The following is a 56,221-nucleotide window of genomic DNA, read 5'->3' as shown; positions in this document are numbered from 1 at the left end:
CGGTGCCGGAGGGCGCATCCACCTTGTGGCGATGATGGGATTCGATGATCTCGATATCGTAGCCCTCGTCGCCCAACGCCCGGGCGGCGGTCTCGAGCAGCTTGAACGTCAGATTGACGCCAACGCTCATGTTGGGCGCGAAGACCAAGGGCAGCCGGTCGCGATAAGCGTCCAACTCTGCCAGCTCCTCGTCAGAAAGCCCGGTGGTGCCAATCACCATGCGCTTGCCATGCTCGGCACAGGCCGACAGGTTGTCCAGCGTCACCCGGGGCGCGGTGAAGTCGATCAACACATCGAAGTCATCGGCGATCGCCGCCAGCGAATCGGCGGCCATCACGCCCAGCTTGCCGCTGCCGGCCAGCTCGCCGATATCAGCGCCGACCAGCGAACTGCCCGGCGAGACGGTGCCACCGGCGAGCGTGGCCTCGGCGTCCTGCTGCACGGCGTTGACCAGGGTGCGGCCCATGCGGCCGGCGACACCGGCGATGGCAATACGGGTCATGCGAACTCCTCGCGAGGCTCGATCCAATAGAATGGCCGCAGTATAACAACACCGTGCCGGGGCGTCTGCGACACGCGCCTGTCACACGGCCGGCACAGGCCTGTGGCAGACTGGCCCCTCGCTACGCCATCACCGCCGAGACTGCCATGCCCCGAATGCCGACATCACGCCGCGCCCTCGGCGCCCTGCCGCTCGCCATCCTGTTCATGACACTGCTCGCGCCCCTGCCGGGCTGCGCCAACCACGCCCGTGTCGTCCCCCTGGCCGGTGTCGGTGCCGATATCACGCCACCGCCGCGGGTAGAGCTCTGCGGCACGCTCTCCCTGCCCAGCCACTGGCCGGACGGCACGCCGGTCAACGGCCTCTCCGACCTGGCCTGGGAGCGCGACACAGGCTTGCTGTACATGCTGTCGGACCGTGGCTGGCTGCACCGGGCTCGCCCACGCTTCGAGGACGGGCAACTGGTCGGCCTCTCGCCCATCGACAGTCATCGACTGCGCGACGGCGATGGCATCCCGCTTGAGGGCTCGGCAGCTGACGCCGAGTCCCTCTCGCTGCTGCACGGCACCAATGGCAAGCTCGGCGACAGCGAGTTCTGGGTCAGCTTCGAGCGCGACCACCGCCTGCAGCGCTTCGAGCGTGACGGCAGCCCCCTGACGGCGCCCATCCGCCCCGCCCAAGCGGCCGACGCGGCGCCCAACAAGGGCATGGAGGCCATGACCGAACTCCCGAAGCATGGCCTCATTCTCGGCCTGGAGTCGCCCCCGCCCGGCGCCGCCCCGGGTGAAACGCGCCTTTTCACCCTCGATGGCAAGCAGTGGCGCTATCCCCTGGCCGCCCCGACCGGCAGCGCCCTGACCGAGCTCACCGCCGACGGCGACGACCTGGTGGCCCTCGAACGCGCCTTCGCGCCACCGGCACCGCTGGTGATCAGCCTGCGCCGCGTGCGGCTCGGCGAGCCGCCCGAGCTCGATGTCGAGACCCTGGCCAGTTTCTCCAGCGCCGACGGCTGGTGGCTGGACAACATGGAAGGCCTCACGCGACTCGATGACGGCCGCCTGCTGCTGCTCAGCGATGACAATGCCAGCCCGCTGCAGCGCAGCCTGCTAGTCTGCCTGCGTCCGCGCTGAGTCACCGGCCTTCCGCTCCGTACCGGCGTCATGGCGTAGCAACAGCGCAATGGCGGCCAACACCATGAGGCTGCCAGGCAACCAGACCCAATCGAGACTTTGCGGTGCGCGCAAAAAGAGCACGAGCATGGAAACAAAAGGCACCAGATAACCGTAGGCGGTGATCGCTCCGGGCGTCAGCACCAGGGTCGCGCGCTGCATCAACCAGAAGGTCAGGGCACTGGAGAACAGCCCCAGGTAGACGAGCAGCAGCGCATCGGACCAGGTCATCGCCGCAAACTGCGACACCGGCTCCACCAGCACCCCCAGAACACCGATCAGCACACCGCCCAGCCCTAGGCTCCAGAAGGTGCGCACCGCCGCCGAGGCCGGCAATCGCCCGACATTCAACCCCCACTTGGAGAGCACCGGATAGAGTGCCGAGCAGACGCAGCCGACGAAGAACACCGCCTCGCCAACACCGAACCGCATCTGGCCGCCACGCACCAGCGCCTCGGCATAAGCCAAGGCCAGGGCACCGACAGCACCCAGTGCGAGAATCGCCGGCAACCGCCAGGCCAACCGTTCCACGCGCAACCCAAGCCCCAGCCCATAGGCAAGCAGCGGGACGGTGACATAAAGCGTCGCCATGGAGAGCGCCGTGGCGTGATGGGCAGCCCAGAACATGGCGCCGAAAAAGCCCGCCAGACAAAGGCCCATCAGGACATACACCGGCGCGGCACGGCGTGCCAGGGCAAAACCCTCGACCCGATGCGCCAGCGGCCACAGGCCCAGGCAGGCAATGGCAAAACGCAGGGCGGTGAGCAGCATCGGCGGCAACTCACCCATCAGCCCCACGGCAGGAAATGACAGGCCCACCAATGCCGCCCAGAGCAGCATGCCCAGATGGGCGGTGCGGGCCGTCACGACTCAGTTCTCCCAGATGATATCCAGGGATTCCTTGCCGGACATGCGTTCGAGGTGGCTCGCCACCACGCCTTCCAGGCGATCGAGCCCCTCCTCGTCCAGGGACTCGACCGCCACCTTGAGCTTGCCTTCCTCAGCGCGCAGCAGGCAGCTCCCGTTGTCGAAGGTGATCCGACCCTCCTCACCTTCCTGCTCCACCTCAAGCTTGTGCGCCCAGTGCTTGCACAACCGGTTGATCAGTTTCTCGCCCGAATCGGTAACGATCTCCGCACGTGAAATCGGCATGACGCCCTTCCTCTATCCTTGACCATGAGTCTTCAGCCTATGACGGCGTTCCCCCCGAACACCAGCCCCACCATCGCAAACTTTCCGTTCGCCCGCACGAAACGACGCTCGACACCCACAAGCCTCTCTACTCGACAACCCCAGGTCTCTCGACAACCCCCGGCGATTGCGCCACACTGCCCGACCACTGCGAATAGGAACGATCTGCAACGGAGAAAGCGATATCTCCGAGCTTGCCGACGTCCCGCACCCTCGATACCGACGACTCCCTCAGCGAGTGACGAAGCCTCATGCACACCTCCCTGCTCAAGACCCTCGGCGGCATCGCCCTCACCCTGGGCGGTGCCGTCGCCCAGGCCGACGAGATCACCGTCACCGACGTTGCCGGCCGTGAGGTCACCGTCGACGCTCCCATGGACCGTGTAATCCTCGGCGAGGGCCGGCAGATCTATCTGCTCGGCGCCCTGCAGCCGGAAGACCCGTTCGCACACGTCGTCGGCTGGCGCGAGGACTTTTCCCAGGCCGACCCGGACAACTATGCCCGCTATGCCGCCAAGTTCCCCGAACTGAAAGACATTCCGACCTTCGGTGGCTTCAAGGACGGCACCTTCGATGTCGAGCAGGCCGCCGCCCTCGAACCGGACGTCGTGCTGATGAACCTCGAGGCCAAGTCCGCCACCGAGGACGCTGCCTATGACGATAAGCTCGCCGAGCTGGGCATTCCCATCCTTTACGTCGACTTCCGCGAGGCACCGCTCGAGCACACCATCCCGTCCATGCGACTGATGGGCAAACTGCTGGGCAAGCAAGAGGCCGCCGAAGACTTCATCGACTTCGCCGAGGCACAGATGGCACGCGTCACCGAGACCATCGAGAGTGCCGCCCCCGAGCGTCCGCGCGTCTTCGTCGACCGCGCCGGCGGCTATTCGGAAGACTGCTGCATGAGCTTCGGCCCCGGCAACTTCGGCGAATACGTCGAGCTCGCCGGCGGCACCAATATCGCCAAGGACATCATTCCGAACACCTTCGGCTCGCTGAACCCCGAACAGATCATCGCCGCCGATCCGCAGCAGGTCGTGGTGACCGGTGGCAACTGGAATGCCTACGTGCCCGGCGGCGACTGGGTCGGCGTGGGCCCCGGCGCCGACATGACGGCCGCTCGTGCCAAGCTCGAGGCGCTGACCGAACGCACCGCCATGACCGGCATCGAAGCCGTCGAGAACGACAACTTCCACGCCATCTGGCACCAGTTCTACAACAGCCCCTACTATTTCGTCGCCGTGCAGCAACTGGCCAAGTGGTTCCACCCCGAGCTCTTCGCCGACCTCGACCCCGAAGCGACAATGGAAGAGCTTCACAGTCGCTTCCTGCCGGTGGACTACGAGCCGGGTTACTGGGTCTCGCTGAAGGAACACTGAGATGCACGCCTCGCCTCCCGATCAGGCCACTGCCGCGACGCCTTCCACGCTCCAGGGCCGCGGCTTCTACCGCCGGCTGGTGATACGGCGCCAGTTGACCCTCGCCGCCCTGACGCTGGCGCTGTGTCTGAGCCTGTGCATCGACCTCGCCCTGGGGCCGGCCCGCTTCGGCCTGGGCGAGGTGATCACCGCCCTGCTCGACCCGGCATCCGCCAGCCAGCAGGTTCGGGTGATCCTCTGGGATATCCGCATGCCGGTGGCGCTGATGGCACTGGTGGTCGGTGCCAGCCTGTCGGTAGCCGGCGCCCAGATGCAAACTATCCTCAGCAACCCCCTGGCCAGCCCCTTCACGCTGGGCATCTCCGCCGGGGCCAGCTTCGGCGCCGCCCTGGCGCTGGCCTTCGGCGTGGCGATCGTGCCCGCCGCGATCGAGTACGTGATCCCCATCAACGCCTTTGTCATGGCCATGCTGACGGCCTTCGCGATTCATGCGCTGAGCCTCAAGCGCGGCGTGACTATCGAGACCATCGTGCTGCTGGGCATCGCCATGGTGTTCATTTTCAATTCGTTGATGGCGCTGATCCAGTTCTTCGCCAGCCAGCAAGCGGTGGCCGCGGTGGTCTTCTGGACCATGGGCAGCCTGACCAAGGCCACCTGGCCCAAGGTGGCCATCGCCGCCGGCATACTAGCGGTGGTGCTGCCATTGCTCGCTCGCCACGGCTGGGCGCTCACCGCCATGCGGCTGGGCGATGCCAAGGCCGAGAGCCTGGGCGTAAAGCCCCGGGCGCTGCGCCTGGAAGTGCTGGTGCTGGTCTCGCTGCTCGCCGCCATCGCCGTGGCCTTCGTCGGCACCATCGGCTTCATCGGCCTGGTCGGGCCGCATATCGCCCGCCTGCTGATGGGCGAGGATCAGCGCTTCTTCCTGCCCGGCGCGGCACTGTGCGGTGCCCTGATCCTCTCCGTCGGCTCGGTGCTGTCGAAGATCATCCTGCCCGGCACCATCATCCCCATCGGGATCATCACCTCGCTGGTGGGCATTCCGTTCTTCCTGTTCCTCGTCCTCAATCACAAGAAATCCGCATGGTAACGCTCACGCTCGACCGCCTGACGGCCCACTACGGCCGCCACCAGATTCTTTCCGAGATCACCACGCCGCCGCTCGAGGGCGGCCGGGTCGTCGCCCTGCTCGGCCCCAATGCCGCCGGCAAGTCCACGCTCTTTCGGCGCATCCTCGGATTGATCGGTGGCGGGGGCAGCGTACGAATCGACGGCGCCACCCGCGAACGGCCGCTGGCTTACATGCCGCAGGATACCGGCGCCAATGCCGTGCTGAGTGTCTACGAATCGGTGCTGCTGGCCCGCATGCAGGGGCGCGGCCTGAAGGTGCAGAGCGAGGATCTGGCCGAAGTCGACCGCGCCCTGCGCGAGCTGGGCATCAGCGAGCTGGGGGAGCGCGACATCGGTGACTTGAGCGGCGGCCAGCGCCAGTTGGTCGGGGCGGCCCAGGCACTGGTGCAGGACCCCGAGATCCTGCTACTCGACGAGCCCACCTCGGCGCTGGACCTGCATCGTCAGATCCAACTGCTGTCGATCCTCAGGCGGCTCGCCCGGGAACGCCACATGCTGGTCCTGGCCGCCCTGCACGATCTCGGCCAGGCGCTGCGCTTCACAGATGAGGCGATCATGCTGGAGAACGGCCGACTGATTGCCTGCGGCCCAACCGGCGAGGTCGTCACCCCCGAGCTGCTGCGCCAAGTCTACCGCGTGGAGAGCCGCATCGAAGCCTGCTCGCGAGGGGAGCCCCAGCTCATCGTCGAAGCCGCCACCTAAACCGCCGCCCCTCCAGGGCCGCCAGTCCGGCGCCGCCCAGCACCAGGGGCAACGCCACCAGGAATCCCGGCGACAGAGGCAAACCAAAGATCAACAGGTCGGCCAGCACCGGCCAGATCAGCGCGATGTACTCGAAGGGCGCCAGGCGCGACACCTCGGCAAAGCGCAGCGCCAGCGTCATGCAAATATGCGCCGCCCCGCCAAACAGGCCAGCCAGGATCAACAGCGACAACGTCGTTCCCGACACCCCGACCCAGCCCAGCGGCCAGGTCGCCAGCCCCGCCAGGGCAGTGACCAGCACGAAATAGAAGGCGATGGAGGCCGGCGTCTCGGTGAGCGAGATGCGCCGCACCGTGACCAACGCTCCCGCTGTCAGCAAGGCGGCCAGAATGCCCAGGGCATACCCCGGCAGGCGCTCGGCCTGTTCTCCGCTGCCCAGCTCGGGCACCACCAGCGCCGCCACACCGCCCAGCACCAGCGCCAGAGCCGCCGCCCGATGCCGGGTGAAACGCTCCCCCAGCAGGAACACGCCACCCACCGCCATGGCCACCGGCGCCAGTTGCGCCAGCAGCGTGGCCTCGGCCACCGGCAGCCTGGCTACCGCAGCGAAGGAGGCGAACATCGCCGCCGCCCCCAGCCCCGAGCGCAGCAGGTGCCCGGCGGGACGCCGCGTCGCCAGGGCACGGGGGAACTCGTGCCGCCAGATCATGAAGACGACGATGGGCAACAGCGCAAAGGCCGAGCGAAAGAACACGGTCTGCCCCAGCGGCACCTCCGTGCTCACCACCTTGACGCACACCATCATCCCCGTGAACAGCACACCGGAGCAAAGCCTGAGGAGAATGCCGGCCAGCGGCCGATCCGTGGCACTGGTCATGAAATTCCTTGCCGATAGACCTGTGTCAGGCCATGCGCCCCCAGGCTGGCCAGCAGGCCACCGCCCAGGCGCTGGGCAAGGCGCGTCGAGCCCCGCGGCCCTTGCAACCAGCGACGCAAGGGCGCGGCCAGCATTACCACGACCACATCAGCCGAGGAGAACAGGACGTTCGCGACAATGCCTAGCCACAACAGTTGCCAGCCCATGGCCATGCCGGCTTCCGGCTGCGCGAACTGCGGCAGGAAAGCCACGAAGAACAGCGCCGTCTTCGGGTTGAGTATCTCGACCAGCATGCTGTCGGCCAACACGCGGCGGACGCCCTTGCCCGTGCCGTCCGGCGCCTCGGGCGAGCCGATACCGCGCTGCCACAGGCGCATGCCGACCCACAGCAGATAACAGCCGCCGATGATCTTCATTGCCACGTAGGCAGGCGGTACCGCGGCAAACAGTGCCGCCAGCCCCAGCGCCGCCGCCACCACATGCACATAGCAGCCAAGGTGCACGCCCAGCACCGCGCAAAACCCCGCACGTCGCCCTCGCCCCAGCGTCTGGGCAGCGGTATACAGCATGGCGGGACCGGGCAGATAGGCGAAACCCAGGGCGGCAATCACAAAGGCGAGCCATTCCATGACGCGAATTCCTCATCGACAGGGCGACCCATTACGGTAGAGTGCCGGACACACAAAGAAAAGCCCCCGCCGAAGGAACGGCGGGGGCGGTGGTGACGCCCTTCAGCACCGGCGTTTCAACACCAGTGCTTCAACACCCCATGCTCAGGGCTTCATGTCTTCGAAGAACTTCTTCACGCCATCGAAGAAGTTGCTCTTCTTCGGCGAGTGATGGCTCTTGCTGCCGTCCAGGCTTTCCTGGAAGCGACGCAACAGATCCTTCTGCTCCTCGCTGAGCTTCACCGGCGTCTCGACCACTACCCGGCACAGCAGGTCACCGGCGGGACCGCCACGTACCGGCTTCACGCCCTTGCCCTTGAGGCGGAACATCTTGCCGGTCTGGGTCTCGGGTGGAATCTTGAGCTTCACCCGACCATCCAGGGTCGGCACTTCCAACTCGCCGCCGAGGGTGGCGTCGACGAAGTTGATCGGCACTTCGCACTGCAGGTGACGGCCTTCACGCTCAAAGATATGGTGCGGCTTGATCGCCACCTGGACGTACAGGTCACCGGGCGGCCCGCCGTTGATGCCGGCCTCGCCCTCGGCGTTGAGGCGAATGCGGTCGCCGGTATCGACGCCGGCCGGAATCTTCACCGACAGGGTGCGCGTTTCGCGCTCCCGGCCTTCACCGTTGCACTTGTGGCACGGCACCTTGATGTGCTGACCGCTGCCGTGGCAGGTCGGGCAGGTCTGCTGCACGGCGAAGAAGCCCTGCTGCATGCGTACCTGACCCATACCGTTACAGGTCGGGCAGGTCTCCTTGCTGGATCCCGGCTCGGCGCCATCGCCATCACAGCGCTCGCACTCGACGTGACGCGGCACGCGAATATCCACGCTGGTGCCCGCCACGGCGCTCTCGAGATCGAGCTCGAGGTTGTAGCGCAAGTCGCTGCCACGCTGCGGGGCATTCGGGTTGCGACGCCCCCCGCCACCACCGAAGATATCGCCGAAGACATCACCGAAGATATCGCTGAAGCCGCCGGCACCCGCACCGCCGAAGCCACCGCCGCCGGCCTGGCCGTCGACGCCGGCATGGCCGAACTGGTCATAGGCCGCGCGCTTCTCACTATCGGTCAGGACCTCATAGGCCTCGGAAACCTCGCGGAACTTCTCCGCCGAGGTGTCATCGTCCGGATTACGGTCCGGATGGTATTTCTGTGCCAGGCGTCGGTAGGCCTTCTTGATCTCTTTCTGATCGGCCCCGCGCTCTATGCCCAGCACCTCGTAATAGTCACGCTTGGACATGTGTCTGTCCGCCTCCGTAGCGACGCTGCGCAAACGCCAACGCGGGAGTCGAGCCCCCGCGCTGGTGTCCGCCGTGATTCAGACGTCGTGGTTTACTGCTTCTTCTGGTCGTCGTTGACTTCCTCGTACTCGGCGTCGACCACGTCGTCTTCCGTCTTCTTCTGGCCGTCGGCCTGCTCGCCGGCATCGGCACCCGGCTGCTGGCCGGCTTCCTCGGCCTGGTCGGCATACATCTTCTGGGCCAGGTTGCCGGACGCCTCGGTCAGGGTGTCGAGCTTGGCTTGGATGTCGTCCTTGTCGTCACCCTTGGCCGCTTCCTCGAGCTCGCTGGCGGCATTCTCGATGGCCTGCTTCTCTTCGTCGGTCGCCTTGTCGCCAGCTTCCTCGAGGGTCTTGCGAGCGGCGTGAACCATGCCGTCAGCCTGGTTGCGCAGCGCCACCAGCTCCTCGAACTTCTTGTCTTCGTCGGCGTGGGCCTCGGCGTCCTGGACCATCTGCTCGACTTCTTCGTCAGACAAGCCGCTGGACGCCTTGATGACGATCGACTGTTCCTTGCCGGTGGCCTTGTCCTTGGCGGACACGTTGAGGATGCCGTTAGCGTCCAGGTCGAAGGCGACCTCGATCTGCGGCACACCGCGCGGCGCCGGCGGAATGTCGGCCAGGTCAAAACGACCCAGGGACTTGTTGCCGGTGGACTGCTTGCGCTCGCCCTGCAGCACGTGAATGGTCACGGCTGTCTGGTTGTCGTCCGCGGTCGAGAAGGTCTGGGTCTTCTTGGTCGGGATCGTGGTGTTCTTCTCGATCAGCGGCGTCATCACGCCACCCAGGGTCTCGATGCCCAGGGTCAGCGGGGTGACGTCGAGCAGCAGCACGTCCTTGACGTCGCCGCCCAGCACGCCGCCCTGGATCGCGGCACCCACGGCCACGGCTTCATCCGGGTTGACGTCCTTGCGGGCGTCCTTGCCGAAGAACTCGGCGACCTTGGCCTGAACCATCGGCATGCGGGTCTGGCCGCCCACCAGGATGACATCGTCGATATCGGAAGCGGACAGGTCGGCATCGGCCAGTGCGGTCTTGCACGGCTTCAGCGAGCGCGCCACCAGGTCTTCTACCAGCGACTCGAGCTTGGCCCGGGTCACCTTGACGTTGAGGTGCTTGGGACCGGTGTTGTCGGCGGTGATGTAGGGCAGGTTGACCTCGGTCTGCTGCGCGCTGGACAGCTCGATCTTGGCCTTCTCGGCGGCTTCCTTGAGGCGCTGCATGGCCAGGTTGTCGCCGGACAGGTCGATGCCGCTGTCAGACTTGAACTGGTCGACCAGGTAGTTGATCAGCGCCAGGTCGAAGTCTTCGCCGCCCAGGAAGGTGTCACCGTTGGTGGCCAGCACCTCGAACTGGGTCTCGCCGTCCACATCGGCCACCTCGATGATCGAGATGTCGAAGGTACCGCCGCCCAGATCATAGACCGCGATGGTCTTGTCGCCACGGGCCTTGTCCATGCCATAGGCCAGCGCAGCCGCCGTCGGCTCGTTGATGATGCGCTTGACCTCGAGACCGGCGATGCGGCCGGCATCCTTGGTAGCCTGACGCTGGCTGTCGTTGAAGTAGGCCGGCACGGTGATGACTGCCTCGGTGACGGTCTCACCCAGGTAGTCCTCGGCGGTCTTCTTCATCTTCTTCAGCACTTCGGCGCTGACCTGGGGCGGCGCCAGCTTGTTGCCCTTGACCTCGACCCAGGCGTCGCCGTTGTCGGCCTCGGCGATGGTGTAGGGCACCATCTTGATGTCCTTCTGGACGACGTCGTCCTGGAAGCGACGGCCGATCAGGCGCTTGATGGCATAAAGCGTGTTCTGGGGATTGGTGACCGCCTGGCGCTTGGCCGCCTGTCCCACCAGCGTCTCGCCGTCGTCGGTGTAGGCGATGATGGACGGGGTCGTGCGCGCGCCTTCGGCGTTCTCGATCACCTTGGCGCCGTCGCCGTCAAGTACGGCCACGCAGGAGTTGGTGGTCCCCAGGTCAATACCGATGATGCGTCCCATAGGAAATCCTCGAAATATCGATGTTGCAGATTCGTTCATGTGCGCGGCGTTCGCCGCGGGGTTGCCGACTATCTGGGGGCCCTCGGCGCCTTTTCAAGGGCTCCGGGCCGCTTTTCGGCACGAAATGTCACTCGCTGGCCTGACTGACCACCACCATCGCCGGGCGGACCAGACGACCATTGAGCAGATAGCCTTTCTGGATCACGTCCATCACGGAGTTGGGATCCAGTTCGGCGTTGGGCACCATGGTCACGGCCTCGTGGTACTGCGGATCGAACGGCTCTCCGGCAGGATCGACCACTTCGACGCCGAACTTGCCCAGCACATCGAGCTGCAGCTTCAGCGTCATCGACACCCCTTCGCGATGGGTCTCGCTCGCGCCGTCCTGCATGGCATCGAGCGCCTTCTCGAGGCTGTCGACCACGGGCAGCAGTTCCTTGACGAACTTCTCCAGCGCAAACTTGCGGGCCTTCTCGGCCTCCTGCTCAGCGCGTCGACGAATGTTCTGCGCTTCGGCGGCGGCCCGCAGCGACTGGTCCTTGGCATCGGCCAGGCTCTGCTCGAGCTCCTCGACCTTGGCGGCCAGGACTTCGGCCTCCGGGTTGTCCGTCGACTCGCCTTCTACCTGCGTCTGCTCGGCGTCCTCGATGGCGCCCTCGAGCTCACCTTCCACGGGCTCCGGCTCTCCTTGGGCGTCGGCGTCCTGCTGTTGACGAGCAAGCTCGTCGTCCAGTGGCGTCTGCGGATCTTTGGCCATGCGTGCCTCCTGAAATGACAGTCGGCGGCCCTGGGCCGCCTGAAGACATGTTGTCGGGGTGAATCGTCGTTGCGGGGTTATATGGGGCTGACCTTGTGGAACTCAAGGCATCGAAATATGTGGATTGCAGCCGTGCGTTGTTGCGGGACATGAACTACTGTATAAACGCACAAGGCAATGGATGAATAACCAGTAGATTCAGACAAGCCCCGGGGGAAGCATCATGCTGACAGAGCTCGCCATTCGCGATTTCGCCATCGTCGATCACCTGGCGCTCGAGCTGGAGGGCGGCATGACCGCCATCACCGGCGAGACCGGGGCCGGCAAATCCATCCTGCTCGGCGCCCTCGGCCTGTGCCTCGGCGAGCGGGCCGATGCCGGCAGCGTCCGCCATGGCTGCGAGCGCGCCGATCTCTCCGCCCGCTTCGATATCGCCGAGCTGCCGGCCGCCCGGGCCTGGCTCGACGAACGCGAGCTACCAAGCGACGACTGCCTGTTGCGTCGCGTGGTGACCCGCTCCGGCCGCTCCAAGGCTTGGATCAATGGTCAGCCCGCCACGGTGGCGGACCTCAAGGCACTGGGCGACCAGCTGATCGAGATCCATGGCCAGCACGCCCACCAGGGCTTGCTGCGCGAGGAAACCCACCTGCATCTGCTCGACGACTTCGCCAGCCACGACGACGCGGTGCGCGACATGGCGGCGACCTTTTTCGCCTGGCGCGAGAGCCATCAGCGTCTCAAGCGGCTCTCGGAGGATAACGACGAGATTCGTGCCCGCCTCCAGCTATTGCGTTATCAGGTCGAGGAACTCGACCAACTGGCCCTCGCCGAGAGCGAGCTCGAAGGCCTGGAGTCGGAACAGGAAACCCTGGCACACGCCGAGGAACGCCTGCGTGAGGCCCAATTCGCCGCCCAATGCTGCGACAGCGACGAAGGCGGCGCCCTGCCGCTGCTCCACCAGGCGGTAAACCGACTGTCGGCACTACCCGGCAGCGAGCGCGGCGCCCTGGCCGATGCCTTGAGCATGCTGGGCGACGCCTGCATCCAGGTGGAAGAAGCTGGGCGCGAGCTCAATCATTTCGCCGCCGGCGTGGAACTGGACCCTGAGCGCCTGGCCTGGGTCGAGGAACGCCTTGGCGAAGTGCATCGCATCGCCCGCAAGCATCAGGTAGCACCCAATGAACTGGTCTCGCTGCACCAGCGCCTCACCGAGGAACTGGCCGAACTGGAAGGTGGCGACGGCGACCTCGACGCCCTGGTCGCCGAGGTCGAGAACCTGAAACAGGCCTGGCGGCAACGGGCCGAGGCGGTAAGCGCCACACGCCGCAAGGCCGCCCAACGCTTCGGCAAGGCCGTGCAGGAACAACTGGCCTTTCTGGCCATGGGCAAGGCTTCTTTCGATGTCGAGCTGACACCCCGCGACACCCCGTCTCCCGAGGGGCTCGAGCGCGCCCGCTTCACGATCAGCGCCAACCCCGGCCAGCCCGCTCGCCCCTTGACCAAGGTCGCCTCCGGCGGCGAACTCTCCCGGATCAGCCTGGCCATTCAGGTGGTCGCCGCCCAGCACTCCACCACACCGAGTCTGGTCTTCGACGAAGTCGATGTCGGCATCTCCGGGGCCACCGCCGAGGTCGTCGGCCAACTCCTGCGGCGCCTGGGCAAGAGCGGCCAGGTAATGACCGTGACCCATCTGCCCCAGGTCGCCGCCCAGGCCCATCAGCATCTGCACATCGCCAAGCAGGCCGAAGACGAGACCACTCTGACGCACATGGCGTTGCTCGACGAAGCCGGTCGAGTCGGCGAACTGGCCCGCATGCTGGGCGGCATGAAGCTGACCGACCAGACCCTGGCACACGCCCGCGAGATGCTCGACGCCAGTCAGCGCGCCCATCACTGATCGCTCGGACACAAGACGGCACCCCAATCTACTCGATCAGGGCGCCGTCTTCGCTTGCTGTACTCAGCGAGTCAGCTTGCTCACTTCTTGCCGGATGATTCCTGGCGCGTCACCCCGGAACCCTTGGGGCGCACATAGAGCACCAGGGCATGGTCCACGAGTTCATACCCATGCTCTTCGGCGATTTCCTGCTGACGACGCTCGATGGTGTCATCGAAGAATTCGATGATCTCGCCGCTGTCCAGGCACACCATGTGATCATGGTGCTCTTCCTGGGTCAGCTCGAAGACGGCATGACCGCCATCGAAGTTGTGACGAGTCACCAGACCGGCGGTCTCGAACTGTGTCAGCACGCGATAGACGGTGGCCAGGCCAACGTCTTCGCCCGCCTCGAGTAGGGTCTTGTAGACATCCTCGGCGCTCAGGTGGTGTTGTCCCGTGGCGTTCTCGAGAATGTGCAGTATCTTGACGCGCGGCAGGGTCACTTTCAGACCGGCCTTGCGTAATTCATGGTTCTGGTCGGCCATGGTTGCTCTTCGCAGTATCAGGTAGGGTCGGGTATGATCGACCAAAACCACGATAGTGAAGAACAGGCGCAAATGCAAAAGCTGACTCGCACCGTCACCCTTACCGTCGCCCTGACCCTGGTCAGTGGCTGCAGCTATTTCGGCGTGTACAAGCGCGACCTGGCCCAGGGCAACCTGGTGACCCCCGCCATGGCCGAACAACTGCAACCCGGCATGACCCGCCAGCAAGTGGTCAACCTGATGGGCAGCCCGATGCTCGAGGCGCCCTTCGAAGCCCAGCAGTGGGATTACGTCTATCGCCTGGACAAGGCCTATGGCGGCATCGAGCAACGCCGCCTCACATTGACCTTCCAGGGCAACCGTCTGGCAGACATCGAACGGCATGGCGATTTTTCGCGTCCGCCATCGGTCGCCAACGAGCGTGGCATCGGCCCGACGGACTCCGCTATCGAGCAGGCGGGCAATCTGCTCAACGCACGCCCCGGGGAAGACTGACCCGTCCTCAGCCCCGCTTGTCCGCGGCGCGGGACGCCCGTGCCGCCTTGGGATCGATACGCAGAGGCCGGTAGACTTCCACCCGATCGCCCTCTTGCAATATGTATCGCTCCGGGTCGCGCAATGCCTTGCCGAAGATGCCGAGCGCGGCATTCTCGAAGGTCTCGGGCGGCTCATCGGGGAAGTGGCGTGCCAGATTGGCCTTGCGCACTGCCTCGCGGGCAGAGGTGCCCGCGGGCAGCGTCAGGGAAGCGACGCGCTGCCTGCTCGGTAGTGCAAAGGCCACTTCGACGTGGATCATGTCCTGAGCCTCAGCGACCATAGAGCTCATCGGCGCGGCGCGTGAAGGCCTCCACCAACTGGCCCGCCACCTGCTGGAACAACTTGCCGAACGCCATGCCCAGCAGGCGATTGGCGAACTCGAATTCCATCTCCAGGCTGACCTTGCAGGTATCCTCGCCCATGGGCAGGAACAGCCAGCGCCCACGCAGGCGCTTGAAGGGACCATTGACCAACGACAGATCGATGCGCTCGGGCTCCTGCAAATCGTTGCGCGTGGTGAAACTTTGTTCGATACCGGCACGACCCAGCGTCATTTCGCCGACCAGGTGCTCGGCATCCCGTTCAAGCAACCGCGCACGCCGACAGCCCGGCAAGAACTCCGGATAACGTTCGAAATCGTTGACCAGATCGAACATTTGCTGGGGGGTGTGCCGCACCAGGGCGGAACGATTGACCGTTGGCATTGACCTCTCCGCTGACTTCAAGGGGCCCAAGGCGTATCATGAGCGGTTATTTCAGGCCTTGAATGGTATCACGCTTCCCCCCATATCGGAGGGGCAGGCCACCATCGGCAAGACAGAATACGAGGTTCCATGGCCAACAAGAAAGGTAAGGGTCCAGGCAGCAACGCCATCGCCTTGAACAAGAAGGCGCGTTTCGAATACCACATCGACGAGACCTTCGAGGCAGGCCTGGCGCTGGCCGGTTGGGAGGTGAAAAGCCTGCGCGCCGGCAAGGCACAGCTCACCGACACCTACATCCTGGTCAAGAACGGGGAGGCCTGGTTGCTGGGCAGCCACATTACCCCGCTCAACACCGTCAGCACCCACGAGGTGGCCGACCCGACCCGGACCCGCAAGTTGCTGCTGCACCGCAAGGAGATCGCCAGGATCTTCTCGCGAACCCAGGACAAGGGGCACACCTGCGTCCCCCTCAAGCTGTACTGGAAAGGCAGCAAGGTGAAGTGCGAGCTGGCGCTGGTGACCGGCAAGAAGATTCACGACAAGCGAGCCACCGAGAAGGATCGCGACTGGCAGCGGCAGAAGGGCCGCATCCTGCGTGAGCACAACAAGACATAACGCTGTCACACTCATAGCCACTCTGTTAAAATAGCGACGTTACGGGGGCGACATGGCTTCGACGCCGATGACAACCCCTGAGGTGCATGCCGAGAGCGTGATGTATCTCGTAAATCCAACATCACGATTAAATAGTCGCAAACGACGACAACTACGCTCAGGGCGCGCTGGCAGCGTAAAAACTGCTAGCTTCTAGTCCTACCCGGCGGTGATGTGCCCATTCATCACCAAAGGGCACGAGCTCAGACTGATGGGATCGCGGTTGGCTTTGTCCTCGCGTCAATCGTTAAATCTTAGAGGAATCGCGTTTCTGGATCCTGCCCGTCGGAGCCAGCGACGCTAAAGCAAAAGACGGAACTAAGCATGTAGAGCCGATGGGCGAGTGTCGGCGGACGCGGGTTCGATTCCCGCCGCCTCCACCACACAAGCAATGAAAACAGCCACTTACGAGTGGCTGTTTTTGTTTTTGGAGCAGGGCCGCCTTCCCCGCGGCTCCGCGCCGAGCCAAGGCGCAGCTCAGGCGAGCACGTGCGGCATCAATCCCCCTGACGAGATGCGCAACTCCCTCCTAGACTGAAGAGGACATGATCACCGAACGAAGGAGTTCGCCATGTTTCAGTCAATCCTGGTGCCCCTGGATGGTTCGGAGCACTCCCAAATGGCATTGCGTGTCGCCTGCAAGCTAACCCCGCCAACGGGGGCACGCGTCATTCTCTTGCACGTTCCCGAACCGCTGGAGCACGAGCCGCTGCTGGTCTGGGGCATTGGCGCCATCCCCATGGGCTCTACCACGGAACAGCGGGAAAAGGCCGGGCAGTCGCTGCTCGACAAGGCTTCGGAAGAGGCTCGATCCCATGGACTGGACTCGGATGCCATCACGACCAAACTCGCCCACGGCGATCCTCGACAGCTGATCCTGGCCACGGCCAAGGAACAGAACGTCGACGCCATCGTCATGGGCAGCCGAGGCCTGAGCGAGCTCAAGGGGTTGATCGTCGGCAGCATTGCCCACCGCGTCAGCCACGCGGCGAATTGCCGGGTGGTCACCGTCTACTGAATCATCAACCACGGAGTCGGAAAAGCACGAACGCTTTTCCGGCGGCTGCCGCCACGCTTCCCCTGCCCTGCGCGCACAACAAGCGCCTCGCAGGCGCTTCTCAATCCCCGGCGATATCGCGCAGGATGGCGCACAAGTGGCGAACGGGCTCGCTGAGCGCCTCGTTCTTGCGCGTCAGGATGCCGAACGGGGAGAGCGTCTTACCGACCGAAATCGGCAGCGCCTTGATCAGCCCGATTTCGAGATAGTCGCGCAACACCGATTCGGGCATCACCAGCACGCCATCGCTGCGCTTGACCAACTGCAAGGCCGCAAAGATCGACCCGCATTCGATGATGTCGCGCGGCGACATCAGGCCCGCCAGCTCGAATTCTTTTTCCAGAACCTGTCGCGCCGGGCTCTCCAGCGGCTGCAGGATCCAGGGCCAGGCTTCCAACAGCGTCGCCAGCGACAGCGATGCCTCATCGGCCAGGGGATGGTCGTGACGCACCACGGCCAACATCGTCTCGTTGCCCAGTGACTCGAAGTCGAACTGGTTATGCTGAAGCGCAGTCACGTAGCGAGCGATGGCGATATCGATCTTGTTCTGGGCCAGCAGTTCCACGAGCTGGTCACTGGTCTCGCCCAGCAGTCGCACCTGCAACAGCGGACGCTGACGCTTCATCTCGATCACCGCCTCCGCCACCAGATCGGGCGCCGCTCCCATGATGGCTCCCAATACCAATTGCCCCTGGTCGCCCAGTTGATGCCGATGCAGTGACTCGGCGCAGCGGTTCAAGCGGTTCAGTGCACCATGGGCGAATTCGATCAGCACCTCGCCCAGGCGCGTCGGCTGTACACCGCGCGTGGTGCGCTCGAAGAGCCGGCATTCGAAGGTCGCCTCGATTTCACGCAGCATGCGCGTCGCCGCCGGCTGCGACATGTTCAGAGCCCTCGCTACCTGATGCAGGTTGCGGTGCTCATCGAGTAACGCGATCAACAGCAAGTGCTTGTAACGCAGCCGGTTGAGCAGCGCCGCGTGACGCATCGACTCCGACATGACACCTCTCTTTATGCCTGACACCCGGGCTCACGATAACGGGAAGCTATTTCTTCATGACCCATTCGACATTGGTCTAATTCAGCTCCACCCCTCCAGTTTCAAGGACTCTCTGAAGAGCCCATGAAGCCTCGCCTCCACGGCAATTGATAATGAAAAGGTATCACACGGGACGAGCTCTGCATTAGCCAGCCGCCGCTATCGCGCGTATCTATTCCCCCACACCTTTTTCATTCGTCATCCATTGAAGGGACAGCATCATGCCGATGCCCACCATCAAGCACATCCGTGCCTATACCGTCCGCGGCGGCGGCGCCGATTACCACGACCAGGGCGACGGCCACTGGATCGATGGCCAGATATCGACCCCGATGAGCAAGTACCCCGAGTACCGCATGACACGCAAGAGCTTCGGGCTGAATGTGCTCGGCACGCTGGTGGTCGAGGTCGAGGCCAGCGACGGCACTACCGGCTTCGCAGTAACCACCGCCGGCGAGATTGGCGCCTTCATCGTCGAAAAGCACCTGGCACGCTTCGTCGAGGGCCAGCGCGTCACCGACATCGAGCGCATCTGGGACCAGATGTTCCATGCCACCCTCTTCTACGGTCGCAAGGGCGTGGTGCTCAACACCATCTCCGGCGTCGACCTCGCGCTCTGGGACCTGCTGGGCAAGATTCGCCAGGAGCCGGTCCACGCCATGCTCGGCGGTCCAGTGCGTGACGAGCTGACCTTCTACGCGACCGGTGCACGCCCCGATCTGGCCAAGCAGATGGGGTTCATCGGCGGCAAGATGCCGCTCAAACACGGGCCGGCCGAAGGCGATGCCGGGCTCGAGAAGAACCTCGCCCAGCTCGCCGACATGCGCGAACGCGTCGGCAACGACTTCTGGCTGATGTTCGACTGCTGGATGAGCCTCGATGTCAACTACGCCACGCGCCTCGCCCAGGGCGCCCGCGAGTTCGATCTCAAGTGGATCGAGGAGGCCCTGCCACCTGACGACTACTGGGGCTACGCCGAACTCAAGCGCAACGTGCCGACCGGCATGCTGGTCAACACCGGCGAACACGAGGCGACCCGCTGGGGCTTCCGCATGCTGATGGAGATGGAGTGTTGCGACGTCATCCAGCCCGACGTCGGCTGGTGCGGGGGCGTTACCGAGCTGATCAAGATCTCGGCGCTTGCCGATGCCCACAACAAGCTGGTGGTACCGCACGGCTCCTCGGTCTACAGCTACCACTTCGTCGTCACGCGCCACAACAGCCCGTTCGCCGAGTTTCTGATGATGGCCCCCGAGGCCGATGAAGTGGTGCCGATGTTCAACCCGCTGCTGCTCGACGAGCCGGTACCGGAAAACGGCCGCATGCGCACCTCCCGGCTCGACGCCCCCGGCTTCGGCGTGCGCCTGAATCCAGAGAGCCAGTTGGCACGTCCCTACGAGCACTGATCACGACACACTGATCTCGACGAGCATTGACCGGAGAGCGAACGACATGCCGACCCGAGCCCTTCGCATGACCCTGCACCCCGGCCAGGAAGCCGAGTACCGGCGGCGTCACGCGGCCATCTGGCCGGAGCTGGTCACGGCACTGCGCGAGGCGGGCATCGAGGAATATCGCATCTTCCTCGACCCCGAATCGCGTCACCTCTTCGCCATCATGACGTTGGCCGACGATCATCGTGTCGACGACTTGCCGTCACTGCCGGTGATGCAGCGCTGGTGGCACGCCATGGCCGATATCATGGACACCGAACCGGACGCCTCGCCGCAGAGCGTGGCGCTGGATGAAGTGTTCACGCTGCTTCCCGAGGAATGACGACCATGCAAGTGATCGATGCCCATGTGCATTTCTGGCAACTCGATCAGGGCAACCAACCCTGGCTCGAGCGGCCGTCTCCCAACCTGCTCGGCGACTACAGCCCCATGGCCCACGATGTCGGCCCGGCCGAGCTGCGGCGCCAACGTGGCGACATCGAGCTGCTCGGCGCCGTGCACATCGAGGCCGACGCCGTCGATCCGGTCCGGGAGACGCGCTGGCTGGCAACGCTCGACGACGAAGGCCATCCGCCACTGCCTTCGGCGCTGGTCATCGGTGCCGATCTCTCGTCCCCTGAGGCCGCGCGAACACTCGAGGCGCAACTCGAGCACAGCGAGAAGGTGCGCGGCGTGCGCCAGATCCTCAACGTGCACGAGGACCCGCTGTTCGACTACGTGGGGCGGCATTACATGAGCGAGCCGGCCTGGCGCGACAACTTTCGCCTGCTGGCACGCCACGACCTCTCGTTCGACCTGCAGATCTATCCCTCTCAGATGGCACAGGCCGCAGCCCTGGCGGCGGAGCATCCCGACACCCGGTTTCTGCTCAACCACGCGGGCATGTATGTCGACCGCCAGAGTGTCGAAGGATGGCGCGCCTGGCGCGATGGCCTGCGTGAACTGGCCGCACGGGACAACGTCGCCGTCAAACTGAGTGGTTTCGGCATGCTAGATCACCACTGGACGGTCGGCAGCATCCGGCCACTGATCCTCGAAGCGATCGACGCGTTCGGCGTGGAGCGCAGCCTCTTTGCCTCCAATTTCCCGGTGGACGGGCTCTACGCCCGCTACGCCGACATCTGGCACGCCTACGCCGAGATCGTCGCCGATGCCTCGCCCGACGAGCAGCGGGCGCTGTTCGTCGACAACGCCCGACGCCTGTACCGCCTCGCGCCCCATACCTGACATCGCCAAATTCCCGACCTCTGGAGCCCTCCATGCTTCTCAACGACAAGACCGTCATCATCACCGGCGCCTCGCGCGGCATCGGCCGCGCCGCCGCCCTGGAATGCGCCCGCCAGGGCGCCAACCTGGTCATCGGCTACAGCGGCAGCGAAAGCAGCCAGCCACTGGTCGACGAACTGATCGGGGAAATCCGCTCGCTCGGGCGTGATGCCACCTCGGTGGGCGCCCCCGCCGGCGACCCGAATACCGGCGACAAGCTGGTCGATGCTGCCGTCAGCCACTTCGGCAGTGTCGACGTTTTCGTCAACAACGCCGGCATCTGCCCGTTCCACAGCTTCCTGGACATGCCTCGGGACACCTACCTGGAAACCGTCAACACCAACCTCAACGGCGCCTACTTCGCCGTGCAGGCCGCCGCCAACCGCATGAAGGAACAAGGCAACGGCGGCGCGATCATCGCGGTGAGCTCAATCAGTGCGCTGGTCGGCGGCGCCATGCAGACCCACTACACACCGACCAAGGCCGGGCTGCTCTCGCTGATGCAATCCTGCGCCGTCGCCCTCGGTCCCTACGGCATCCGCTGCAACGCCCTGCTGCCAGGCACCATCGAGACCGACATCAACAAGGACGACCTGGCCGACCAGGACAAGCGCGACTACATGATCGGCCGCACGCCGCTGGGCCGCCTTGGGCGCCCGGAAGACATGGCCGGCCCGATCGCCTTCCTCGCCTCCGACATGGCGGCCTACGTCACCGGCGCCTCGCTGCTGGTCGACGGCGGCATGTTCGTCAACCTGCAGTAGGAGACCGGCATGCAACTTCCACGCAATCCCTTCAAGCACGCCCTCGATGGCCAGACACGCTATGGCTGCTGGGCCGGTTTCGGCACCGCCTATGCCGCCGAGATCCTCGCCACCACCGGCTTCGATTGGCTGCTGATCGATGGCGAGCACGCCCCCAACCCGGTGCCGGCCGTACTCGGCCAGCTCCAGGCCGTGGCGCCCTATGACAGCGCCCCGGTGGTACGCGCCGTCAATCATGACCCGGCCCTGATCAAGCGGCTGCTCGACATCGGCACCCAGACCCTGATGGTGCCGATGGTGGATACCGCCGAACAGGCCGAAGCCCTGGTGCGCGCCACGCGCTTCCCACCGCAGGGCATCCGCGGCGTGGGCGGCGGCCTGACCCGTGCAACGCGCTGGGACGCCGTACCCGACTACATCGAAACCGCCCACCAGGAGCTGTGCCTGATCGTCCAGGTCGAGTCACCGCAGGGCATCGACAATGTCGAGGCCATTGCCGCCGTGGAGGGCGTCGATGCCGTCTTCGTCGGCCCTGCCGATCTCTCCACCGGAGTCGGCCATATCGGCAACCCTGGCCATCCCGAGGTACAGGCGATGATCCGTCGCGCCTTCGATGCCGCCCAGGCGGCCGGCAAGGCCACCGGCATCCTCGCACCCGCCGAGCAGGACGCCCGGCGCTATGCCGAGTGGGGCTTCGACTTCATCGCCGTGGGCATCGACATCAGCCTGCTGCGCCAGGCCGCCCTGCAGACCCTGGAGCGCTACAAGCCCGGCGACTCCCGGGCGACACCTTCCGCCACGTACTGAACCGCAACGCCAACGACACACGCGCCGACGACACACGCGACAACGACACACGCACCAACGGCATAACACCACAACGAGAGGAGTCGATTCATGGCCAGCGACATCCAGACCCACCAGAACTACATCAACGGAGCCTTCGTCCCCACCCGCGAACACCTCGAAGTACGCAACCCAGCCAACGGGCAGTTGCTCTCGCGGGCACCGGACTCCTCACCAGACGACGTCGAGCGCGCCCTGGACGCCGCCCGCGCCGCCCAGAAGCCCTGGTCACGCCTGCCCGCCGTGGAGCGCGCCGCCTACTTGCAGCGCCTCGCCGACGAAATACGCCGCGAGGCCAAGTCCCTGGCGCGGATCATCACCGAAGAACAGGGCAAGGTCTCCGGCCTGGCCGAAGTGGAGGTCAACTTCACCGCGGATTACCTTGACTACATGGCCGGCTGGGCACGACGCATCGAAGGCGAGATCATCGAGAGCGACCGCCCCGGCGAGAACATCTTCCTGTTCCGCAAGCCGCTGGGCGTGGTCGCCGGCATCCTGCCGTGGAACTTTCCGTTCTTTCTGATCGCTCGCAAGATGGCCCCGGCACTGGTCACCGGCAACACCGTGGTGATCAAGCCCAGCGAGGAGACGCCCAACAACTGCTTCGCCTTTACTCGCCTGCTCGACCGGATCGGCCTGCCCGAGGGCGTGTTCAACGTGGTCAGCGGCAGCGGCGCCGGTACCGGCAACGCCCTGACGGCAAGTTCGCGGGTCGACATGATCAGCTTCACCGGCAGTGTCGAGACCGGCTCGCGCATCATGCGCGGCGCCGCCGACAACATCACCAAGCTCAATCTGGAACTGGGCGGCAAGGCACCGGCCATTGTCCTCGACGACGCCGATATCGACCTGGCCGTGCAATCGATCCGCGCCTCTCGAATCATCAACACCGGCCAGGTATGCAACTGCGCCGAACGCGTCTACGTGCAGCGCGGCGTGGCCGACGCGTTCACCGACAAGCTCGCTCGCGCCATGGCCGAGACCACCTACGGCGATCCCCTGACACAACCGGATATCGAGATGGGACCACTGATCAACCGGCAGGGGCTGGACAAGGTCGCCGCCATGGTCGAACGCGCCTGTCAGGACGGCGCCGAGACGATCACCGGCGGGCGCGTCGCCGATCTCGGCCAGGGCTTCCACTACCAGCCCACGGTGCTGGCCGGCTGCCACGGCGACATGGACATCATGCGCCGGGAGATCTTCGGCCCGGTACTGCCGATCCAGATCGTCGACGACCTCGATGAGGCGATCCAGCTCGCCAACGACTCCGACTACGGCCTGACCTCCTCGGTCTATACCCGCAGCCTCGCCCACGCCATGCACGCCTGTCGCGAGATCGACTACGGCGAGACCTACATCAACCGCGAGAACTTCGAGGCAATGCAGGGCTTCCATGCCGGCACCCGCAAGTCGGGCATCGGCGGGGCCGATGGCAAGCACGGCCTCTATGAGTACACCCACAGCCACGTGGTCTACCTCGAGACCTGAGCCCCGACACCCCAATAACAACAGGAGGGACTCGCCATGGGCGCGACATCCCATGAAACACCGGCCGCCTCGGCCCCGCGCAGCGAGTACGAGCGCCAGCCCGTCCCCGACGAGGCACGCCTGGGATTCAAGAGCTTTCTTGGTATGTATGCCGGCGAACACACCGCCGGCACCGAGCTGATGATCGGCCCGCTGTTCGTCCTGGCGGGCGTGTCGGCCTTCGACGTGGTGATCGGCCTGCTGATCGGCAATGCGCTGGCGGTACTGAGCTGGCTGTTCCTCACGGCCCCGATCGGAACCCGGGCACGGCTGACGCTCTATTACCATCTCGAGAAGATCGCCGGACGCTACACGGTCATCCTCTACAACCTGGCCAACGGCCTGGCGTTCTGCTTCCTCGCCGGCGCCATGATCACCGTCTCCGCCACCGCCGTGGGCGTCTGGTTCGGCTTCCCGCTGCCGACCCTGGCGGACATGACACCGAACAGCATCGGCTGGGTACTCAGCGTGCTCGGCGTCGGCATCATGATCACCATCGTGGCGGCCTACGGCTACCGTTTCGTGTCCTGGTTCGCCAACATCGCCGCCCCCTGGATGGTCCTGATCTTCCTGGGCTTCGGTATCGTCTCGCTGAAGTGGTTCATCGACGCCACGGGGACGAGCGTCGCTTCAGCCGGCGATCTGTGGCAACTGGCCGAAACGGCGATCTGGACCGGTGTGCACGTGCCCGGACAACCGGACTTCACCATCTGGCATGTCATCTTCTTCGCCTGGTTCGCCAACATGGCCATGCACATCGGCATGTCCGACCTGTCGGTACTGCGTTTCGCGCGCAAGAGCTGGTACAGCATCGCCGCGGCGGCGGGGATGTATGTCGGCCACTTCATGGCCTGGCTGGCGGCCTCCATGCTGTTCGCCTTCCAGATGTACGACGCCGGCCTGAGCAGCGAGGCTGCCGTGATCGCCGCCGCGGAAGCCGGTCGGATACCGGACCCGCTCCCCGGCCCTCTGGCCGATCAGGCACTGGGCGTGGCGGGGCTGATCTGCGTGATCATCGCCGGCTGGACCACCGCCAACCCGACCATCTACCGCGCCGGGCTCGCCTTCCAGGCCGTCATCCCAAGGGTCTCGCGGTTCCATGTCACGATCGGCACGGGGCTGCTGACCACCTTCGTGGCGATGTTCCCTGGCGTGGCGATGCAGTTGCTGGGCTTCGTTGCCTTGTACGGCCTGCTGCTGATGCCGATCGGCGCGGTGATCGTCATCGACTACTGGCTGCTTCCGAAACTCGGCCTGAAGAGCTTCTACGCCGAATACGCGGGGCACCGACTGACCATCCCGGCACTGGGTACCTGGCTGGTCACCCTGGCGATCTGCCTGATGCTGGTGAGGCTCGCCGACATCGAGATCTTCTTCGTGGCCCTGCCTGGCTGGTTCATCGCCGCCGCGCTGTTCACCGGTCTGAGTTTCCTGGCTCAGCGGCGACAGGCAGCACATGTCATGACCACGACCGCCCCGGGCGGCTCGACCACCACCGCAACGAGGGAGTGACTCGCCATGCGCACGATTCTCCAGATCCTCTCGATCTCGATGCTCGTCCTGACGGTACTGCTGCCGAGCCTGTACCTGTTCGATGCCTTGGGCGAAGTCGCGATGAAATGGGCGCTGCTGTTCGTCACGCTCGTCTGGTTTGCCGTCACGCCCCTGTGGATGGGGCGTCGACAACCAGCATCCCGGCGCGGGCACCGCGGCTCATGACCCGCTAACCGATGCGTGCGGCTCGGTCTCGGCAATCGCGCCGAGGCTCGAGCTCGCCGCTCCCCCAAGCATTCCCTCACGACATGGAGACCGGTCGCCCCGGTCTTCACGGGCAGGCTCACTCCAACAACGACCACGCGAGAGTTCACGCCATGGAAATTCTGCACCTTGCGATCGCCATATCGCTCATTCTGCTCCTGATCCTCTACGCCAAGCTGAACCCCGCCATCAGCCTGATCATCGGCAGCCTCTACCTCGGCCTCGCCATGGGACTCGGCATGACCGACACCGTGGACGCCATCAGCGGCGGTTTCGGCGATATCATGGCCGGCATCGGCCTGCCCATCGGCTTTGGGGTGATCATCGGCCAATTGATGAGCGACTCCGGGGCCGCCCACAAGATCGCCCACACCCTGGTGAAGAGTGCGCCACGCGGTGCGGGGCTCTACGCCCTTGGGCTGACCGGTTTCCTGCTCTCGATCCCGGTCTTCTTCGACGTGACCTTCGTGATCCTAGTGCCACTGGGCGTAGCGCTGGCCAAGACGCTCGGTCGACCACTGCCCTATGCCGTCGGCGCCCTGGTCATCGGGGCCGCCACCTCGCACACCATCGTGCCGCCGACCCCCAACCCGCTGGCGGCGGCCACCATTCTGGACTTCGATATCGGCGTCATGACCTTCGCCGGCCTGGGCGTCGGCCTGGTCACCGCGCTGGTGGTGATGAAGCTCTACTTCCTGATTCTCGACCGTGGCATCTGGAACGCCCGCACGGACGAACTAGGCGTCGCCACGGTCGGTGGCAGCGACTCGACAGCACCGGCCGATTTCGACCGGATCCCGCTCTGGCAGGCCCTGTTGCCGATCGCCCTGCCGATCCTGCTGATCCTCAGCGGCACCCTCTATGATTACTGCCAGCAGTTGGGGGTGCTGGCCGGCAGCGAGCTCCCCGCCTTCGTGGCCTTCATCAGCGACCGGATCGTCGCGTTGATGGCCGGTGCCCTGGCCGCCTATGCCGTGGCCTCGCGCAGCATGAACCGTGACGAGCGTGACACCGCCGCCGCCACTGGCCTGCAGACCGCTGGCATGGTCCTGCTGGTCACCGGTGCCGGCGGTTCGCTGGGCAGCGTGATCGAGGCCACCCAGATCGGCCAGACGCTGGTCGACAGTGTCTTCCGCGAAACCCAGTCGCCGCTCAGCATGATTCTGCTCACCTATGGCCTGGCGGCGATCTTCCGTATCGCCCAGGGCTCGGGCACCGTCGCCGGCATCACCGCCATGACGATCATGGCCGGTGCTGCCTCCACCGGTGTGGTTGATCCGATCTGGATCGCCCTGGCAGCCCTGTCGGGCGGCATCAGCATCGGGCACGTCAACGACAGCGGCTTCTGGATCACGACACAGCTCGCCGGCTTCAGCGTGCGGGGCGGGTTCAAGACCTACACGCTCGGCGAGGCCATGGTGTCACTGATGATTCTGGGACTGACGCTGATCGGTGCCTTCATCTGGGGGTAAGCCTTCTTCGCAACTCGCCCAACAGCGCCTGCAGCGGGTGCGGCAGGGCCTGATCGGAGAGGCGCCGGACCTGGCTGCGGCAGGAGTAGCCGGTCGCCAGCAGGCGGCCGGCGTTGGCGTCGTCCTCGACGACCTTCTGCCAGGACTGGCTGTAGATGGTCTTCGAGGTGTCGAGGTTGCGCGCCTCGTGACCATAGGTGCCAGACATGCCACAGCAGCCGGTACTGACCGGCTCGAGCGCCAGGCCGAAGGCGGCGAACACCTGCTGCCAGGCACCGGGCGAGCCCGGTGCGGTGGTCTTCTCGGTGCAGTGGGCAAGAAGCTTATAGGCCGCCGGGGTGTCGTCGTCCCGGCGAACCGGGGCGAGGCGCGGGGCCAGGGTCACCAGCCACTCCTGCAGCATCAGTACCTCGGGCACGGCATCCGGGCCCAGCGCCTGCACGTATTCCTGGCGATAGGTCAGGGTCATGGCCGGGTCGATACCCACCAGAGGGACGCCGAACTCGGCCAGCGTCTTCAGTCGACTGGCCTGCTTCTCGGCGGTTCGCTCGAAGGCGCCCAGGAAACCCTGGACATTGAGCGGCTTGCCATTGGGGGCAAAGGGCGCGACGAACACCTTGATATCGAGGCGGCTGAGCAGCTCGACGACATCCATCACCAGCCTGGCCTCGAAGTAACTGGTGAAAGCGTCCTGGACGAGCACCACACTGCGGGCCCGCTGGGCCTCGGTGAGCAGCCCGAGCGAGGTGGGCGTCGCCTCGGCCACGCCCCAGGCAGCGAGCTGTCGCTTGAGATTGGCGCGGGACAGCCGCGGGCTGTCGACCATGCCGATGGACCCGGCCAGCAGGCGGTCCACCAGTCGGTTGCCCAGGGCGGTGTTGTAGAGCGGCGCGACCCGGGAGAGCGTCGGCACCATGAACTCCAGCCCGCCGATCAGATAGTCGCGCAGCGGCCGCAGATAGCGACCGTGGTAGACCTCCAGAAAGCGCGACCGGGAGTCGGGCACGTTGACCTTGACCGGGCACTGGCCGGCGCAGGACTTGCAGGCCAGGCAGCCGGCCATGGCGTCGTAGACCTCGTGGGAGAAATCATCTTCCCGGCTGCGACGCAGGGTGTTGAAGGTGCGCTGCGGCAGGTCGCGGACGAAGCCCCAGGCTCCTTCGGCCTTCTTCCTGCGGGACTCTTCCACCAGATCGACGCCGGCCCCGCCCTGCAGGCGCAGCCACTCGCGGATCAGGCTGGCACGCCCCTTGGGCGAGTGGCGGCGATCGCGGGTGGCCTTCCACGACGGGCACATGGCGTCATCGGGATCATAGTTGTAGCAGGCGCCGTTGCCATTGCAGTAGACGGTGGCCGCATGGGCCTGCCAGGCCCCTTCATCGATGGTGCGGTCATGCTGGCCGCGGGTGGGCACGCCATCGATGGCCAGGAGTCCAGGATCGAGCAGCTTGACCGGTTGCGCCTCGGAGGCCTCCGACGCGGCGATACTTTCCGTGCCAGCCGTATCGGGGCCAGGACGGCGCGAAGGCGCTGTGACCCCCTCCCTGGGCGCCACATTTGCCATCCCTGGCAAATGACCTTCGCTACGACCCGCCCCCGATGCCCCACCTCTGGAGAAGGGCTGGTCGGGTATGTCGCCGCCGGGCGTCGCGATCTTGCCCGGGTTGAGCTGGTTGTGCGGGTCGAAGGCGGCCTTGACCCGTTGCAGACTGGGATAGAGGGCGCCGAAGAACGTCGGCGCGTACTCCGAGCGCACACCCTTGCCGTGCTCGCCCCACAGTAGACCATGGTACTTGTGGGTCAGCTCGGCGACCTCGTCGGACACCTCGCGGATCAAGCGCTCCTGCTCTGGATCCTTCATGTCGATGGCCGGACGCACGTGGAGCACCCCGGCGTCGACATGACCGAACATGCCGTACTGCAGGCCGCGGGCGTCGAGGGCGGCGCGAAACTCACCGATGAAGTCCGCCAGATGTTCCGGCGGCACCGCCGTGTCCTCGACGAAGGGAATCGGGCGCTTTTCCCCCTTGGCGTTACCGAGCAGGCCCACGGCACGCTTGCGCATGCCGTAGACCCGCTTGATGGCGTCGCGGCCGGAGGCCAGGGTGTAGCCCAGCCGCTCGACGCCGGCATCCTCCTCGAGATGACGGCAGAAGGCCGCGACCCGCTCATTCAGCCGTTCGGGGTCGTCGTCGTTGAACTCCACCAGGTTGATGCCACGCACCGGCGTCTCGCCCGACGGAAAGAACTCGGCCACGCTGTCCCAGATGAAGTCTTCCATGGCCAGCAACAGCACGGTGTCGTCCACCGTCTCGATGGAAGTCGGCGAGGCATCGAGCGCCTGTGGCTGGCCGGGTGATGAGCCCATTAGTGCCTTGGCGTCGCGCAAGGCATCCATGAAGCCGGCATAGCGTACGTTGACCAGCGTCGAATGCGCCGGGATCGGCAGCACCTTGAGCACCGCCTCGCTGGTGAAGGCCAGCGAGCCCTCGGCACCGCACAGCAGGCTGTTCATGTCGAGGCGGCCCTGATCATCGCGCAGGTGCGCCAGGTCGTAGCCGGTCAGGCAGCGATTGAGGGGCGGAAAGGTGTCGCGAATCCGCTCGGCCTGGGTGTCGATGATCTCGCGGGCGGTGCGATAGGCCCGGCCGGTGGCATCATCGCGCGCGCACAGCGACTCGAGCTCGCCATCGCTCACCGGGCGACTCACCAGGCGCTCGCCGCCCAGCAGCAGGCTGTCGAGCTCCAGCACATGATCGCGTGTCTTGCCGTACTCGCAACTGCCCTGGCCGCTGGCGTCGGTGGCGATCATGCCGCCGATGGTCGCCCGGTTGGACGTGGAAAGTTCCGGGGCAAAGAACAGCCCGTGGGGCTTGAGCGCCGCGTTGAGCTGGTCTTTGACCACCCCGGCCTGGACGCGCACCCGGCGGTTCTCCACATCGATGTCGAGGATGCGGTTCATGTGCCGGGAAACATCCACCACCAGGCCATCGGTGAGCGACTGGCCATTGGTGCCGGTACCGCCACCGCGAGGCGCCAGCACCACCCGACGATGCTCCACCTGACCGGCGAGGTGAGCGATGCGTTGGAGATCCTCGCCGTGGCGAGGATAGAGCACCGCCTGGGGCAGGCGCTGGTAGATGGAATTGTCGGTGGCCAGCACCGTGCGATCGGCATAGTCAGGGGCGATCTCGCCCTCGAAACCGGCCGACTTGAGGGCTTCGAGGAAGCGCAGGTAGTCGGTCCCCAGCTCCGGAAGGATGGACGAGTCAGCGGTATCCAGTCGTGCAATCATGTGTCAGGGCGTTCTCTGAAAAATGAGAGAAGAAGGTATGGCGACATTGCCCGGAGAATTGCCAGGCATCATCTCTCAGCACCGGTATGCTACCGATTGTACATGCAGGGGGGACTGATGATGAGTGGCAGGCTAGCCCGCCAGCTCGAGCCGCAAGGAGAACAGCGGTGTGGGCATATGATCGCCTCGGGGCGGCCTTGATGCGGGCGCAGGATCAGCGTTCCAGCAACCCCGCCTCGACGCGACGCACCGCCACCACCGCCTCGGTCGGCAGGCCCTCGATACGCGCCAGGGGCCTCGGCCAGGGCTCATCGTCGGTCGGCTCGCGCCATTCGATGTGCTCGGCGAAGCCGCTCGGGTCCACCTCGAGTATCAATGGCCGCTCCTCCCTGGCGAAATAGCGGCGTGCCGTATCGGCCACGGCCGCGGCAACATTCAGGTGCACGCCGTCGGCCCGGTGGTCATTGCCACAACGCGACACCACGCCGGAACGACATGCCGCTTCCCAGGTCGCCTCCGGTAACACGCGATACAATGGCTCCATACCCGCCTCCCTGACCCATGGCTTTCGCCTTGAGCGTAGCGGGTGGCGCTACCATCCACCAGATGTCATGGAGTCCCGATGCTCAACCAGCGTGCCCTGGCCTATCTCAGCGAGGTGATTCGCCGCGGCTCCCTGCGCGGCGCGGCCACGCATCTGCATGTGGATGTCTCGGCCATCAGCCGGCGGATCAAGCTGCTCGAGGAGACGCTCGATGTCGCCCTGCTCGAACGGCATGCCGGCGGCGTCAAACCCACCGAGGCGGGACGCCTGTTGGTCGATCACCATCATGCCCAGCGCAGCGCCGAAGATGCCGTGATCTCCCGGCTTCGTGCCTTGCAGCAACTGGTCAGCGGCCAGGTACGCATCGCGGTGGGCGAGGGCTTCATCGCCGACTTGATCGACGCACCGCTGCAGACCTTCATGACCGCCTACCCCGGCATCGACATCGCCGTGGAAATGGCCGGCGTCAACGAGGCCATGGCGCTGGTCAAGGCCCGCGAGGTGGATCTCGCCCTTCTCTATGCGCCGCCCATCGATCCGCAGTTGCATTGCCACGTGGAGACCCGCCAACCACTGGACCTGATCGTACCGACGGGCCACCCGCTGGCCGATCGCACCACACCGGTCTCGTTGCACGAATTCGCCGACTGGCCCCTGGCCTTGATGGACAATCCTTTCGGCATGCGCCAGATGGTCAACGCCGTGGCTCACCAGGAGCGACTGCACCTGCACGCCCGGCTGCACACCAACTCGGTGGCGGTACTCAAGAACTTCGTCCGCTCGGGCATCGGCGTGACCTTCATGCCGGAACTGACCGTGGCCGAGGAAATCCAGCAAGGCGACATCGCCGTGCTGCCGCTGGCCCACAAGGTGCTGAACGGTGCCCGTGCGCAGATCGTCAGCCGCGCCGATCGAGAACTGACCGTGGCCGGCCGCGCCTGTCTGGACCACCTGAGACACGGCATGCGCTTCTTCCAGGACGATGCCCCCAGGTTGCTGAACCTTGCGTTGTCATAAAGGCAACGCCAATGGGTTTGAATAGTCAACGAGACAACGCCTAGTCTCATTCCATGCCGGTCGTTCATCGACACGCGCTATCCCAACAACAACCCCGCTGGAGAATCCCATGGCTGTCTTCCGTCCCACTGCCTTGCGCCCCGCGTCGCTCTTCGCCGCCTGCCTGTTGGGCGCCGCCACCCTGAGCGGCAGCGTCCAGGCCGCTACCACCGTCAATCTCGGCTACAACGGCGCTCCGGATCCCGAGAAGAACGCGGTGCATGTCTTCGCCACCGACCTCAAGAAACGGGTCGAAGAGAAGACCGACGGCGAGATCGAGATCAAGCTCTACCCGAACAGCATGCTCGGCGAAGAACAGGAACGCATGGAACAGGTCATGAGCTCGCCCGGGCTCAACATCGCCTCCTTCGCCGGCATGTCGCCGGTCGTGCCCGAAATCTACGTCAGCGCCATCCCCTTCCTGTTCGACGATTTCGACGATGCCCGCCAGTTCTTCGATGAAGGCGAGTACTGGCAGGCGGTGGAGAACGATCTGCGCGAGCGGGCCGGCCTGGAACTCCTCGCGGTGGTCGAGGAAGGCGGCTTTCTGGCCTTCACCAACGACAAGCGTCCCATCGCCTCGCCGGACGACTTCGAGGGCCTGCGCTTCCGTGCCATGGACCCGAGCCAGGTGGCACTCTACGAGGCCTTCGGGGCTTCCGGCACGCCGATTCCCTGGACCGAGGTCTACATGGCCTTGAAGACCGGCGTGGCCGACGGTCAGATGAACCCGCCGATGTACATCATCCTCGGCAGCCTCTATGAAGTGCAGGATTACCTGACCCTGGCCAACATCCAGTATTCGGACCAGTTCCTGGTCGGCAACGCCGCCATGATCGATGGCTGGGACGAGGCAATGCGCAGCGCCTTCCAGGAAGCCGTGGCCGAAGCGAATCAGATGGCCCGTGACCACAACGAGGCCAGGGTGGATGAGCGCATCGCCTACCTGGAAGAACAAGGCATGGAGATCATTCGCCCCGACGAGGAACAACTGGCCGCCTTCCGCGAGCAGGGGCAACCGGCCTACCTCGACTGGCTCGAGCAGCAGGACATCGCGCCCCGCTACGTCGACATGGCCCTCGAGGACGCCGGCCTGACCACGCAAAGCGAATGACGCCTCACCCTGGCCCGGGCGTGCACCGCCCGGGCCTGCCGCACGGAATCCCCTATGCTCCCGCACCTATCCCGATTGCCGGACCTGACCCGGCGGGCCGCCCTGACGCTGGCCGGCAGCCTGCTGCTCATCGACCTTCTGGCGATGCTGTATGGCGTCTTCATGCGCTATCTGGCCGGCGGCGCCCCGATCTGGACCGATGAACTGGCCCGTTACCTGATCATCGGTGCCGTCATGCTGGCGGCCGGCGCCGTCTGGGTCGAGGGCGGCCACATGCGCGTGGCGCTCATCGAGAGATTGCTGCCACGCCCCCTGTGTCGACTCATCAACCTCTATCAATGGCTGCTGACCCTGACGTTGGCCGTGGCCGGCGCGATTTTCAGCTACCGCTACGCGCAATCGGTGTCGATGTTCACCAGCCAGGGACTCGGCATCAGCCGCACCATCCCGGTGATGGCCCTGCCGACCGGCTTCGCCCTGCTGGCCTGGCAGGCCCTGTGGCATGGCCCGGCGCCGCTGCCGACGCTGGAGGAGCCGTCATCATGATGACCTTGACCATGTTCGCGGTCTTCCTGGCGCACGTGCTGCTCGGCCTGCCCCTGTTCATCGCGCTGCTGGCCACCGCTGCGGTCGGCTTTTTGTTCGTCGACCCGGCGATGATCCCGCGCATGATGCCCCAGCAGTTCTTCGGCGGCATCAACGCCTTCTCGCTGATGGCCATTCCGCTGTTCATCCTCGCCGGCAACCTGATGAACGCCAGCCGCCTCACCGATCGGCTGCTGACGCTGGCCCGGCTGCTGGTCGGCCACCTGCGCGGCGGCATGGGCCACGTCAACGTGGTCTCCAGCGTGTTCTTCGCCGGCGTCAACGGCTCGGCGGTGGCCGATACCTCGGCGCTGGGGTCGCTGCTGGTCCCCCCCATGCGCAAGGAGGGCTATTCCACCGCCTTCGCCGCCGGCCTCACCGCAGGCAGCTCATTGATCGGCCCGATCATTCCTCCCAGCATCTTCATGATCCTCTACGCTTCGCTGACCAACACCTCGGTCGGCGATCTTTTCCTGGCCGGCGTGATCCCCGGCCTGCTGCTGGGCGCCGCCTTCATGGCCATGAATGCCTGGTACGCCCGACGCCGCGGGCTCGAGAAGCGAGGCAGCTGGCCCGGCGGCGCCGAGCTGGGACGCGCCACCCTGGGCGCCCTACCAGCCCTGATCGCGCCTTTCATCATCGTCGCCGGCATCGTCATGGGCCTGGTCACGCCCACCGAATCCGGCGCGCTCACCGCACTCTACGTGGCACTCTACGGCCTGGCGATGGGCAATCTCGGACCTCGCGACTTCTGGCGCGCCATCGTCGAGACCACGCGCCTGACTGCCGCCATCTTCATCATCATGGCCGCCTCGGCCACGGTCAGTTGGCTGCTCTCCTACGCCCAGGTTCCGAGCCAGTTCGTCGAGCTGCTGACGCCCTACATCGAACAGCCCGTGCTGATCCTGCTGCTGCTCAGCGCCATCACCTTCGTCACCGGCATGTTCATGGAAGAAGTCTCGGCCCTGATGCTGCTCACCCCCATCTTCGCACCGGTGGCGATGATGGCGGGCATCGACCCCGTTCACCTGGGCATCATCATCACCCTCAACATCACCATCGCCCTGATCACGCCGCCCATGGGAGCCTGTGTGTTCGTGGCAGCGGCGGTCAGCCGACTGGAGATCACCGCCCTGTTCCGCACCATCTGGCCCTTCGTGGTCACCGCCTTGCTGGTGCTGGCGGCCCTGATCCTGTTCCCTTCGCTCACCCTGTGGCTCCCGACGACTCTTGGATGACCCGATGACCCGATCCGATCCCGACATCCCCCACGCCGACACGCCGATTCCCCATCGCGCCGAGCCCGACTGGGCAGCAGTCAGCCAAGTGTCGATCGACGGCAGCAACGAACCCCTGGTGCCGATGAGCCTGGCACCGCCACCGATCAAGGTCTTCCCGGCCTACGCGCGTATGGGCATCCCCGGTGCGGTCGACGAATGCTATGTTCGCGAGGGCGTCTATCGGCGCCTGCTGGCGGTGGCTCGCTCCCTGCCCGAAGGCTTGAGCCTGCTGGTGCTGGATGGCTGGCGGCCCTGGCGGGTCCAGCAGTACCTGTTCGAGACCCTGCAGGCCACGATCCAGACCAATCATCCCGAACTCGACGAGCAGGCGCTGCTGGTGCGTACTCGCGAATTCGTCGCCCAGCCCAGCACCGAGCCGACAGCGCCCAGCCCGCACCTCACCGGCGGCGCCGTGGACGTGACCCTGTGCGATGTCGACGGCCTGCCGCTGGACATGGGCACGCTGTTCGACGAGGCCGTTCCCGCCTCCCATGCCGATGCGCTGGAGGGAGATCCGGGGCAGGACGATGCCTGGCGCCGAGCCCGGGACAACCGTCGCCTGCTCTATCACGCCATGCATGCCGAGGGCTTCACCAACCTGCCCAGCGAATGGTGGCATTTCGATCTCGGCGACCAGCTATGGGCCCACTACGGGGAGTACGCCAGCGCGCGTTACGGCCCGGCGGAACTGGACACCATCGAAAGCCGCTGGCGACGTCAGCTCTGATATGGCATCGGGGACAAACGCCGTCGACGAGGGGCTAGGCTATACTGGCAGCCCCCACAACGGCACCACGACACCGATACCGACACCGAGAGCCTCATGATGCGATTCGCCACCCTCGGCCCCGACGACAGCAACCACGCCCTGATCCTGCGTCGCTACCTCGCGGAGCGCGGCCTGGAGCACGCATCGATCACGCTGGTCGACGACTTCCCCTCGGCCTTCGAATCCCTGGTGGCCCGGCAGCTCGACTATGTGCTGCAGGTCACGGCCCATCCCGCTCACGCCGACTGCGTGGGCCGCTACATGCACCGCGCCTTTCCGGTCGACAGCTTCATCGCCGCCAGTCGACCGCTGGCCATCGTGGCGCGCCGGGATCGCCCTCACCCGCGTTCGCTGGCCTTACAGCCTGCGACTCGGCACTACACCGATCTCGCCAACTGGCCGGAACAGCGCGAAATGCCGACCATCGTGGCCGTGGCCGAGGCGGTTCTCGACGGCGAGGTGGATGCCGGTCTCATGGCCGAAGAAATGGTCGAGCGCCATGCCGACAGACTACGCCTGGTCAGGCCGCTGGGCGCCGCCCTGGACACCTGGGTGCTGTTCGGCCACCGCCCGCTCGACCGAGGCCCCATGCTATGGCCCGGGGCCCCGATCACCGAGTATTTTCGCGACGCCTGCCAAGCGCCTAGCCCAGGAAGATGACTGCCAGGCCGGCGACCACCAGCACGAGGCGCCAGACGGGCGAGCGACGTGCGATCAGCCCATAGGAGATCGCCAGCAGCCCCACCCCGACCAGGCCGGTCTCGGCCAGCGCTCGCCAGGGCGCATCCGCCAGGTGGATGATGCCGGGCCTTGCGACCATCGCCAGCGGAATCAGATACAGCCCGACCCCCAGCGACATCGCGCGCAGGGCGACCTTGATCCAACTTTCGCCGGCCATGCCGGCAGCGATGAAGACCCCGCCGCAGACCGGCGGCGTGATGGTCGAGAGCAGGGCATACCAGAACACGAACAGGTGGGCGAGCAAGGGCGGCAATCCCAGCTCGGTCAATGCCGGCCCGGCCACCGACACGCAGATCACATAGGCCGCGGTGGTGGGTACCTCCATGCCCAGCACCAGGCATGCCAGGGCGGTGAGCAGCAACGCCGGCCACAGGGCGCCCCCGGACAGCGAGAGGATCGCCGAGGTGACCTTAACGCCGAGCCCAGTCATCGCCAGCACCCCGATGACCAGCGACGCGCAGATGATGATCGCGCCGATGGTCGCCACCTGGCGTCCGGCGAGCACCATGGCCTCGGCCAGTCGCGCGAAAAGGCCGCGCCATGACGGCACCAGGCGTGAATCCAGCCACAGCAGCGCCGCCCCGACGAAGATCGCCAGGCTGGCGGCATACTGGGGCGTGTTGCCGGCATGGAAGATCCGCTCGAGCAGCACCGCAAACGGCACGGCGAAGAACAGCCCCGTCATCCACACTTCGCGCAAGGCGGGCCGGTCCTCGTCCGCCACCGGGCGAAGGTCATGGCGTGTGGCATAGGCGTTGATACCCATCCACACCGTGGCGAAATAGAGCAGCGCCGGCAGCATGGCGGCGGCCATGATATCGGTATAGGGCGTACCGGTGAGCTCCACCATCACGAAGGCACCGGCCCCCATCAACGGCGGCATGATCTGCCCACCCGAGGACGCCACCGCCTCGACGGCGGCAGCCAGCGCCCGCGGATAGCCCAGGCGCGTCATGGACGGGATGGTGATCGCCCCCGTGGAGGCCACATTGGCCGACGCCGACCCCGAGATGGACCCCATCAATGCCGAGGACACCACCGAGACCTTGGCCCCGCCACCGGTCAAGCGGCCGGCGACCAGGCCCGCCAGGTTCATGAAGCCCTTGCCGGCCTCGCCGGCATTGAGCACCGCCCCGAAGATCACGAAGATCGCCACCACCCCGACGCTGACGCCGGTCAGCTTGCCCCAGAGGCCACCCTCGGCGATGGTCAGCGAACCGACCAGGCTGGCCGCCGGCAGCCCCGGATGCCCGAACTCCCCCGGCACGTACTGGCCGAAGAAGGCATAGAGCAGGGCCACCGCCGCCACCAGCGGCAATGGCCAGCCGATGGCCCGACGCGCGGTCTCCAGGGCCAGCACGATCAGAAAGCCCCCGATGACCATCTGCAACGGCGTATCGATGAAACCGTACTGCCCGGACAGTGCCTGCTCGTTGACGGCGATCCAGACACAGGCCGCCACGCCGAGCAGGGTCAGCGCCCAACCGCTCCAGCGCTGCCAGGGCGTGCGCGCGGCGAACACCAGCACCCAGGGCAGGATCAACGCCATGTGCAGCGGACGACTCACCAGCGCCGGAGTCAGCCCGTAGAAGATCAGGCCGAGGTGGAAGACGACCGAGAGCGCGCCCAGCCCGACCCATGGCAGGCGGACGCCGGGACTACCGGACGCTGCCGCCTCGGCGGCATGAGATGAAGAAGTGGAAGACATGAGGCGTTCAGGACAAAGGATCAATGAGCAGGATGGAGCGCGAGGCGCACGGGACCGTGCCGGCATTCATGCAACGTTTCCAGAAACGCCGCATGAACCGGGTTCGGGCAGGCACCACGCTCAGGGAACCTCGATACCGGCTTCCTCATAGTAACGCCGTGCGCCGGGATGCAACTCACCCCGCATGTTGGCGAGCATCGAGGGCGACACGCTGCGCCACCAGGGCGAGCTCTCGGCCATGGCCTCGCGTCGTTCCCAGAATGTCTTCGTCAGGGTGTAGGCGGTGTTGTCGTCCATGCCGGTGGTCGTGTAGGCGGCCACCGGCAGCGATGTCGTCATCACCGGCTCGTCGATGCCCGCGTAGGTGCCGGCCGGAATCTCCTGCGGCGTCGCGCCGGTCTCGGCGATCTGCTCCTCGGTCATCGACACCAGTCCCACCGGCATGCTGGCTGCGGTCTCGATCACGTTGGGCGCGGGGAAGGAACCGGCCGTGGCGAAGGCATCGATCTGGCCGTTCTTGAGCGCGTCCGGTGCACTGCCCACATCGGCATCGTCGACCTCGACCTCATCGGTGAGACCGAATAGCTCGAGATAGCGCGCGGCCTCACGGGCCCCGAAGGAACCCTGACCGATCAGCAGGTGCTTGCCCGCCAGTTCCTCCAGACGCAGGGTGTCCTGCTCCCCGGCTACCACCAGGTGCATGGTCAGCGAGGGAATCGGGAAGAGCCCGCGGATCTCCTGGAAGCGTGGATGCCGACGCTCGGCAAAGGGCCCCTCGCCGGCCACCGCCTTGGCCGCCAGCGAGGGCGGCGTGGTGAACACATAGTTGCCCTGGCGAGCCATCACCTCCATGACGTTCTGGACCGAACCCTGGCTCTCCTCCAGGGTCAGGGTCATGGCACCGTCGGTGCCGGCCTTGATGGCCTCGGACAGTTCCACGCCCATCTGATAGTAGGCCGTACCGGCGGAGGCAGACTTGTAGGTGATGCGCGTGTCGGCCAGCGCCGTCAGGGAGGCAGCGCCCAGCCAGAGGGCGGCGAGCGCCGCGAGAAACCGCGGGAAATGACGCATGAATGTCTCCAGCTACATGTCGGGTACCGGGCCAGTACCTCGTTGTTGGTCGCCCGTAGCCTACTACCGCCACGGGCGCTGGATAGCCCGCTCGTCAGCATATTCGACATGGCGCAAGGACGCCATGCGGCCGCTGCCCTCGAGTTGTGTCTGAAAAGTGCCTAGCCGGAAACGGATACCCAACTGCCCTCGAGATGCGAGCGCTCGATGGCTTCGATCAGGCGGTTGACCCGTGCCGCTTCCCGAAAATTCGGGTAGAGGGGCCTGTCGCCCACGATGCCTTCCACCAGGTCGCGAATCTCGATGATCTTCTGGTCGTTGTAGCCCAGACCATGCCCCGGAGCGGGGCTGAAGGCCGCGTAATCCGGGTGTTCCGGACCGATCAGCAGTGTGCTAAAACCGCGACGTCCTTCGGGCCCCGCGTGTTTATAGAGCTGCAGCTCACTCATGCGCTCCTGGTCGAAGACGATCGAGCCCTTGGTACCGGTGAGGGTATAGGCCAACCCCATCTTGCGCCCGGTAGCCACCCGCGATGTTTCCAGGTTGCCGATCAGGCCACCATCGAAGCGCAACAGCGCCTGGGCCTGGTCGTCGTTCTCGACCTCGCCCATACCACCGCCACCGTCGGGCAACGTTCGCAGGGGGATCACCGTCTGCAGCTGGCCACATACCTCGCCGATGCGTTGACTAGTGAGATATTCCGCCATGTTGAGGATATGTGAGCCCAGATCCCCCAGGGCGCCAGCCCCGGCGGTGGCGCGCCGGGTGTGCCAGTCATGGGGCTTGGTCGGATCGGCCAGGTAATCCTCGTTGTGGCGGCCCCGGAAGTGCACCAGTTCGCCGATCTCACCACTCTGCACGATTTCTCGCGCCAGCTGAGTGGCCGAATTGCGGATATAGTTGAACCCCACCAGGGTCTTAACACCGGCTGCCTCGGCGGCCTCGACCATCGCCTGGGCGTCGGCAGCGGAGAGTGCCAGCGGCTTCTCGGCGTAGACATGCTTGCCCGCAGCGATGGCGGCCAGGGCCATCTCCTTGTGCAGAAAATTGGGTGCGCAGATATCCACCACATCCACATCCAGATCCTCCACCAGGGCCTTCCAGTCTCCGGTGGAGCGAGCGAATCCCAGTTCCCGCGCCTTGCGGGCTGCCTGTTCGTCATCGACCTCGGCAAGCAGGTCGCAGACCGGGAAGGCTGGCAGGGAAAAGACGGTAGGCGCCGCTTTGAGAGCAATAGCATGGGCCTTGCCCATGAAGCCGGTACCGATCAAGCCGAACTTGAGGTCTGCCATCCTGTCATCCTCACGTGATATGGCGACGCCGGGCTTCCCGGCCCGGCGGCCTGGGGTTGGGAGTGGCGCACTTCAGAGCGTCGGCATGGTGAAGTGATTGGTCTCCTCGCGAATGCCGCTCGGCCAGCGCTGGGTGATGGTCTTCATGCGCGTATAGAAACGAACGCCATCGGGGCCGTGCATGTGCAGCGGGCCGAACAGCGAGCGCTTCCAGCCGCCGAAACTGTGGAAGGCCATCGGCACCGGGATCGGCACGTTGACGCCGACCATGCCCACCTGGATCTGCTCGCAGTACTGGCGGGCAGCATCGCCGTCGCGGGTGAAGATGGCGGTGCCATTGCCGAACTCATGGTCGTTGATCATCGACACGGCCTCGTCGAAACTCGCCGCCCGGGCGATGGCCAGCACCGGCCCGAAGATCTCCTCGCTGTGGATGCGCATGCCAGGCTTGACGTGGTCGAACAGCGAGCCGCCCACGAAGAAGCCATCACCGACCCCTTCGATCGCCGTCTCGCGGCCGTCGACCACCAGTTCGGCCCCCTCATCCACACCGGCCTGGATATAGTCCTTGACCTTCTCCAGGTGCTCCCTGGTGACCAGCGGGCCCATGTCGTTGTCCGGGCCATCGACGAGACCCGGCCCGACACGCAGCTTGTCGAGCTCGGCGACCAGCTTGTCGCGCAGGCGCTCGGCGGTCTCCTCGCCCACCGGCACGGCCACCGAGATCGCCATGCAACGCTCTCCGGCGGAGCCGTAGGCAGCCCCCATCAGCGCGCCGACGGCCTGATCCAGGTCAGCATCGGGCATGATCACCATGTGGTTCTTGGCGCCGCCCAGGGCCTGGACCCGCTTGCCATGCGCGGATGCCGTGGCGTAGATGGTTTCGGCGATCGGCGTCGAACCCACGAAGCTCACCGCCTGGACGCGCTCGTCGGTGAGCAGTACGTCCACCGACTCCTTGTCACCATTGACCACGTTGAACACGCCGTCGGGCAGGCCGGCCTCGGTGAGCAACTCGGCCAGACGCATCGGCGTGGAGGGATCCTTCTCGGAGGGCTTCATCACGAAGGTGTTGCCACAAGCCAGCGCGACGGGGAACATCCACATCGGCACCATGGCCGGGAAGTTGAACGGCGAGATGCCGGCACAGACGCCCAGCGGCTGCATCATGGAGTAGCTGTCCACGCCGGAGCCCACGTTCATGGAATGCTCGCCTTTCTGCAGGTGCGGGATGCCGCAGGCGAACTCCACCACTTCCAGGCCACGGGTCACTTCGCCCTTGGCATCGGAGAACACCTTGCCGTGCTCGCTGGCGATCAACCGCGCCAGCTCGTCGGCATGCTCCTCGACCAGCGCCTTGAAGCGGAACAGGATGCGCGCACGCTTGAGCGGCGTGATCTTCGACCAGGTCGCAAAGGCCTCGTCGGCAGCATGTACCGCCTCGCGAGTCTCGTCGGCGGAGGCGAGGGCTACCTGGGCACTCTGCTCGCCGGTGGCGGGATTGTAGACGGGCGCGGTACGACCGCTCTGACTGGCCACGGGCTGGCCGTTGATGTAGTTGCCCAAAATACTCATGGGAATGTCCTCTCGATGATCAGTCATTCGGTAACGGTCAATTCGGCCTCGGCACAGAAGCGCTTGAGGTTATCGCAGCCCAGGCGGGCATAGGTCAGCGGGTGTGCCACGGCAGGGTCCTGTTCGGCCTCGACCACCACCCAGCCCTCGTAGCCGCTGTCGCGCAGCCCTTTGAAGAGGGTGATGTAGTCGATGAAGCCGTCGCCCGGCACGGTGAACATGCCGTTCAGCACGCCGTCCAGAAAACTGAGATCGCGATTGCGGGCATCTTCCAGCACCTCGCGGCGAATGTCCTTGCAATGCACATGGACGATGCGCTCAGCATATTTCTGCTGGACGGCGATGGGATCTCCTCCGGCGCCCACTAGATGGCCCGAGTCGAGCAATAGCCCGACCGAGGGGGCGGCCTCGGCCATCAGCCGGTCGACTTCCGCTTCGGTCTCGATCACCGTGCCCAGATGGTGGTGATAGGCGATCTGCACGCCCTGTTCGAGACAGTAGTCGGCCACCTGGTTGAGGCGCGGAATGAAGGTCTGCCACTGCGCTTCGCTCATGCTCGGACTATGGGAAAGCGGCACGTCGCGCCGACCATGCACGCAGTGGCTGACCTCGCAGAACACCATCGCCTTGGCGCCCAGCGACTTGAGCAGGTGCAGGTGTGGCTTGATGGCCTCGATCTCTTCCTCGGCGCTGCGGGTCAGCAGCTCGCTGCTGTACCAGCCGGAGACCAGGGAAAGGTCGTGCCGTTGGAGGATCGGGCCCAGCACGTCGGGATCGCGGGGAAACTTGTTGCCCAGTTCAAACCCGGAAAAACCCGCTTCCCGGCCCTCGGACAGGCATGTCTCCAGTGGGGTATCGCCGCCCAGCGACGGCATGTCGTCGTTGGTCCAGGTCAGCGGGTTGATGCCGAGGCGTACGATGGACATATATGAACTCCTTCATCAGGCAAGCCACTCAGCCTGCCCTCCCTTTTCGAGTAAGCGGAAACGTCGACGAACCACCAGGCAGTCGGCAATCAGCGGTGCTGGCGTCGCTTGGCCTCGCGATAACTTGCATAGGCCTCGTGGACCGGCTCGCGTGCCGAGACTTCGGGCACTGCCACCTCCCACCAGGCGCCGCCTTCTGAAGTGCTGGGCAAGGGATCGGTGTCCAGAGCAATGATGTAGGTGGTCTCGGCTTGACGGGCACGTACCAGAGCGCCTTCCAACGCCTGGATGTCACGTACATTCTCGGCCTCGCAGCCCAGCGCACGGGCATGGGCAGCGAAATCGGTCTTGGGCGCGCCACCCTCGATGGTCAGGCAGTCGTCGAGCAGGTTGTTGAAACCGGCGCCGCCAGTGCCCCGTTGCAAGCGGTTGATACAGCCAAAGCCTCGGTTGTCGAGCACTACCACGACCAGCTTTTGACCCAGCATCACCGAGGTAGCGAGCTCCGAGTTGTGCATCAGGTAAGAGCCGTCCCCCACCATCACGAACACCTCGCGATCGGGATGAGCCATCTTGACGCCCAGGCCACCCGCGATCTCATAGCCCATGCAGGAATAGCCGTACTCTACGTGATAGCTGCCGGGATCGGCGCACCGCCACAGCTTGTGCAACTCGCCCGGCAGACCACCGGCGGCGCAGACGACAGTACCGTCATTACCGGCCTGCCGGTTCACGGCCCCAATCACCTGGGCATCGGTGGGCAACTCAGCCCCCTCATCGGCGGTAACACGCGCCACCACCTCGGCCCATTCGCGCTTGAGGTTATCGGCCCGCCCCCGCCAGGCGTCGGAGGGTCGCCAGTCGACCAAGCCAGAGCCCAGCGCTACCAGTCCATCGAAAGCATCGCCGGTCAACGGCAGGGCGTGATGTTTCTGGCTGTCGAAGCGCCCCACGTTCAGGGCCACCAGGGTCAGATCATCGCGTTCGAAGAGTGCCCGCGAGCCGGTGGTGAAGTCCTGCAAGCGGGTACCCACGGCCAGGATCAGGTCCGCCTCCCTGGCCAGGAGGTTGGCCGCCTCGCTCCCGGTGACGCCGATGGCTCCCACCGCACAGGGATGAATATCGGGCAAAGCGCCCTTGCCGGCCTGGGTTTCGGCCACCGGCACGCCATGCGTTCGGGCGAACTCACCAAGGCGTTCGCAGGCGCCAGCGTAGTGCACACCTCCACCGGCGATGATCAGCGGTCGCTCGGCGCGGGCCAATGCGGCAATGGCCGCTTCCAGCTCGCGGGGATCCGGCTGGGGACGACGAATACGGTGCACGCGCGGCGCAAAGAAGCTCTCGGGGTAGTCGTAGGCGAAGGTCTGGACATCCTGGGGCAACGCCAGGGTCGCCGGACCGCAGTGTTCCGGATCAAGCAGCGTGGCAATGGCCTGGGGCAGGCTGGTCAGCAGTTGCTCCGGACGGGTGATGCGATCGAAGTAACGCGACACCGGACGGAAACAGTCGTTGACCGTGATGGTGGGATCACCGAAATGCTCCACCTGTTGCAGTACCGGGTCAGGATCACGACTGGCGAACGTATCTCCCGGCAGCAACAGGATCGGCAGCCGATTGGCATGGGCCAGGGCGGCGGCAGTGACCATGTTGGTAGCCCCGGGGCCAATGGAACTGGTAGCCGCCATCATGCGGCGGCGGCCGTTGGCCTTGGCGAAAGCGATGGCCGCATGCGCCATGGTCTGTTCGTTGTGGGCGCGATACGTGGGAAGTGCCTCGCGGGCATGATAGAGCGCCTCGCCCAAGCCAGCCACGTTGCCGTGACCGAAGATACCGAACACTCCCTCGAACAATGCCACCTCACGGCCTTCGCATTCGATGCGTTGGACCGCCAGGTACTTGACCAGGGCCTGGGCCATGGTGAGTCGAACGGTGCTCATGTCAAGCTTCCTCCACTCTGGACGTGACGCTGTGCAGACGCTGCCATTCCTCGATCAATTCGGCGTAGTTGCTGGCGACCCGGTCGATCAGCCGGGCGTCGTCGATGGTGCCGGCCAGCCATTCGCGGCTGGGGCCGGCAAACAGGGTTCGCCCCACGGTGAAGCCCTTACACCGGTCGTTACGGGCGGCGGCCGCGAAACCACGCTTCATGTCGTCCATCGGGGCATCCAGGCCCAGCAACACCACACCACGGCAATAGGGATCCTTGTCGTCGATAGCCCGGCTGACCGCGTCCCAGGCGGTATCGGACATGGCCGGCAACTTCCACCAATCGGGGCGGATTCCCAGGTTGTAGAGCCGCTGCAGGCTACGCGGCAGAGTGGTGTCGTCCACTGCCATGCCGACCGGCGGGATCACCTCGATCAGCAACTCCAGTCCATTGGCGCAAGCCGCCTGGTAGAGCTGACGCAACCGAGTTTCCTGTTCCAGACGCAACGACATCGGGTCATCCGGGTGGTAGAACACCAAGCACTTGATGATGTGCTCGCGTGGCCAATGCCGCAGGCGGCTGCCCAGGTCGTCGCCATGCTGGAAACGTAGCGGTCGGGAACTCGGCAACTCCACCGGACGGCCAATCCACCAGCCCTTGCCTGTGGCGTCGTTGAGGGCGTCCTGACCGAAGACGTCATCGACCAGGATCGCCGGCTTGTCGAGCCCGGTCCGCCGCGCGCCCTCCTCGGCGGCCCGCACCAGCAGCTGCTTGAGCACCGGGATGCGCGTCGGGTCGGCCTTGACGTCACGGGCCATGTCAGTGAGCTGGCGGCGATGATCGAAGGCCAGGCCACAGACCTGGGGCCAGTCGGCGGGCGTGCGGGTGGTGACCCGGTGGAGGTGGTTGAGACGTCCGTCATGGTCGGGCCGAGACACCGCGTCGCGACGGCCCAGGTAGTCGAACAATTCCTCCTCGGTGGGCATGGCCGGGGCACAGCCATGGCGCGAGACCACCAGGGCGCCGCAGGCGTTGGCGTAGGAGGCGCTGGTCTCCCAGCTTTCTCCCCTCAACCAGCCCCTGAGCAATCCGCTCATGAAGGCATCGCCGGCACCCAGCACATTGAGCACCTCGACCTCGACCCCCTCCACCAGGATGCCATCCTCGATGCAGTCGGGAATCTCACCCTCAAAGACCACGCAACCCAAAGCGCCGAGCTTGCACACCAGGGTCGCGTCGCAGACCCGACGTACCGCGCGTAGCGACTCGAGGGTGTCGGTGCTGCCGCCAGCGATATGAAACTCCTCCTCGGTGCCGACGATCAGGTCGAAGTCGGAAAGCCAGGCCTGGAGATCGGTGGTCACCTTGTCGTCGGCGATAAAGCGCGTTTCGCCGTCGCCGGGGGAAGTCAGGCCCCACAGCACCGGCCGGTAGTCGATATCCAGCACCCGCTTGACGCCATGATCGGCGGCAGTGTCGAGCGCCTTGCGACAGGCCCGGGCGGGAGTTTCGGCGGACAGGTGGGTGCCGGTGATGGCCAGCGCCTTGGCACGGGCGATGAAGGCCGGATCGATGGCCTCATGATCGATGGCCATGTCGGCACAGTCGCGACGGTAAAACAGTAACGGGAAGGTGTCGCGATCCTTGAGCGCCAGCAACACCAGGCCGGTGTGACGCTCCGGATCGGTCTGCAGGGCGCTGGTATCGACACCCACGCGTTCGAGTTCCTCGCGCGCGAAGTTGCCCATCTGCTCATTGCCGACTCGAGACAGCATGGCCGACTCGAGGCCCAGGCGAGCGGTTCCATAGGCCATGTTGCCGGAGCTGCCGCCGAGGTACTTGGCGAAGCTCGAGACGTCTTCCAGACGGCTACCGACCTGCTCCGAATAGAGATCAACGGCGACGCGGCCAAGGCAAATCAGATCCAGCGGTCTGTTGTCGGGTTTCATCTCTTGCATAGCGTTTCTCCGCATCGCTTGTCGTATCACGCTCCGACGTGGCCGGGAGGCCTGGCCAACCACTACCCGGACGTCATGACGCTATCCAGTCAGGGAGTTAAAGGGTGAAAGCATCCCGGAAACGTCGCAGAGCCAGCTCATCGTCCCCGGAGGCCCAGCCCTCCAGGCCCACCGTGCCCCGATAGCCGATTTCCTGCAGTGCACGGGCAATGGCCGGATAATGGATCTCACCGCTGCCGGGCTCACAGCGTCCCGGAACATCGGCAACCTGAACCTCGCCGATATAGGGGGCACAGCGGCGCACCAGCTCGACCAGGTTTCCCTCACCGATCTGGGCGTGATAGAGATCGAGCATGATGCGTATCTCCGGGCGATCAACACTCTCCACCAATGCCAACACGTCCTCGGCACGGGCAAAGGGCACTCCAGGGTGATCGACCTCGGTATTGAGGTTCTCCAGCACGAACGTCACGCCATGTTGCTGGCCAAGATCAGCCAGGCGATGCAGCGTATCCGCTGCTCTTATCCACATGGGCCCGGTCATCTCGGCCCCCGGCTGGACCGGCAAGCCCTGACCGTCGAGACCAGTACCGTGCAGGTTGAGTCGAGGGACCCCCAGTTGCTTGGCCACGGCGATCGACTCCCGGGCCGTCGCCACCAGCCGGTCGGCACCTTCCTGGTCCGCCAGGGTGCCCTCGAGATAGCCGGTCATGGAGGAGAACGTCGCGCCGGTAGCTGCCAGCGACTTGATGTCGTGGCGACTCCAATCCCAGATCTCCACCTGGAAGCCCAGGGCATCGATCCGAGCGACCCTTTCGGTGATCGGCAAGTCGCAAAACAGCATCTCGGCACAGGCAGCCAGCGTGAAGGGGAGCGTGTTTTGGCATGAGTTCATGGCTGTCGCGTCCCTCACTGACCGGCAGCAAGAGGAGGCCGGACACCGGATGTATCGGCGTCGGCTCGCTCAGTGTCGCTGCGCTGGAACTCGGCCAGCTCGGCGTCCAGACTTTCCAGCTCGGCACCACCGGCCATCATGTTGAGCACTTCCTCTCGGGTGATGTCTTCCTTGCGGAAGGTGCCGAGACTGCCGCCACGCTTGAGCAGGGTGAAGGCGTCCGCTACCGGATAGGCGTGATGAACGTTGTGGGTGATGAAGATCACCGCCAGGCCGTCGGCCCGCGCCTTGGCGATGTAGCGCAATACGACCGACGCCTGCTTGACCCCCAGCGCCGAGGTCGGCTCGTCGAGAATCAATACCTTGGCCCCGAAGTAGACCGCTCGAGCGATCGCCACGCACTGTCGCTCACCGCCGGAGAGCGTGCCTACCGGCTGGCTGGGGTCTCGCACATCGATGCCGATCTTGCCCATCTCCTGCTTGGCGATACGATCGGCCAGTTTCCAGTCGATACGCTTGAGAGGTCCCCAGCCCACAGTGGGCTCGCGCCCCATGAAGAAATTACGAGTGATCGACATCAGCGGGATCATCGCCAAATCCTGGAAGACGGTAGCGATACCGGCATCCAAGGCATAGGCTGGCGACTTGAAGCGAGCCGGCTCGCCATTCAGTCGTATCTCGCCGTGGGTTGGCCGATGGACGCCCGACAGCGTCTTGATCAGGGTCGACTTGCCGGCACCATTGTCGCCCAGCAGGCACATGACTTCACCGGAATGGACTTGTACCGAGATATCGCTCAGGGCGATGACACTGCCGAAGTGCTTGCTGACGTTGCACATCTCGATCATGGGCGTACGTTCGCTCATCTCACTTGGCCTCCATCGCCTTCTTGCGCATGAAATTGTTGAAGAGCACGGCCACCAGCAGCATCACGCCGAGGAAAACCTGGAACCAGTCGGTATTGACGCCGGTGTAGAAAATGCCCATCTGCACCAGGCCGAAGATCAGAGCACCGAGTGCCGCACCGATGGCCGAGCCGTAACCGCCGGTGAGCAACGCCCCGCCGATGACGACAGCGATGATCGCTTCCAGCTCCTTGAGCAGGCCGCGAATAGTGTCCGCCGAGCCGGTATCCATCACCTGGAGGCAGGCGAAAATTGTTGCGGACAAGGCAGTGAACATGAACAGCGAGATCTTGACGCGGTGGACCGGCACACCGGAGTTGCGCGCCGCGTTGGCATCCCCCCCGCTGGCGAATATCCAGTTGCCGTAAGGGGTGCAGAGCAACACCCAGGTCGCCAAGGCGGTAAGAGCCAGCCACCAGACGATGGAAACCGGGATGCCGGTCACTACCGGGTTGCCGGCAAAGTTGGTGGCGATCCAACCCTGCGAGGCCATCCAGGCAAAGAGCCCGGTCGCGACCTCCCCCGAGAAGAGAGCCGCGAACCAGTCACCCGGAATATGGTCGTGGATCCCGCCGATCTGGGTACGACCAGTCAGCAGGCGGCTGATCCCGATTGCCAGGCCCCGCAGGATGAACAGGAACCCCAGGGTCACGATGAACGAAGGCAGCCCCGTCTTGTTGACCAGATTGCCATTGATCCAGCCCACCAGAGCCGCGCAGGAGAAAGCCAGTATGATGGCCGCCCACAGGGGCCAACCGTATTCCACGGCTGGGATGGCGATGAGAATGCCGGCCAGACCGATCATCGAACCAATGGAAAGATCGAACTCGCCACCGATCATCAGCAGGGCGGCAGCGGTGGCGATGATCCCCAGTTGAGCCGCCACTTCGAGGAAATTGACGATGCCCGCTGGCGTGAACATGCCAGTGCCACTGGCAGCCACGATAAAGAACGCGAGCACCAGGACAGTACCAGCCAGGGCGCCCAGCTCAGGACGGCTCAACGCCCTCTTCCAGAACGATACCTTCTGGATACGCTCATCCTGCGGTGCCACCGCGTCGGTTTGTGGGGATGCATTGGACTTCATGATGGTCGACTCCCGAAGCCCGCCGGGCGGGCCCTTGCATGCATGATGATGCTCAGCGGATGCCCTGCTCGCTCAGCTCGAGGACCTGGGCGGCGTTGTCCGGAGTGACGAAGCCGGGACCGGTAGGAACGTCGCCGGCCGGTAGCAAGCCATTCTTGGCGAACTGATCGAGGAACATCACCGGCAAGTAGCCCTGCAGGTATTGTTGCTGGTCGATGGCAAAATCCAGCTCTTCACCCTCGAGAGCCTCGAGGATGCCGGGCGAGAGATCGAAAGTGCCAAGCGTGAACATGTCGGTGGCCCCTTGCTCACGCATGGCCTGAATCATGGGTTCGGCAGCCAGTGCCCCCAGCGTCAGGATGCCGCGCACATCGCTGTTCTCGTTGAGATAGGCGACGATGGCATTGCGGATCGACGTCGGATCATAGGTCGTGGCCAGTTGCTCGGCATTACCGTCAAACCCCTCGAGGAAGCCGTCGCAACGCTGGTCGAGGCCCTGGTTACCCTGCTCGTGGTTGACACAAACCGCCTTCTCGACGCCCATCTCCTGCATGCGCTCGGCGGCCTGTTTACCTGCTTCATACTCGCTCTGGCCGACATGCAGACGGCTCCCATACTTCTGCGCGACATCGCCACCGGAGTTGATGGTGATCACTGGAATGCCGTTGTCGGAGGCCTCCTGGACGATGCCTCCCAGCGCATCTTCATCGGTGAAGGAGACAATCAGGCCATCCGGGTCGGAGGCCACCGCCGCCTCAACCAGTTGCTGCATCTTGGCCATGTCGAAGGTAGACGGTGCGCGATACTCCAACTCCGCTCCTACCGTGTCAGCAGCCGCCTCGGCCCCGTTCTTGACTACGGACCAGAAGGGGTCAGAGGGAACGCCATGGGTCACCATGACGAAACGGTTCTCTTCTTGTGCCTGTACCGTGCCGGCCATGAGCGCCACCGCGGTGGTCGAGGCCAGCAGCCAATGTGATAGACGTGCCATGGATGAAATTCCTCTCTCGATTATCGTTGTGTGGGAGCTACATCAGCGCAGTGACGCTATGGAATATAGATTCCATTACAGAGAATTATCAAACACAATATTCTATACTTTGGTATAAATAGAACATTTATTCCATTTAGCCTAGACTGCCCCGAGACGAACGAACCGGAAGTCAGCGCCATAGCGGCGAAGACGAGGAACCTCACATGAATCAGATACCCCAGGATTTCGAGGAGCTGGAAACCCGCATCACGGCCGACTACCCGGCTCTGAGCCGCCGTTTGCAACAGACCGCACGTTTCCTGCTCGACCACCCCCAGGAGGTGGCCTTCGCTACCGTCGCCCAGCTTGCCGAACAGGCCGACGTGACACCCTCGACCCTGATCCGCTTTGCCAACAGTTTCGGGTTCACCGGCTTCTCCGAGATGCAACGGCTGTTTCGCTCGCGGCTGGTGGACGAGTTGCCCAACTACAACGAGCGTATCCACGCCGTGCGATCTGCCACCGGCGAGACCCCGGACAGCACCCAGTTGCTCTGGGAATTTGCCGACGCCAATCGCGAGGTACTGGAACAACTGCCGAGCCGCATTGACCCGCGCCACCTGGAGCGCGCCCTGGACATCTTCGAGCAAGCCAGCGCCATCCACGTGATGGGGGCGCGGCGCAGCTTCGTAGTAGCCAGCTACATGACTTACGCGCTGCATCACATCGACAAGCGCACCTTCCTGGTCAACGGTCTGGGAGGAATGTATGGCGAACAACTCAAGGCCATTGGCGATGACGATGCCTTGCTGGTGGTGAGCTTCTCGCCCTATGCCCAGGAAACACGTGAAATGGCAGACGAAGCCCGCAAGCGCGGTGTCCCGCTGGTGGTGATTACCGACTCCAGTCTCAGCCCCCTGGCCCGCCTCGCCGACGTCTCGTTGGTGGTGCACGAAGCGGAGGTCAAGAGCTTCCGCGGCCTGACCGCTTCACTGTGCCTGACCCAGACCCTGGCCATCTCACTGGGCATGCGCCAGGACAAGGCCAGGGATCACCCCTCGTCTGACAGCAATGCGGGGCAAGTGTGATCGGACAGCACACGACCATTCACCGATAACGAGAGGACACCGCCATGAGACTCGCCCTGATCGGCGCCGGGCGCATCGGCAAGGTTCATGCCCAGGCCATCGACCGCAGCCCCGACGTCACCCTGGCCGCCGTGGCTGACTTCCATGCTCCGGCTGCCGAGACCCTGGCCGCCGAGTACGGCGCCCGAGCGCTCGATGCCAACACCGTCTTCGAGGATGACGAGATCGATGCCGTACTGATCGCCTCGAGCACACCGACCCATGCCGACTACCTGGAACGCGCAGCCCGCGCCGGCAAGGCCGTGCTCTGCGAGAAGCCCATCGCTCTCGACCTGGCCCGCACCGTCGAGGCACTCCGGGTACTGGAGTCGCATCCGGTGACCTGCGCCCTGGGGTTCAATCGCCGTCATGACCCGCAATTCGCCGCCCTGAAGCGCGCCGTGATGGAAGGCCGGATCGGTAATCTCGAGACACTCACCATCATCAGCCGCGATCCAGCACCACCGCCCACCGAGTACATCGACGCCTCTGGCGGCATATTCCGCGACATGACGATCCATGACTTCGACATGGCCCGCTGGCTGCTGAATGAACCCATCGCCGAGGTTCACGCCGAGGGCAGTTGCCTCATCGACCCCGGCATCGGCGCAGCCGGCGACGTGGATACCGCCATGGTCACCCTGATCACCAACAGCAGACGGCTCTGCCATATCAGCAATTCGCGACGCGCCTGCTACGGCTACGACCAGCGTATCGAGGCCTTCGGCAGCGCCGGCATGCTCCAGGCGCAGAACGAGAGCGACACCCGACTGCGCTTCACCGGCGAGCCCGGCCAGGTGGAAGGAAAGCCCAAGTGGTTCTTTCTGGAACGCTATGCCGAGGCCTATCGCCACGAGATCGACGATTTCGTCGATGCCTGGAAACAACAACGCGCCCCGTTAGCGGGTGCCGATGACGGTCTCCAGGCGCTACGCCTGGCCGAAGCAGCCGAACGCTCGCGCCACGAGGGCCGTCGCATCACGCTTGATGAGATCGGCTGAGACCCACGACGACTCGAGGAGAGTAACGATGACTTCGCTACTGGTTCGCCCGAACGAGCCCGATACCCAGGGCAAGGTCCTGGAGGTCACGCCGGCATCCGCCGGTTGGGATCATGTCGGCTTTCGCGTGCACAAGCTGACCCAAGGACAGCAGATCGAAGGCAACACCGGCGAGCGCGAGCACTGTCTGGTGCTACTCTCCGGCCGGGCCACCGTGACCAGCGGCGAACACCGCTGGGAGGATATCGGTGAACGCATGGATATCTTCGAGAAGGTACCGCCTTACGCCGTCTATCTTCCCGATGGCGTGGCGTTCAGCGTGGAAGCCACCACCGACATGGAATTGGCGGTGTGCAGCGCTCCCGGGCACGGCAACCATGAACCACGGTTGATTGCCCCCCACCAGATCAAGCAAAGCACCCGTGGTGGTGGCACCAACACCCGCCACATCCAGGACATCCTGCCGGAGACCGAGCCGGCCGACAGCCTGCTGGTGGTGGAGGTCTACACCCCGGCGGGCAACTGGTCCAGCTACCCGCCCCACAAGCATGATGTGGACAACCTGCCGGAAGAGTCGATCCTCGAGGAAACCTATTACCACCGTCTCAATCCTTCCCAGGGTTTCGCCTTCCAGCGCGTCTATACCGATGACCGCTCGCTGGACGAAACCATGGCGGTGGAAAACGGTTGCTGCGTGATGGTGCCCCGTGGCTATCACCCGGTGGGCGCGCCCCATGGTTACGAGCTCTACTACCTCAACGTGATGGCCGGCCCCAAGCGGGAATGGAAATTCCAGAACGATCCGGCTCACGACTGGATCGTCAGGCAGTAGGCACTCGCGCGCGTCCTGTCCAGACGTCTCTTTCCCCCGCTCCGGCGGGGTTTTTTGCCCGCTCCACAGCGGCGTCGCCGCTCCTACGAAAGCGCTTTGATGATCAGCTGCACGCCGACGATGGCCATGGCCAGGATCACCAGCCGATAGAACAGCCGCTCGTTGACGCGGCTCTGTAGCCAGAGCCCGCTACGCACACCGAACCAGGCCACCGGCACCAGCGCCAGCGAGGCCCAGGCGCTGGTCAGGTTGATCTCGCCGAGCCACAGGTACGGCGGCAGCTTCATCAGGTTGACCGCGGCGAACGACAGGGTGCAGGTGGCAATGAAGGCGCGCTTGGAAAGCTGGCGCGGCACCAGGTAGAGGTTCATCGGGGGCGCCCCGGCATGGGCGAGAAAGCTGGTCAGCCCCACGCCCATGCCCGCCGGCCAGGCCCAGAGAGAGTGGATGGGCCGCGAAGCCGCCGGCTTGACGATCATGTAGACCACGAACAGCAGCGACACCGCGCCCAGCAACAGCCGAACATGGTTCTCGTCGAGCGAGCCGATCAACAGGGTACCGGCCACGACCCCCAGGGCCATGCCGGGCACAAGACGACGTACCTCGGTCGCGTCGTGCTGCCCCCACCAGGCTCTGACCGCGAACAGGTCCATGACCAGCAGCAGCGGCAGCAACAGACCGGCCGCCTCGATGGGACCGATGGCCAGGGCCATCAGTGGCACCGACAGGGTGCCGAAGCCACCGGCGAAACCACCCTTGGACACCCCGGTCAGGTAGGTGGAGAGAATGATCAGCGTCCAGGCCAGCCAGCCGTAATCGGGCAGCATGAATGTCTTCCTTGCACATGACGACGCCGGGGCGGCAAGCGCCCCGGCGTCGGGTCGTTCGATGGCGAACGGGGAATCAGGCGACGTTACGCTCGCCGTTGCTCGCGGCGTGCATGGCCAGAGCGGTATCGAGCATGCGGTTGGAGAAGCCCCATTCGTTGTCGTACCAGGCCATCACTTTCACCAGACGCCCGTTGACCCGGGTATGGTTGGCGTCGAATGTAGACGAGTTGGCGTCGTGATTGAAGTCGATGGAGACCAGCGGCTGAGCGTTGACGCGCATGACCGGAGAACGCTTGGCGGCCTCCTCGACGGCGGCATTGACCTCCTCGATGCTGGTTTCGCGGGAGGCGGTGAAAGTCAGGTCGACCAGAGAGACATTGATCACCGGCACGCGCACCGCCAGGCCGTCGAGGCGCCCGTCGAGTTCCGGCAGGACCAGCCCGATCGCCGCCGCCGCCCCGGTCTTGGCCGGAATCATCGAATGAGTGGCGCTGCGGGCGCGGTAGGGGTCCTTGTGATAGACGTCGGACAGGTTCTGGTCGTTGGTGTAGGCATGCACCGTGGTCATCAGGCCGGTTTCGATGCCCACCCGATCATGCAGCGCCTGTGCCAGGGGCGCCAGGCAGTTGGTGGTGCAGGATCCATTGGAGACCACCTTGTGCTCCGCGGTCAGGACATCCTCGTTGACGCCGTACACGATGGTCGCATCGGCATTGGCGGTCGGCGCCGAGACCAGCACGCGCTTGGCGCCGGCAGTGATGTGCTGGGCTGCCGACTCACGATCGGTGAACAGGCCGGTGCACTCCATGACCAGATCGACACCCAGATCCCTCCAGGGCAGCTTCGCCGGGTCGCGCTCGGAAAGGGCCTCGATACGCTGGCCATCGACGCTCAGGCTCGACTCATCGTGCCCCACCTCAAAGGGAAAATGACCGTGCACCGTATCGTGGCGCAGCAGGTGAGCATTGAGGGCGGGATCCCCCAGGTCATTGATGGCCACGACGCGGATGCGATCGCGATAGCCCCCTTCATATAGAGCGCGCAGAACATTGCGGCCGATACGACCGAAGCCGTTGATGGCGATCTTGAGTGTCATGGTGTCGTCCTCTCGATTCAGTACCGTCTCATGGATATGGCTGAGCCGATGGGCGGAAGGCGTCTCGGGGTGTCCCGACCGGGCAGGCCGACGGCTCATGTCATGTTTCCTCCCAATGTGAATCACGATAGCGCCGGACACAAGCCGTTTTTAGTAACTTTACAACAAAAAAGACAACCGCTTATATGCCGTTTCGGCCTTAACAGACTATGAAATAAGGAAAAATTCCAAATATGCGGGATCATCCCCTTAATATCTATACCTTAGTCGAAAGGCTTGTCCTTAGTAAAAAAACCACACATAAGCTATGGTGACAGGATTCTGCACCACCAAGGCCGAACGAGCCCTCCGCCTCGGCCCACAGGAGACCCCGGCATGCCCCATTTCCCCTCACCCGCTCGCCGCACCAAGATCGTCGCCACCCTCGGGCCGGCCAGTGACAGGCCCGGCGTGCTCGAACGGATGATCGCCGCCG

General features: G+C 64.9%; 53 protein-coding genes and 1 other RNA gene (1 of these 54 cut by a window edge). 27 read left to right on the top strand and 27 right to left on the bottom strand.

Translation table 11 applies throughout. The features are described from left to right. On the bottom strand, positions 1-502 hold the 5' portion of the coding sequence (gene dapB, locus FZZ93_RS13305; protein WP_149322806.1) for a 4-hydroxy-tetrahydrodipicolinate reductase. It extends 305 nt beyond the left edge of the window; the window shows 502 of its 807 coding nt (coding positions 1-502); the start codon lies at positions 500-502; its stop codon lies beyond the left edge, outside the window. A 146-nt stretch (positions 503-648) separates the two neighbouring features. Here dapB and FZZ93_RS13300 point away from each other — a divergent pair, with 146 nt between their 5' ends. Further along, the gene (locus tag FZZ93_RS13300) at positions 649-1,632 is read left to right on the top strand and encodes an esterase-like activity of phytase family protein (protein ID WP_149322805.1); all 984 of its coding nucleotides are present in this window, start codon (positions 649-651) and stop codon (positions 1,630-1,632) included. On the opposite strand, the gene FZZ93_RS13295 is transcribed toward FZZ93_RS13300, so the two are convergent. Beyond that, complete coding sequence (locus FZZ93_RS13295) at positions 1,609-2,538, bottom strand: DMT family transporter (RefSeq protein ID WP_149322804.1); 930 nt, start codon at positions 2,536-2,538, stop codon at positions 1,609-1,611. The two genes, FZZ93_RS13300 and FZZ93_RS13295, sit on opposite strands and share 24 nt — an antisense overlap. Before the next feature lie 3 nt (positions 2,539-2,541). Further along, positions 2,542-2,823 carry a DUF2218 domain-containing protein gene (locus tag FZZ93_RS13290; RefSeq protein ID WP_149322803.1) on the bottom strand — a complete coding sequence of 94 codons (282 nt, stop codon included), beginning with the start codon at positions 2,821-2,823 and terminating at the stop codon, positions 2,542-2,544. A gap of 290 nt (positions 2,824-3,113) precedes the next feature. Here FZZ93_RS13290 and FZZ93_RS13285 point away from each other — a divergent pair, with 290 nt between their 5' ends. From FZZ93_RS13285 to FZZ93_RS13275, 3 genes are read left to right on the top strand one after another with little or no spacing between them, the layout of a single operon-like run. Then, positions 3,114-4,241: an ABC transporter substrate-binding protein gene (locus FZZ93_RS13285; protein WP_149322802.1), complete on the top strand. Its 1,128-nt coding sequence runs from the start codon at positions 3,114-3,116 to the stop codon at positions 4,239-4,241. A gap of 1 nt (position 4,242) precedes the next feature. Further along, entirely contained in the window at positions 4,243-5,328 is a 1,086-nt protein-coding gene (locus FZZ93_RS13280; protein WP_187774533.1) for a FecCD family ABC transporter permease, read from the top strand. Further along, positions 5,322-6,071, top strand: coding sequence for an ABC transporter ATP-binding protein (locus FZZ93_RS13275; RefSeq protein WP_149322801.1), 750 nt, complete (start codon positions 5,322-5,324; stop codon positions 6,069-6,071). Before FZZ93_RS13280 ends, FZZ93_RS13275 begins: the two co-directional genes overlap by 7 nt. Here FZZ93_RS13275 and FZZ93_RS13270 read toward each other — a convergent pair. From FZZ93_RS13270 to grpE, 5 genes are all read right to left on the bottom strand, one after another. Further along, positions 6,049-6,948 (bottom strand): DMT family transporter, encoded by a 900-nt coding sequence (locus tag FZZ93_RS13270; protein ID WP_149322800.1) that lies wholly within the window; start codon positions 6,946-6,948, stop codon positions 6,049-6,051. The genes FZZ93_RS13275 and FZZ93_RS13270 overlap by 23 nt on opposite strands. After that, on the bottom strand, positions 6,945-7,577 hold the full coding sequence (locus tag FZZ93_RS13265; protein ID WP_149322799.1) for a LysE family translocator: 633 nt from the start codon (positions 7,575-7,577) through the stop codon (positions 6,945-6,947). The genes FZZ93_RS13270 and FZZ93_RS13265 overlap by 4 nt, the downstream gene beginning before the upstream one ends. A 144-nt stretch (positions 7,578-7,721) precedes the next feature. After that, positions 7,722-8,861 (bottom strand): molecular chaperone DnaJ, encoded by a 1,140-nt coding sequence (gene dnaJ, locus FZZ93_RS13260; RefSeq protein WP_149322798.1) that lies wholly within the window; start codon positions 8,859-8,861, stop codon positions 7,722-7,724. Positions 8,862-8,953: 92 nt separating this feature from the next. Continuing rightward, positions 8,954-10,897, bottom strand: coding sequence for a molecular chaperone DnaK (dnaK, locus tag FZZ93_RS13255; RefSeq protein WP_149322797.1), 1,944 nt, complete (start codon positions 10,895-10,897; stop codon positions 8,954-8,956). Between the two features lie 127 nt (positions 10,898-11,024). Beyond that, a complete protein-coding gene (grpE, locus tag FZZ93_RS13250) occupies positions 11,025-11,654 on the bottom strand; it encodes a nucleotide exchange factor GrpE (protein ID WP_149322796.1) in 630 nt (209 codons plus the stop codon). Between the two features lie 223 nt (positions 11,655-11,877). On the opposite strand from grpE, the gene recN reads away from it, so the two are divergent. Continuing rightward, positions 11,878-13,551, top strand: a complete 1,674-nt coding sequence (recN, locus tag FZZ93_RS13245; protein WP_149322795.1) for a DNA repair protein RecN — start codon at positions 11,878-11,880, stop codon at positions 13,549-13,551. Positions 13,552-13,631: 80 nt separating this feature from the next. Here the strand turns inward: recN and fur are convergent, their stop codons facing one another. Beyond that, positions 13,632-14,078 (bottom strand): ferric iron uptake transcriptional regulator, encoded by a 447-nt coding sequence (gene fur, locus FZZ93_RS13240; RefSeq protein ID WP_149322794.1) that lies wholly within the window; start codon positions 14,076-14,078, stop codon positions 13,632-13,634. Positions 14,079-14,150: 72 nt separating this feature from the next. Between fur and FZZ93_RS13235 the strand changes: the two genes are divergently transcribed. Further along, complete coding sequence (locus tag FZZ93_RS13235) at positions 14,151-14,573, top strand: outer membrane protein assembly factor BamE (RefSeq protein ID WP_223111790.1); 423 nt, start codon at positions 14,151-14,153, stop codon at positions 14,571-14,573. A 7-nt stretch (positions 14,574-14,580) separates the two neighbouring features. On the opposite strand, the gene FZZ93_RS13230 is transcribed toward FZZ93_RS13235, so the two are convergent. Then, entirely contained in the window at positions 14,581-14,874 is a 294-nt protein-coding gene (locus tag FZZ93_RS13230; RefSeq protein WP_149322792.1) for an RnfH family protein, read from the bottom strand. A 10-nt stretch (positions 14,875-14,884) separates the two neighbouring features. Next, positions 14,885-15,319 carry a type II toxin-antitoxin system RatA family toxin gene (locus tag FZZ93_RS13225; RefSeq protein ID WP_149322791.1) on the bottom strand — a complete coding sequence of 145 codons (435 nt, stop codon included), beginning with the start codon at positions 15,317-15,319 and terminating at the stop codon, positions 14,885-14,887. Between the two features lie 129 nt (positions 15,320-15,448). On the opposite strand from FZZ93_RS13225, the gene smpB reads away from it, so the two are divergent. The 3 genes from smpB to FZZ93_RS13210 all read left to right on the top strand — a co-directional run bounded on the left by smpB (position 15,449) and on the right by FZZ93_RS13210 (position 16,991). After that, complete coding sequence (gene smpB, locus FZZ93_RS13220) at positions 15,449-15,934, top strand: SsrA-binding protein SmpB (RefSeq protein ID WP_149322790.1); 486 nt, start codon at positions 15,449-15,451, stop codon at positions 15,932-15,934. 43 nt (positions 15,935-15,977) lie between these two features. Then, positions 15,978-16,356, top strand: a transfer-messenger RNA (tmRNA) gene (gene ssrA / locus FZZ93_RS13215). Between the two features lie 188 nt (positions 16,357-16,544). Continuing rightward, positions 16,545-16,991: a universal stress protein gene (locus FZZ93_RS13210; protein WP_149322789.1), complete on the top strand. Its 447-nt coding sequence runs from the start codon at positions 16,545-16,547 to the stop codon at positions 16,989-16,991. Positions 16,992-17,091: 100 nt separating this feature from the next. On the opposite strand, the gene FZZ93_RS13205 is transcribed toward FZZ93_RS13210, so the two are convergent. Further along, a complete protein-coding gene (locus FZZ93_RS13205) occupies positions 17,092-18,030 on the bottom strand; it encodes a LysR family transcriptional regulator (RefSeq protein WP_149322788.1) in 939 nt (312 codons plus the stop codon). A gap of 260 nt (positions 18,031-18,290) precedes the next feature. Here FZZ93_RS13205 and rhmD point away from each other — a divergent pair, with 260 nt between their 5' ends. The 9 genes from rhmD to FZZ93_RS13160 all read left to right on the top strand — a co-directional run bounded on the left by rhmD (position 18,291) and on the right by FZZ93_RS13160 (position 27,159). Further along, entirely contained in the window at positions 18,291-19,475 is a 1,185-nt protein-coding gene (gene rhmD, locus FZZ93_RS13200) for an L-rhamnonate dehydratase (protein WP_149322787.1), read from the top strand. Positions 19,476-19,521: 46 nt separating this feature from the next. Continuing rightward, positions 19,522-19,845, top strand: coding sequence for an L-rhamnose mutarotase (gene rhaM, locus FZZ93_RS13195; protein ID WP_149322786.1), 324 nt, complete (start codon positions 19,522-19,524; stop codon positions 19,843-19,845). 5 nt (positions 19,846-19,850) lie between these two features. Next, the gene (locus FZZ93_RS13190) at positions 19,851-20,750 is read left to right on the top strand and encodes an amidohydrolase family protein (protein WP_149322785.1); all 900 of its coding nucleotides are present in this window, start codon (positions 19,851-19,853) and stop codon (positions 20,748-20,750) included. 32 nt (positions 20,751-20,782) lie between these two features. Continuing rightward, entirely contained in the window at positions 20,783-21,553 is a 771-nt protein-coding gene (lra1, locus tag FZZ93_RS13185; protein WP_149322784.1) for an L-rhamnose 1-dehydrogenase Lra1, read from the top strand. A gap of 9 nt (positions 21,554-21,562) precedes the next feature. Further along, complete coding sequence (locus FZZ93_RS13180; RefSeq protein ID WP_149322783.1) at positions 21,563-22,360, top strand: HpcH/HpaI aldolase family protein; 798 nt, start codon at positions 21,563-21,565, stop codon at positions 22,358-22,360. A gap of 90 nt (positions 22,361-22,450) precedes the next feature. Continuing rightward, a complete protein-coding gene (aldA, locus tag FZZ93_RS13175; protein WP_149322782.1) occupies positions 22,451-23,890 on the top strand; it encodes an aldehyde dehydrogenase in 1,440 nt (479 codons plus the stop codon). Positions 23,891-23,926: 36 nt separating this feature from the next. Beyond that, entirely contained in the window at positions 23,927-25,441 is a 1,515-nt protein-coding gene (locus FZZ93_RS13170) for a purine-cytosine permease family protein (RefSeq protein WP_149322781.1), read from the top strand. 6 nt (positions 25,442-25,447) lie between these two features. Then, on the top strand, positions 25,448-25,648 hold the full coding sequence (locus tag FZZ93_RS13165; protein ID WP_149322780.1) for a hypothetical protein: 201 nt from the start codon (positions 25,448-25,450) through the stop codon (positions 25,646-25,648). 152 nt (positions 25,649-25,800) lie between these two features. Beyond that, positions 25,801-27,159 (top strand): GntP family permease, encoded by a 1,359-nt coding sequence (locus FZZ93_RS13160; RefSeq protein WP_246146220.1) that lies wholly within the window; start codon positions 25,801-25,803, stop codon positions 27,157-27,159. Here FZZ93_RS13160 and FZZ93_RS13155 read toward each other — a convergent pair. Both FZZ93_RS13155 and FZZ93_RS13150 read right to left on the bottom strand, forming a co-directional pair. Next, positions 27,146-30,454 (bottom strand): FAD-binding and (Fe-S)-binding domain-containing protein, encoded by a 3,309-nt coding sequence (locus FZZ93_RS13155; protein ID WP_149322778.1) that lies wholly within the window; start codon positions 30,452-30,454, stop codon positions 27,146-27,148. The genes FZZ93_RS13160 and FZZ93_RS13155 overlap by 14 nt on opposite strands. Positions 30,455-30,668: 214 nt before the next feature. Continuing rightward, positions 30,669-30,998 carry a DUF952 domain-containing protein gene (locus FZZ93_RS13150; RefSeq protein ID WP_149322777.1) on the bottom strand — a complete coding sequence of 110 codons (330 nt, stop codon included), beginning with the start codon at positions 30,996-30,998 and terminating at the stop codon, positions 30,669-30,671. Positions 30,999-31,076: 78 nt separating this feature from the next. Between FZZ93_RS13150 and FZZ93_RS13145 the strand changes: the two genes are divergently transcribed. The 6 genes from FZZ93_RS13145 to FZZ93_RS13120 all read left to right on the top strand — a co-directional run bounded on the left by FZZ93_RS13145 (position 31,077) and on the right by FZZ93_RS13120 (position 36,462). Further along, positions 31,077-32,015, top strand: coding sequence for a LysR family transcriptional regulator (locus FZZ93_RS13145; RefSeq protein ID WP_149322776.1), 939 nt, complete (start codon positions 31,077-31,079; stop codon positions 32,013-32,015). Between the two features lie 109 nt (positions 32,016-32,124). Continuing rightward, positions 32,125-33,168: a TRAP transporter substrate-binding protein gene (locus tag FZZ93_RS13140; RefSeq protein WP_149322775.1), complete on the top strand. Its 1,044-nt coding sequence runs from the start codon at positions 32,125-32,127 to the stop codon at positions 33,166-33,168. 54 nt (positions 33,169-33,222) lie between these two features. After that, positions 33,223-33,714, top strand: coding sequence for a TRAP transporter small permease (locus FZZ93_RS13135; protein ID WP_149322774.1), 492 nt, complete (start codon positions 33,223-33,225; stop codon positions 33,712-33,714). After that, positions 33,714-34,991 (top strand): TRAP transporter large permease, encoded by a 1,278-nt coding sequence (locus FZZ93_RS13130; protein ID WP_149322845.1) that lies wholly within the window; start codon positions 33,714-33,716, stop codon positions 34,989-34,991. The genes FZZ93_RS13135 and FZZ93_RS13130 overlap by 1 nt, the downstream gene beginning before the upstream one ends. 4 nt (positions 34,992-34,995) lie before the next feature. Then, positions 34,996-35,760 (top strand): M15 family metallopeptidase, encoded by a 765-nt coding sequence (locus tag FZZ93_RS13125; RefSeq protein WP_187774532.1) that lies wholly within the window; start codon positions 34,996-34,998, stop codon positions 35,758-35,760. 96 nt (positions 35,761-35,856) lie between these two features. Continuing rightward, the gene (locus FZZ93_RS13120; protein WP_187774531.1) at positions 35,857-36,462 is read left to right on the top strand and encodes a type 1 periplasmic-binding domain-containing protein; all 606 of its coding nucleotides are present in this window, start codon (positions 35,857-35,859) and stop codon (positions 36,460-36,462) included. On the opposite strand, the gene FZZ93_RS13115 is transcribed toward FZZ93_RS13120, so the two are convergent. The 11 genes from FZZ93_RS13115 to FZZ93_RS13065 form a co-directional block, all read right to left on the bottom strand. Next, positions 36,446-38,251, bottom strand: coding sequence for a TRAP transporter permease (locus tag FZZ93_RS13115; RefSeq protein WP_187774530.1), 1,806 nt, complete (start codon positions 38,249-38,251; stop codon positions 36,446-36,448). The genes FZZ93_RS13120 and FZZ93_RS13115 overlap by 17 nt on opposite strands. Positions 38,252-38,371: 120 nt before the next feature. Further along, on the bottom strand, positions 38,372-39,322 hold the full coding sequence (locus FZZ93_RS13110; protein WP_149322772.1) for a TAXI family TRAP transporter solute-binding subunit: 951 nt from the start codon (positions 39,320-39,322) through the stop codon (positions 38,372-38,374). A 161-nt stretch (positions 39,323-39,483) separates the two neighbouring features. Then, complete coding sequence (locus FZZ93_RS13105; protein WP_149322771.1) at positions 39,484-40,614, bottom strand: Gfo/Idh/MocA family protein; 1,131 nt, start codon at positions 40,612-40,614, stop codon at positions 39,484-39,486. A 72-nt stretch (positions 40,615-40,686) separates the two neighbouring features. Further along, on the bottom strand, positions 40,687-42,189 hold the full coding sequence (locus FZZ93_RS13100; RefSeq protein ID WP_149322770.1) for a CoA-acylating methylmalonate-semialdehyde dehydrogenase: 1,503 nt from the start codon (positions 42,187-42,189) through the stop codon (positions 40,687-40,689). 23 nt (positions 42,190-42,212) lie between these two features. Beyond that, the gene (gene iolE / locus FZZ93_RS13095) at positions 42,213-43,115 is read right to left on the bottom strand and encodes a myo-inosose-2 dehydratase (protein WP_149322769.1); all 903 of its coding nucleotides are present in this window, start codon (positions 43,113-43,115) and stop codon (positions 42,213-42,215) included. Between the two features lie 89 nt (positions 43,116-43,204). Then, entirely contained in the window at positions 43,205-45,052 is a 1,848-nt protein-coding gene (iolD, locus tag FZZ93_RS13090) for a 3D-(3,5/4)-trihydroxycyclohexane-1,2-dione acylhydrolase (decyclizing) (RefSeq protein ID WP_149322768.1), read from the bottom strand. Between the two features lies 1 nt (position 45,053). Beyond that, positions 45,054-47,000 carry a bifunctional 5-dehydro-2-deoxygluconokinase/5-dehydro-2-deoxyphosphogluconate aldolase gene (locus FZZ93_RS13085; RefSeq protein ID WP_149322767.1) on the bottom strand — a complete coding sequence of 649 codons (1,947 nt, stop codon included), beginning with the start codon at positions 46,998-47,000 and terminating at the stop codon, positions 45,054-45,056. Positions 47,001-47,097: 97 nt separating this feature from the next. Next, the gene (locus tag FZZ93_RS13080; RefSeq protein ID WP_149322766.1) at positions 47,098-47,895 is read right to left on the bottom strand and encodes a TIM barrel protein; all 798 of its coding nucleotides are present in this window, start codon (positions 47,893-47,895) and stop codon (positions 47,098-47,100) included. 14 nt (positions 47,896-47,909) lie between these two features. Continuing rightward, positions 47,910-48,761, bottom strand: a complete 852-nt coding sequence (locus FZZ93_RS13075; RefSeq protein WP_149322765.1) for an ATP-binding cassette domain-containing protein — start codon at positions 48,759-48,761, stop codon at positions 47,910-47,912. Position 48,762: 1 nt separating this feature from the next. Then, positions 48,763-49,887 carry an ABC transporter permease gene (locus FZZ93_RS13070; RefSeq protein WP_149322764.1) on the bottom strand — a complete coding sequence of 375 codons (1,125 nt, stop codon included), beginning with the start codon at positions 49,885-49,887 and terminating at the stop codon, positions 48,763-48,765. A 52-nt stretch (positions 49,888-49,939) separates the two neighbouring features. Then, on the bottom strand, positions 49,940-50,878 hold the full coding sequence (locus FZZ93_RS13065) for a sugar ABC transporter substrate-binding protein (RefSeq protein ID WP_149322763.1): 939 nt from the start codon (positions 50,876-50,878) through the stop codon (positions 49,940-49,942). A 206-nt stretch (positions 50,879-51,084) separates the two neighbouring features. Between FZZ93_RS13065 and FZZ93_RS13060 the strand changes: the two genes are divergently transcribed. From FZZ93_RS13060 to iolB, 3 genes are read left to right on the top strand one after another with little or no spacing between them, the layout of a single operon-like run. Beyond that, positions 51,085-51,948: a MurR/RpiR family transcriptional regulator gene (locus FZZ93_RS13060; RefSeq protein WP_149322762.1), complete on the top strand. Its 864-nt coding sequence runs from the start codon at positions 51,085-51,087 to the stop codon at positions 51,946-51,948. Positions 51,949-51,992: 44 nt separating this feature from the next. After that, positions 51,993-52,988 (top strand): inositol 2-dehydrogenase, encoded by a 996-nt coding sequence (gene iolG / locus FZZ93_RS13055; protein ID WP_149322761.1) that lies wholly within the window; start codon positions 51,993-51,995, stop codon positions 52,986-52,988. Between the two features lie 28 nt (positions 52,989-53,016). Continuing rightward, on the top strand, positions 53,017-53,820 hold the full coding sequence (iolB, locus tag FZZ93_RS13050; protein ID WP_149322760.1) for a 5-deoxy-glucuronate isomerase: 804 nt from the start codon (positions 53,017-53,019) through the stop codon (positions 53,818-53,820). Positions 53,821-53,903: 83 nt separating this feature from the next. Here the strand turns inward: iolB and FZZ93_RS13045 are convergent, their stop codons facing one another. Both FZZ93_RS13045 and gap read right to left on the bottom strand, forming a co-directional pair. Further along, on the bottom strand, positions 53,904-54,647 hold the full coding sequence (locus FZZ93_RS13045) for a sulfite exporter TauE/SafE family protein (protein ID WP_149322759.1): 744 nt from the start codon (positions 54,645-54,647) through the stop codon (positions 53,904-53,906). A 76-nt stretch (positions 54,648-54,723) separates the two neighbouring features. Further along, positions 54,724-55,746: a type I glyceraldehyde-3-phosphate dehydrogenase gene (gene gap, locus FZZ93_RS13040; protein WP_149322843.1), complete on the bottom strand. Its 1,023-nt coding sequence runs from the start codon at positions 55,744-55,746 to the stop codon at positions 54,724-54,726. Positions 55,747-56,221: the final 475 nt, after the last annotated feature.

It is taken from the genome of Halomonas eurihalina (genome assembly GCF_008274785.1).
Classification (GTDB): domain Bacteria; phylum Pseudomonadota; class Gammaproteobacteria; order Pseudomonadales; family Halomonadaceae; genus Halomonas; species Halomonas eurihalina.
The sequence above is the reverse complement of the archived record's forward strand: the minus strand, read 5'-3'. Positions and strand labels throughout refer to the sequence as shown.

What these genes read in the sequence shown, in the direction of transcription:
- FZZ93_RS13300 (WP_149322805.1), top strand. Translation starts at nt 649, where the DNA reads ATGCCCCGAATGCCGACATCACGCCGCGCCCTCGGCGCCCTGCCGCTC.
- FZZ93_RS13290 (WP_149322803.1), bottom strand. Translation starts at nt 2,823, where the DNA reads ATGCCGATTTCACGTGCGGAGATCGTTACCGATTCGGGCGAGAAACTG.
- FZZ93_RS13285 (WP_149322802.1), top strand. Translation starts at nt 3,114, where the DNA reads ATGCACACCTCCCTGCTCAAGACCCTCGGCGGCATCGCCCTCACCCTG.
- FZZ93_RS13280 (WP_187774533.1), top strand. Translation starts at nt 4,243, where the DNA reads ATGCACGCCTCGCCTCCCGATCAGGCCACTGCCGCGACGCCTTCCACG.
- FZZ93_RS13275 (WP_149322801.1), top strand. Translation starts at nt 5,322, where the DNA reads ATGGTAACGCTCACGCTCGACCGCCTGACGGCCCACTACGGCCGCCAC.
- FZZ93_RS13270 (WP_149322800.1), bottom strand. Translation starts at nt 6,948, where the DNA reads ATGACCAGTGCCACGGATCGGCCGCTGGCCGGCATTCTCCTCAGGCTT.
- FZZ93_RS13265 (WP_149322799.1), bottom strand. Translation starts at nt 7,577, where the DNA reads ATGGAATGGCTCGCCTTTGTGATTGCCGCCCTGGGTTTCGCCTATCTG.
- dnaJ (WP_149322798.1), bottom strand. Translation starts at nt 8,861, where the DNA reads ATGTCCAAGCGTGACTATTACGAGGTGCTGGGCATAGAGCGCGGGGCC.
- dnaK (WP_149322797.1), bottom strand. Translation starts at nt 10,897, where the DNA reads ATGGGACGCATCATCGGTATTGACCTGGGGACCACCAACTCCTGCGTG.
- grpE (WP_149322796.1), bottom strand. Translation starts at nt 11,654, where the DNA reads ATGGCCAAAGATCCGCAGACGCCACTGGACGACGAGCTTGCTCGTCAA.
- recN (WP_149322795.1), top strand. Translation starts at nt 11,878, where the DNA reads ATGCTGACAGAGCTCGCCATTCGCGATTTCGCCATCGTCGATCACCTG.
- fur (WP_149322794.1), bottom strand. Translation starts at nt 14,078, where the DNA reads ATGGCCGACCAGAACCATGAATTACGCAAGGCCGGTCTGAAAGTGACC.
- FZZ93_RS13235 (WP_223111790.1), top strand. Translation starts at nt 14,151, where the DNA reads ATGCAAAAGCTGACTCGCACCGTCACCCTTACCGTCGCCCTGACCCTG.
- FZZ93_RS13230 (WP_149322792.1), bottom strand. Translation starts at nt 14,874, where the DNA reads ATGATCCACGTCGAAGTGGCCTTTGCACTACCGAGCAGGCAGCGCGTC.
- FZZ93_RS13225 (WP_149322791.1), bottom strand. Translation starts at nt 15,319, where the DNA reads ATGCCAACGGTCAATCGTTCCGCCCTGGTGCGGCACACCCCCCAGCAA.
- smpB (WP_149322790.1), top strand. Translation starts at nt 15,449, where the DNA reads ATGGCCAACAAGAAAGGTAAGGGTCCAGGCAGCAACGCCATCGCCTTG.
- FZZ93_RS13210 (WP_149322789.1), top strand. Translation starts at nt 16,545, where the DNA reads ATGTTTCAGTCAATCCTGGTGCCCCTGGATGGTTCGGAGCACTCCCAA.
- FZZ93_RS13205 (WP_149322788.1), bottom strand. Translation starts at nt 18,030, where the DNA reads ATGTCGGAGTCGATGCGTCACGCGGCGCTGCTCAACCGGCTGCGTTAC.
- rhmD (WP_149322787.1), top strand. Translation starts at nt 18,291, where the DNA reads ATGCCGATGCCCACCATCAAGCACATCCGTGCCTATACCGTCCGCGGC.
- rhaM (WP_149322786.1), top strand. Translation starts at nt 19,522, where the DNA reads ATGCCGACCCGAGCCCTTCGCATGACCCTGCACCCCGGCCAGGAAGCC.
- FZZ93_RS13190 (WP_149322785.1), top strand. Translation starts at nt 19,851, where the DNA reads ATGCAAGTGATCGATGCCCATGTGCATTTCTGGCAACTCGATCAGGGC.
- lra1 (WP_149322784.1), top strand. Translation starts at nt 20,783, where the DNA reads ATGCTTCTCAACGACAAGACCGTCATCATCACCGGCGCCTCGCGCGGC.
- FZZ93_RS13180 (WP_149322783.1), top strand. Translation starts at nt 21,563, where the DNA reads ATGCAACTTCCACGCAATCCCTTCAAGCACGCCCTCGATGGCCAGACA.
- aldA (WP_149322782.1), top strand. Translation starts at nt 22,451, where the DNA reads ATGGCCAGCGACATCCAGACCCACCAGAACTACATCAACGGAGCCTTC.
- FZZ93_RS13170 (WP_149322781.1), top strand. Translation starts at nt 23,927, where the DNA reads ATGGGCGCGACATCCCATGAAACACCGGCCGCCTCGGCCCCGCGCAGC.
- FZZ93_RS13165 (WP_149322780.1), top strand. Translation starts at nt 25,448, where the DNA reads ATGCGCACGATTCTCCAGATCCTCTCGATCTCGATGCTCGTCCTGACG.
- FZZ93_RS13160 (WP_246146220.1), top strand. Translation starts at nt 25,801, where the DNA reads ATGGAAATTCTGCACCTTGCGATCGCCATATCGCTCATTCTGCTCCTG.
- FZZ93_RS13155 (WP_149322778.1), bottom strand. Translation starts at nt 30,454, where the DNA reads ATGATTGCACGACTGGATACCGCTGACTCGTCCATCCTTCCGGAGCTG.
- FZZ93_RS13150 (WP_149322777.1), bottom strand. Translation starts at nt 30,998, where the DNA reads ATGGAGCCATTGTATCGCGTGTTACCGGAGGCGACCTGGGAAGCGGCA.
- FZZ93_RS13145 (WP_149322776.1), top strand. Translation starts at nt 31,077, where the DNA reads ATGCTCAACCAGCGTGCCCTGGCCTATCTCAGCGAGGTGATTCGCCGC.
- FZZ93_RS13140 (WP_149322775.1), top strand. Translation starts at nt 32,125, where the DNA reads ATGGCTGTCTTCCGTCCCACTGCCTTGCGCCCCGCGTCGCTCTTCGCC.
- FZZ93_RS13135 (WP_149322774.1), top strand. Translation starts at nt 33,223, where the DNA reads ATGCTCCCGCACCTATCCCGATTGCCGGACCTGACCCGGCGGGCCGCC.
- FZZ93_RS13130 (WP_149322845.1), top strand. Translation starts at nt 33,714, where the DNA reads ATGACCTTGACCATGTTCGCGGTCTTCCTGGCGCACGTGCTGCTCGGC.
- FZZ93_RS13125 (WP_187774532.1), top strand. Translation starts at nt 34,996, where the DNA reads ATGACCCGATCCGATCCCGACATCCCCCACGCCGACACGCCGATTCCC.
- FZZ93_RS13120 (WP_187774531.1), top strand. Translation starts at nt 35,857, where the DNA reads ATGATGCGATTCGCCACCCTCGGCCCCGACGACAGCAACCACGCCCTG.
- FZZ93_RS13115 (WP_187774530.1), bottom strand. Translation starts at nt 38,251, where the DNA reads ATGTCTTCCACTTCTTCATCTCATGCCGCCGAGGCGGCAGCGTCCGGT.
- FZZ93_RS13110 (WP_149322772.1), bottom strand. Translation starts at nt 39,322, where the DNA reads ATGCGTCATTTCCCGCGGTTTCTCGCGGCGCTCGCCGCCCTCTGGCTG.
- FZZ93_RS13105 (WP_149322771.1), bottom strand. Translation starts at nt 40,614, where the DNA reads ATGGCAGACCTCAAGTTCGGCTTGATCGGTACCGGCTTCATGGGCAAG.
- FZZ93_RS13100 (WP_149322770.1), bottom strand. Translation starts at nt 42,189, where the DNA reads ATGAGTATTTTGGGCAACTACATCAACGGCCAGCCCGTGGCCAGTCAG.
- iolE (WP_149322769.1), bottom strand. Translation starts at nt 43,115, where the DNA reads ATGTCCATCGTACGCCTCGGCATCAACCCGCTGACCTGGACCAACGAC.
- iolD (WP_149322768.1), bottom strand. Translation starts at nt 45,052, where the DNA reads ATGAGCACCGTTCGACTCACCATGGCCCAGGCCCTGGTCAAGTACCTG.
- FZZ93_RS13085 (WP_149322767.1), bottom strand. Translation starts at nt 47,000, where the DNA reads ATGCAAGAGATGAAACCCGACAACAGACCGCTGGATCTGATTTGCCTT.
- FZZ93_RS13080 (WP_149322766.1), bottom strand. Translation starts at nt 47,895, where the DNA reads ATGAACTCATGCCAAAACACGCTCCCCTTCACGCTGGCTGCCTGTGCC.
- FZZ93_RS13075 (WP_149322765.1), bottom strand. Translation starts at nt 48,761, where the DNA reads ATGAGCGAACGTACGCCCATGATCGAGATGTGCAACGTCAGCAAGCAC.
- FZZ93_RS13070 (WP_149322764.1), bottom strand. Translation starts at nt 49,887, where the DNA reads ATGAAGTCCAATGCATCCCCACAAACCGACGCGGTGGCACCGCAGGAT.
- FZZ93_RS13065 (WP_149322763.1), bottom strand. Translation starts at nt 50,878, where the DNA reads ATGGCACGTCTATCACATTGGCTGCTGGCCTCGACCACCGCGGTGGCG.
- FZZ93_RS13060 (WP_149322762.1), top strand. Translation starts at nt 51,085, where the DNA reads ATGAATCAGATACCCCAGGATTTCGAGGAGCTGGAAACCCGCATCACG.
- iolG (WP_149322761.1), top strand. Translation starts at nt 51,993, where the DNA reads ATGAGACTCGCCCTGATCGGCGCCGGGCGCATCGGCAAGGTTCATGCC.
- iolB (WP_149322760.1), top strand. Translation starts at nt 53,017, where the DNA reads ATGACTTCGCTACTGGTTCGCCCGAACGAGCCCGATACCCAGGGCAAG.
- FZZ93_RS13045 (WP_149322759.1), bottom strand. Translation starts at nt 54,647, where the DNA reads ATGCTGCCCGATTACGGCTGGCTGGCCTGGACGCTGATCATTCTCTCC.
- gap (WP_149322843.1), bottom strand. Translation starts at nt 55,746, where the DNA reads ATGACACTCAAGATCGCCATCAACGGCTTCGGTCGTATCGGCCGCAAT.